Genomic DNA, 53293 nt, shown 5'->3' with positions numbered 1-53293 from the left:
GCTGATCGGCGGCACCTGGTACGGCGGCGAGATGAAGAAAGGCCTGTTCTCGATCATGAACTACCTGCTGCCGCTGAAGGGTATCGCCTCGATGCACTGCTCAGCCAACGTCGGCGAGCAAGGCGACGTAGCGGTGTTCTTCGGGCTGTCCGGAACCGGCAAAACCACCCTCTCCACCGATCCGAAACGCCAGCTGATCGGCGATGACGAGCACGGCTGGGACGACGACGGCGTGTTCAACTTCGAAGGCGGCTGCTACGCCAAGACCATCAAGCTGTCGCCACAGGCGGAGCCGGAAATCTATCAGGCGATCCGCCGCGATGCGCTGCTGGAAAACGTCACCGTGCTGGCCGACGGCAGCATCGACTTCGACGACGCCAGCAAAACCGAGAACACCCGCGTCTCCTATCCGATTTATCACATCGAGAACATCGTCAAACCGGTGTCCAAAGCCGGCCATGCGCGCAAGATCATCTTCCTGACCGCCGACGCCTTCGGCGTACTGCCGCCGGTATCGCGCCTGACGCCTGAGCAAACCCAGTACCACTTCCTGTCCGGCTTCACCGCCAAGCTGGCCGGCACCGAGCGCGGCATCACCGCGCCGACGCCGACCTTCTCCGCCTGCTTCGGCGCCGCGTTCCTCTCGCTGCACCCGACGCAGTACGCCGAAGTGCTGGTGAAACGCATGCAGGCCGCCGGCGCCCAGGCTTACCTGGTCAACACCGGCTGGAACGGCAGCGGCAAACGTATTTCTATCAAAGATACGCGCGGCATTATCGACGCCATTCTGAATGGCGACATTGAGCAGGCCGAGACCTTCACGCTGCCGATCTTCGGGCTGGCAGTGCCGACCGCGCTGCCGGGCGTCGATCCGTCGATTCTCGATCCGCGCAAAACCTACGCCGACGAATCGCTGTGGCAGGAGAAGGCGCAGGATCTGGCGCAGCGCTTTATCGATAACTTCGCCAAATATACCGTCACCCCGGCGGGCGAAAAACTGGTGAACGCCGGGCCTAAACGGTAACGGCATCCCACAGTTCAAGGGCCGATTCGTCGGCCCTTTTTCGTTTTCACACCTCCCCCAACAATCCCGGCATCACCAGCGCCACCGCCGCCGCGATGCGCTCGTCGATCGCGCTACCCGGCGGCAACAGCCCCAGCGTCATCTGCCGCAGCGGTTCGGCGATGGTCATCGCCAACAGCAGGTCGCTGGTTTGCGCCCAGTCGCGCTCACGCAGCCACCCGGACTGCTGCTGGCGCTGCAGCCAGTCCGCCACCGTCGCGCGGCCGCGCTGAATGCCGTTGCGCTGGTAGCTCTCCAGCATCCCCTCGCGCCCCGGAAACTCACTTTGCAGCAGCCGGAACATGCCTACCGCTTCCGCACTCAACACCTGCTGCGCGATGGCCTGCAGCCCTTTTTCCAACAGTGGCGCAACCGCCGCCCGCTGCCCGGCATCCTGGGCGAAGGCCGGCTGAAACGCCTCGGTCCAGCCGCTCACCGCCTGCGCCACCAGCTCGTCGCGATTGGCGGCAAACCGATACAGGGTTTTTTTAGCCACCCCGGCGCGTTTCGCCACCGCATCCACCGTCGCCGCGGCATAGCCACCGTCGAGCAGCAGCGCCAGCGTCGCCTGAACCAGCGCAGCGCGCAGCGCCGTTTCCGGCGTGGCCGGCCGGCCGCGAGCGCGCAGCGGTTCTTCATTCGGGTTCGCCATATTTATTCCTCATAAGCGTTGACAGACTCAGCATACCGGCATAGCTTTATTTTGGAAACATTGTTCGTTTCCAAAATAAAAAAGGAACCCATTATGACACATCCTTCCCTGCTGGCGCCGTGGGGCGTTAACGATATCAACGAGTTGCTCAGGCCCGAACCGCTGCGGCTGGAGATGGGGCTGAGCCGCAGCGCCGACGGCCTGCTGACCGTCGCGGTTCGTACCGACCTGCACGGCTGCAAAGGGCGCATGCTGGACTGGTGGTTCACCTTCTTCGAAACGACTCAGCATATCAACTGGTGGCACCCGCACGATCACGTCGAACACCGCGGCTGGGATCGCCACTGGAAAAAAGGGGAAAGCTACGTCGGCGCCAGCATCGAAGCGGTCGAGTGGTTGGCGGAGCTGCCGCCGGTCGCGGCACGCCTCAAGTTTCACGCCGCCGAGGACTTCTTCTCGCCGCAGCCGCTGCGCCAGGCGCGTGACGCGCAGGCGCTCTCCGCCGCGGTTTGCGCGCGCATCGGCTTCGGCGACCAGGTGGCGCTGGATGACAACGGCAATCCCTGCGACGGCGAGATGCTGCATCTGGTGCGCGATACGCCCTATGGCTGCGTGCTGCGCAGCCGCTTCCTGCTGGGTAAAGCCTGCGCCAACGCCCACGACGAGCTGTCGGACGACATCGGGTTTAACCTGATGCGCCACTGCTACAACGAATTCAGCTATCTGGCGCAGTTCCTGCCGTCGCTGTACTACGCCGAAAACGGCCGCGAACCGGCGCCGTTGCTCTGGTAGTGCGTCAGCGAGGACCTGTTATTTTTTCGCGATATCGCTATAGTGATTTTCATCGTTTTCCCCTGCGCTCATGACGGAGACATCATGGAAAATTCCTGCTATAGCGGTGGCTGTCTGTGCGGACATATTCGCTTTCAGGCACGCGGCCTGCCTGGCAATCCGCACAGCTGTTCCTGCGACTTTTGCCGCCGCCACTCCGGTGCGCCGACGCTCTGCTGGGTCGAATTTCCGCGTCAGGCCGTCGAGTGGAACGGCCCGGGCGGCATGCCCACACTCTACCGTTCTTCACCCTATTCCAGCCGCGCCTTTTGCCCGCGCTGCGGCAGCACGCTGGGGGCGGTCGACGACGAGCCGACGGTGGCGTTGACCACCGGCAGCTTCGATCGGGCCGATCTGCCGGAGCTGCGCCCGACCTCACATGCGTTCGCCGATGTTTGCCCCGAATGGTGGCATATCGACGGCATGCGCTGAGCGCCTCACAGTTCCCGCTGAAATCAATTGATTGTTTTGTCGTATAAATTTAGAACTGACGAACAATAATTCAAAAGTATGGGAACGGGGATGAATCAACAGACTCTCGACGCGCGTCGCTCGCGTCAGGCGTTGCTGGCCGGCTCGGTCGGCAACTTTATCGAATGGTATGAGTTCGGGGTGTACGGGTTCCTGGCCACCGTTATCGCCGCCAATTTTTTCACGCTGCAGGGTGAAAATGAAGTCACCAGCCTGATCCTCACCTACGCCGCCTTCGCGCTGGCGTTTTTCTGTCGGCCGATCGGCGCGGTGATCTTCGGCCGCATCGGCGATCGCATCGGCCGTCGCCCGACGCTGATTGCGGTTCTGCTGTTGATGACGCTGGCCACCTCGCTGATCGGCGTCATGCCGACCTATGCCTCGATCGGCGTCGCCGCCCCGCTGCTGCTGACGCTGCTGCGCATGTTTCAGGGGCTGTTCGCCGGCGGTGAATTCGGCGGCGCCGTGTCGCTGATGACCGAGTTCGCCCCGAAGGGGAAGCGTGGGCTGTTCGGCGCCTGGCAGTCGCTGACCGTCGCGCTCGGCCTGCTGGCCGGCGCTGGGCTGGTGGCGCTGCTGGCCGCACTGCTCAGCGCGCAGCAGCTGCATGACTGGGGCTGGCGTATTCCCTTCCTGCTGGCGCTGCCGATGGGCGCCGTGGCGCTGTGGCTGCGGCTCAAGCTCGAAGAGACGCCCACGTTCACCCAGGCGCAGCAACATGCGGAACACGCCGCCGCGCCGCCGGAAGCGAAGCTGAGCGGCGTGGTGAAAACCATTCTGATCGGCATCGGCCGCATGATGGGCTGGTCGGCCGCCGGCTATACCTTCCTGGTGGTGATGCCTTCCTATTTGCAAACCTCATTGCACGCCACCTTCCAGCAGGCGCTGGTGGCGACGGTGCTGGCTAACGTCGGCTTCGCCCTGACCATTCTGCCGGCGGGTATGATCAGCGACAAACTGGGGCGTAAAACGGTGATGCTGACGGCGGTGACGGCGGTGATCCTGTTCACTTTCCCACTGCTGCACCTGTTGCAGGATGCACAGAGTTCACTGTGGGCCAAAGGGCTGGCGGTCATGATCGCCGGTGCCGTGGTCGGCCTGCTGGCCGGTCCCGGCCCGGCGATGCTGGCGGAGATGTTCCCGACCCGGGTGCGCTATACCGGCTTGGGGCTGGCTTACTCACTGTCCAATGCGGTGTTTTCCGGCTCGGCCGGGCTGATTATCACCGGCCTCATCAAACAGACCGGTAACATCGACATTCCCGCCTATTACGTGGTCGCCACCTCGGTGGTCAGCCTGTTTGCACTGATGACGCTGCGCCGCGACGACCATCTGCGCTCGCTGAACGAACGTTGATCCTCCGGGGGCACATCGCCCCCTTGCCAACTCGTGACCTCGATCACAAGGCACGAATGTTAACGTTAACTTTTGTGATTAACATCGCACGCGTGATATCTGCCAGCTTCACCCCCTTACGAGTTAACGTTAACAATGGAGCTAACTTCACTCACCGGGGCCCTACCCATGAACCGCGAAACTAAAAAATATTACGTGCTGCTCAGCGGCCTGCTGTTCTTCTTTTTCTTCACCTGGTCTTCCAGCTTTTCGCTGATCTCGCTGTGGCTGAATCAGAAGATCGGCCTGAAAGGCGCCGAGACTGGCCTGATCTTCTCCGCTATCTCGTTGGTGGCGCTGTGCGCACAGCCGCTGTACGGGTTTATTCAGGACAAGCTTGGGCTGCGCAAGCACCTGCTGCAGTTTCTCGGCGTGATGCTGCTGCTGACCGGCCCATTCTTTATCTACATTTACGCCCCGCTGCTGGCCAGCAGCCTGCCGCTCGGCGCGCTGGTCGGCGGGGTATTTATCGGCGCCACCTTCTTCGCCGGCATCGGCGCGCTGGAATCTTATACCGAGCGAGTCAGCCGCATCAGCGGTTTCGAATTCGGCCGCGCCCGCATGTGGGGATCGCTCGGCTGGGCCAGCGCCACCTTTTTGGCCGGTTTTATCTTCAATATCGATCCGAACATCAATTTCTGGCTGGCCTCCGCCGCCGCCGTGGTATTCCTGTTGCTGCTCAGCCAGGTGCGCGAGCTGAAGCCGAACGCCATGGCCGGCCTGGCGTTCGGCAAACCGGAAAATCTGCGGCTGCAGGATGCGCTGGCGCTGCTGCGTATGCCGGGCTTCTGGGCGCTGGTGGTGTTTGTGCTCGGTATCAGCGTATACAACGTTTTCGATCAGCAATTTTCGGTCTACTTCGCCTCGCAGTTCGCTTCTCGCGAACAGGGCAACGAGATGTACGGCTTCCTCAACTCGCTGCAGGTCTTCCTCGAAGCCGGCGGCATGTTCCTGGCGCCGCTGCTGGTGAACCGCATCGGCGCCAAACAGGGGCTGTTGCTGGCCGGTGGCGTGATGGCGCTGCGCATGTTCGGCTCAGGCTTGGTCAGCGGCGCATTGATGATCTCCGCCATGAAACTGCTGCACGCCATAGAGTTGCCGATCCTGCTGATCGCTATCTTCAAATACATCGCCAGCCGCTTCGACAGTCGCCTCTCCTCAACGCTTTACCTGGTGGGCTTTCAGTTCATCACCCAGGTGATGGCCAGCTTCCTGTCGCCGCTGGCGGGCTACGGTTATGACCGCATCGGCTTTGCCGACACCTATCTGCTGATGGGGTGCGCGGTCGCCGCTACGACGCTTGTCTCCTGTTTCCTGCTGCGCGGCGAACGTTCCGCCAGCGCAGCCCCCTTTCAATCCGCCATTAAATCAAGCGAGTCTGTCCAATGAACACTGCCTTAGCTCAAGCCGACCATGCGGTCGAAGCCCTGCGCGCAGAGCGCCAAGACGAATACTACCCGCAGTTCCATCTCGCGCCGCCCGCCGGCTGGATCAACGATCCCAACGGCCTGATCTGTATTGACGGCGTCTATCATGCCTTCTTCCAGCATCACCCCTATAGCGAGCACTGGGGCCCCATGCACTGGGGGCACGCGACCAGCCGCGATCTGATCCGCTGGCAGCACCAGCCTATCGCCCTGGCGCCCGATGCGCCCTATGACAAAGACGGTTGCTTTTCCGGCTGCGCCGTGGATGACAACGGCGTGCTGACGCTGATTTATACCGGCCACGTGTGGCTGGGCGAGCCCGGCGACGACAGCCAGGTGCGGGAAGTGCAATGTCTGGCCACCAGCGAAGACGGCATACGCTTCGTCAAGCACGGATCGGTACTGGCCGCGCCGGACGGCATTCAGCATTTCCGCGATCCGAAAGTCTGGCGCGAGAACGGCGAATGGTGGCTGGTGGTCGGTGCCAAAGAAAACGGCCTGGGCCAGGTGCGCCTGTACCGTTCTGCAGACCTGCGCGCCTGGCGCTTCGACCGGGTGCTGGCCGGTGCGCAGGCGGCGCATCAAGGGTATATGTGGGAATGCCCGGATTTCTTCCCGCTGGGGGAACAACACCTGTTGTTGTTCTCACCGCAGGGGCTGGCGGCACAGGGCTACCGCTACCGCAATCGCTTCCAGAGCGGCTATCTGCTCGGCCACTGGCGGCCTGACAGCGACTTTAGGGTGACCCAACCCTTCTGCGAACTGGATGCCGGCCACGATTTCTATGCGCCGCAGACCTTCACCGCCGCCGACGGCCGTCGGCTGCTGTTTGCCTGGATGGATATGTGGGAATCCCCAATGCCCAGCAAAGCGCACCGTTGGGCCGGTGCCCTCACCCTGCCGCGTGAGCTGACGCTGGCCGCCGACGGCAGCGTCCGCATGGACCCGGCGCGTGAACTGACGGCGCTGCGCCGAGAATCGCACACCTTTTTGGCACAGACGCTGACCAATCAGCATCTGCCGCTGGCGGACGACCTGCAGGAACTCACCCTGACGTTGAGACCGACCGACAACGACGCCGAGCGCTACGGGCTGGCCATCGGGAGTGCGGCGCGGCTGTTCGTCGACAATCAGGCGCACCGGCTGGTGCTGGAACGTTTTCATGAAAACCGCGCCCTGTGCACCTGCCGCAGCGTGCCGCTGCCAGAAGGTGACAGCCTGTCGCTGCGGATCTTCATTGACCGCTCATCGCTGGAGATCTTCGTCAATCAGGGGCAGGCCTGCCTGACCAGCCGAATTTATCCGACGGCGGGCGATCGCCGCCTCAGCCTGTTCGCCGAAGGCGGCCGGGCTCAGTTCGAGCCCATCACGGGATGGCAGTTGGCAAGCCTCTGGGGATAATGGGAATGAGCACCGGGCGCGCAACGACGCACCCGGTGCGCTTACAGCGAACCACGCTCCAACAGCGGGCACGGCACTTTCACCGTCTCACGCTGCTCCCGCTGCTCAATCACATGCAGCGCCGCAAGGCGGCCCAGCTCGTAATGCGGCAACTGCACCGTCGTCAATGCCGGCAGGAACAGTTCGCCGGTGCCGACCATATTGTCGTAACCCAGCACCGCCACCTGTTGCGGTATCCGCCATCCTTGCGCCAGCAATACCTGATACACCAGAAAAGCTATCCGATCGTTCCCGCACACCACGACATCGCAATCGCGCCTTCCTGCAGAGAAATGCCGCTCCAGCAGCACGACGCAGTCGCGATAGCTTTGGTCGCCGCCGCTCAGATCGAGATGATACTGCCGCAGCTGTTCAACATCGCGCCCCGCTTCGCGCCAGGCGCGTTCCAGACCGCGACGGCGCAGGCCCGCCGCCAGCGTATCCGCCGGTAAATGAATGCACAGCGGCGCGCGATAGCCTTTGGCGATCAGCGCGCGCGTGGCGTCATACTGCCCTTGCTCGTCATCAGGAATGTAGCTGGCGATCGAATGCGCCGGGCTGACGCAGTTGGCCAGCACCAGCTTTTTGTCCAACAGTTTGGCCGGCAATGTCACCTCACGCAGCCCCATCGTGGTGAAGATCACCCCATCCGGACGATGCGCCAGCAGCAGATCGACGGTCTGTTCGGCGTTGTCGTCGGCAAACAGGTTGACGACGAAGCTGTTCCAGCCTCGCTCGCGCGCGGTTTTCTCAATCGACAGGATCATTTCCACCGAGAATGGCGTCGTGGCGGTGTCCAGCGCCAGCACGCCGAGCGTCTGCACGCGATTTCCGTCACCGCGAATACGCCGCGCCGACAGATCCGGCACGTAACCCAACTGGTCGATAGCCTGTTTGACGCGGCGGTAGGTTTCCAGCCTCAGCTTGCCGGGTTCATTGATGGCGCGGGACACCGTCATCAGCGAGACTCCGGCAAGTTTTGCGACGTCTTTCAGCGAAGCCATGCGCCCTTCTTTATGATGATTAATGGGAAAAAGTGAATAATCCCATAACCGGGCGTAGGACTCTACTCTGCGTTAGCAGGCTGTGATGTTCGCCCACAGGAGAGCACCGTCGGCCGTCAGCGGCGCCACTTCACCACCCGCCGCCTGCGCCACCCACCAGACGCCCTCGCGCGCCCGCAGTTCGCCGCCCCCCGGCAGCGACCAGACCCCGCTCAGCACATACAGCACGACCGCCTGGTTGGGGGACAGGGTGACGGGCGCGGTACTGCGCCGCACCTCGGCCGCCTGCCGGCCGCGGCGCGTCATGATGTTGAAATCCTGACTGGCGCCGCCCAGCAGCGTCGCTTCCAGCGCCACGTCGCCGGAGAACGCGAACGGTTCCCCGACGCGATCCAATTGATGGTCGATATGCCCGGCGCTGAACAGCCGCACGCCGTCGCCTTCCAGTAAGGTTATCGAGCGGTCAATGCCCGTAAAGGCGGAAAACGGCCCGTCCTGCGCGATGGTGGCAATGCTGGCGCGCCAGTCAAAATCCTGCGCGCCCGGCGGCCAGCTGACGATTTCACGGGTTTCCCCACCGCCGTTGCGCCACGGGCTAACCGGCAGCGCGGCGAAGCTAAAACGGGTCAGGCTCATTACGCCTCCTGCTGAAAGGTTTTCAGCACCTGCAGGAACTCGGCGCTGCTCTGCTGCTGCAGCGCGTGCCGCCCCTGCTCGATCACCTGCCGGCCGCCGACGAACACGTCGCGAATTTGCTCTTTGCCGCCGGCGAACAGCCAGCGGTTGAGGATCGAGGCGTCCGGCGCCGCCGCCAGATACGGGTCGTCGCCGTCCAGCACCAGCCAGTCGGCGCGATAGCCGCTTTGCAATCGGCCGATCGGCGCGCCGCACGCCTGCGCGCCGCCCTGCAGCGCCTGCAGGTACAGCACGTCGCCCACCGCCGACTGTTCCGGCGTCGTCAGGCGATTGCGACGCTGATCGCGCAGCCGCTGGCCGTATTCGAACCAGCGCAGCTCTTCCACCACGTTGAGCGAAACGTGGCTGTCGGAACCGATGCCCCAGCGTCCCTGCTGCTGCAGGTAAGCGTCGCCGGGGAAAATGCCGTCGCCGAGGTTGGCTTCGGTGGTCAGGCACAGGCCGGCCACCGCGCGGCTGCGCGCCAGCGCTTCCAGCTCATCGCGATCCAGGTGGGTGGCATGCACCAGGCACCAGCGCTGATCGACCGGCAGATGGTCATACAGCCAGGCCACCGGGCGCTGCCCGCTCCACGCCAGGCAGTCGTTCACCTCTTTTTGCTGCTCGGCGATATGAATATGCACCGGCAAAGTGCGATCCGACGCGGCCAAAATCTGCTGCATCTGGCCCAGCTCCACCGCACGCAGCGAATGGAAGCACAGCCCCTGATTCTGCAACGGACGATCCGCCAGCTGGCGGGCAATCACCTGCTGCTGGTGCAGATAGCTTTCGGTATCCTGGATAAAACGTTTCTGCCCCGGCTGCGCCGGCTGCGCGCCGAAACCGGCGTAGCTGTACAGCACCGGCAGCATCGTCATGCCGATGCCGGCCTGATGCGCGGCCTCGCTGAGCCGGCCGGTCATTTCACCGCGATCGGCGTAAGGCTTACCGTCGGCGTCGTGATGCAGGTAGTGGAATTCGGCCACCTGGGTGTATCCGCCCTTGAGCATTTCGATATACAGTTGACGGGCGACCACTTCCACCTGCTCCGGCGTCAGGCGCTGCACCAGACGGTACATCAGATCGCGCCAGGTCCAGAAGCTGTCCTGCGGATTGCCCGCCACTTCCGCCAGCCCGGCCATCGCGCGCTGGAAAGCGTGGGAGTGCAGGTTCGGCATGCCCGGCACCGCGTCGCCGTGCAGCCGGATGCAGCCTTGCGGTTCAGCGTCGGCGGTAACTTGAGTCAGATAACCTTGCGCATCGACGTCCAGCCGGACGTTATGCGCCCAGCCCTCAGGGAGCAAAGCGCGTGGGGCAAAATAAGCAGGCATGGCAGTATTCCACGGTTGATGTAACGGCGAATGAGGCGCGGCGATGGCGCGCATTCAGGAATTTTTGGCGGTCGCCGGCAAGTTTCTGGCGCGACGGCCACTAGTTGTATATACATATACATACGCCGACATCAACAGTAAACTGGTGTTATTATTTTTTTATTTGACGAGGTTAACGTCGTGGCTGAACAACAGACCGTGTTACAACTGGCGGCTGCAATGAGCGATGCCCCCGCCCCGATCTACCAACGGGTCAAACAGGCGATCGTGAATCAAATTCGTGCGGGGCATTGGCAACCGCACCAGCGCGTGCCCTCCGAAAGTGAACTGGTGGCGGAACTGGGCGTCAGCCGCATGACCATCAACCGCGCGCTGCGCGAGCTGACCAGCGAAGGTTTTTTGATCCGCATGCAGGGCGTCGGTACCTTCGTCGCCGAAGCCAAGGCGCATACCGCGCTGCTGGAAGTGCACAACATCGCCGATGAGATCGCCGCGCGCGGTCATCGCCACAGCAGCAAGATCCTCGAGCTGAAGGCCCGCCCGGCCAGCGAGGAAGAGGCGACGGCGCTGGGCATTCAACCCGGCCAACGGCTGTTCTACTCGCAGATCGTGCATTACGAAAATGACGTGCCGGTGCAGGTGGAAGACCGCTGCGTCAACCCGCTGGTGGCGCCGGATTACCTGAAGCAGGATTTCGACCGCGTCACGCCTTACACCTATCTGACGCAGGCCGCGCCGCTGACCGCCGGCGAACACATCGTCGAAGCGGTGATCCCCACCCGGCGCGAAAGCGAGCTGCTGCAGCTGGAAGACCACGAACCCGGCCTGCTGATCCACCGCCGCACCTGGTCCGGCAAAACCGTGGTGACCTCGGCCCGGCTGCTGTACCCCGGCAGCCGTTATCAACTGTTCGGCCGCTTCACCAGCGAAGTCTGATCCCCGGCGGGCGCGCCCTGCGCCCGCATCTCCGCTGTCGATCACATCCTGATAACAAAATCTCTCCCGCCTCTTGTGACATCCCGGTGAATGCGTTAGGTTGTTTTTAATTGTATATACAACCATGTGGGAGCTGCGGCTCCGGCGGAGGAAAGCAATGACGTCTGAGATTCACTGTGACAGCCTGTGGCACGGCGCCGATATCGTCACCATGCGCGACGGCAACTATCACACCCTGACCGACGGCGCGATCGCCGTGCGCGATGGCAAGATCGTCTGGATTGGCGAACATGCGGCGCTGCCTCCCGGCCTGATCGCGGACGAAACGGTGAAATTCAACGGCGGCATCATCACCCCCGGCTTTGTTGATTGCCACACGCACCTGGTGTTCGGCGGCAACCGCAGCGGCGAGTTCGAACAGCGGCTGAACGGCGTAAGCTACGCCGACATCGCCGCGCAGGGCGGCGGCATCATTTCCACCGTGAAAGCCACCCGCGAGGCCGACGAAGCGCTGCTGCTGGAGCAGGCGCTGTTCCGCCTGCGGCCACTGCTGGCGGAAGGCGTCACCTGCGTGGAGATCAAATCCGGTTACGGTCTCAGCCCGGAGAGCGAACTGAAAATGCTGCGCGTGGCGCGCAAGTTGGGCGAGCTGCTGCCGGTCGAGGTGAAAACCACCTGTCTGGCGGCCCATGCGCTGCCGCCGGAATACGCCAACCGCGCCGACGACTACATCACTCTGGTCTGCGACACCATGCATCCCATCCCGCAGGCGGCGGCCGCCGGCCTGGCGGATGCGGTTGACGCCTTCTGCGAGCATCTGGCGTTCTCACCGGCGCAGGTGGAGCGGGTCTTCGCCGCCGCCGAGGCCGCCGGTCTGCCGGTCAAACTGCACGCCGAGCAGCTCTCCGCCCTCGGCGGCAGCACGCTGGCGGCGCGCCATCACGCGCTCTCCGCCGACCATCTCGAATACGCCACCGAACAAGATGCCCGCGCCATGGGCGACGCCGGCACCGTGGCGGTGCTGCTGCCCGGCGCCTACTACCTGCTGCGCGAAACCCAGTGCCCGCCGGTGGAGCTGTTCCGCAAGCACCACGTGGCGATGGCGATCGCCAGCGACGCCAACCCCGGCACCTCGCCGGCGCTGTCGCTGCGTCTGATGATCAACATGGCCTGCACGCTGTTCCGCCTGACGCCGGAAGAAGCGCTGGCGGGTGTCACCACCCACGCCGCCAAAGCGCTGGGGCTGCAACACAGCCACGGCACGCTGGAAACCGGCAAGGTGGCGGACTTTGTTCACTGGCCGCTGTCGCGGCCGGCGGAACTGGCTTATTGGTTGGGCGGCCAGCTGCCCTGTACGGTGATTTTCCGAGGAGAAGTACGTCAATGACCATTCGCGATCCTTTTAGCTTCCAGACCGGCAGCCTGCCGCTGCTGATCAGCATCCCACACGCCGGCACGCAACTGACGACGGCTGTCGAGGCCGGGCTGACCGACGATGCCCGCCCGCTGCCCGATACCGACTGGCACATTCCACAGCTGTACGACTTCGCCCGGGCGATGGGCGCCAGCGTACTGGTCGGCAACTATTCGCGCTTCGTCATCGATCTGAATCGCCCGGCGGACGACAAGCCGCTGTACACCACCGCCACCACCGGCCTGTATCCCGACGTGCTGTTCGACGGCCGCCCAAGCTTCCTGCCGGGCAAAGCGCCGACGGACGCAGAACGCGCCGGTTATCTGCAGCAGATTTGGCAGCCTTATCATCAGCAGCTGCAGGACGAGCTGGCGCGCCTCAAGGCGCGGCACGGCTATGCGCTGCTGTTCGACGCGCACTCCATCGCCTCGGTGATCCCGCGGCTGTTCGACGGCAAGCTGCCGGATCTCAACCTCGGCACCAACGGCGGTGAAAGCTGCGCCCAGGCGCTGAGCGATCGGCTGGTCGCCTGCTGCGAGCAGCAACAGCAGTACACCCACGTGCTGAACGGCCGCTTCAAGGGCGGTTACATCACCCGCGCCTACGGGCTGCCGCAGCAGCAACAGCATGCGATCCAGCTCGAACTGGCGCAGGTGAACTACATGTCCGAACAATATCCTTACGCGTTCGAACCGCAGCGCGCCGCCTCGCTGCAGCGCCTGCTCAAGCAGATGATTGAAGGCCTGTTGGACGGCGCCGCCAGACTCAACTGATCCCCTCTACAGGCGCCGCCGGGCGCCTGTTTCTCCCCTTGCCTTTAGCCGTAACGTCAGCCGCAATCTGCGCGCTATATCAAAGTTTCGCGTGATTCCCCACTGACTGGTCTAAACAGCGCACAAAACAGCGGCCGACGAAAAACGCACTGCGCCACAATCAGCCGAAAAGCCCGCGCTCATCGTCAGCGCCGGGCGGCGTGTGGCCGAGCTGGCCCGTTTCGAACCATCACTCTGGAGGCCCTATGTCTGTAACACCGTTAAACTGGCGCGCTGCCGGCGCCCTCGCCGAACAATTGCTGGCAGGCTGGCAGCGGCGTGGCGAACCCGGCGGCGCCATTACCCTGTTTGACGCCGAACAACTCCGCGCCACCGCCAGCGCCGGCCTGGCCGACCTGGCGCAGAATACCCCCTTCACCGCCGACAGCGTGGTGCGCTACGCCTCCGTGACCAAGCACATCTTCGCCGCGCTGGCGCTGAAGGCCACCGGCCGCGCCATTCGGCTCGATCAGCGCCTGGGCGAACTGCTGCCCGCCCTGCAGCCTGCGCTGGCGGACGTCACCGTCGGCCAGGCGCTGGACATGACCGGCGGCCTGCCTGACGTGCGCGAGACGCTCGGCCTGCTCGGCATCTCGCTGCATGCCGTCAGCGAGGCGCAGCCGGTCATGCAGTTTGTCGAGGGGCTGGAAAGATTGAACTACGAAGCCGGCAGCGAGATCGCCTACAGCAATACCGGCTATCGGCTGCTGGAGGCCGCGCTGCGCAGCAAAGGGTATGATTTCGACCAACTGGTGCAACAGCACATCGCCCGGCCGCTGCAGGTGCAGATGCAAGCACCGGAAAGCTGGTTCGACGTGGTGCCGGGGTTGGTGCCGGGTTACTGGCGTGCGCCGCAGGGCTGGCAACACGCCAGCGCCGGTCTGCACCTTTCCGCCTCCGGCAGCCTGACCGGCAGCCTCAACGCCCTCACTCGCTGGCTGCAAACGCTGCTGGCCGACGAGGGCCCGGGCCAGGGCGTGCTGACGCAACTCGGCGCCCCGCGCCGCCTCAATCAGGGCCAGCTCAGCGCCTATGGCCTAGGGCTGGCGCAGACGCCGCTGGGCCGCCGCCGCTTGCTCGGCCACGGCGGTTCCCACGCCGGTTACAAAACCTATTTCCTGCTGGCGCCCGATCGCCAGGTCGGCGTTGCGCTGGTGGCCAACCGCGAAGACTGTGACAGTTTCGGGATGGCTTTGCAGGTCATGGCGGCGCTGCTCGGCGAACCTTTGCCGCAGCGCAGCACGGCGATCCCCGACGGCCTTTACGCCACGCTGGCCGAGCCACACTGGCTGGAGGTCAAAGACGGCAACCTGGCCTATCTGGGCAGCGGTGAGCCGCTGTATCAGGGCGAGGACGGCTACGCGGTGTCGCTGTCCGCCCATATGCCAATCAAATTGAAGTGGACCGGCGAAGCGGTCGAGGGCGAAGTCGGGCATGTGGCGCGCCGTTTTCTGCCGGTCACGGCCAACGGCGACTGCCTGAAGCATGTGCAGGGATTGTGGTATCACCCGCACTACCGCACCGCCTTTGAAATTCGCGGCGATCGGGTGCATATCGGCGTCGGCCCGGCGGCGCAGACCGGCACACTCAGCCCGCTCGGCCAGGGCCGCATGCTGGTGGAGTGCCAGGACGGCCCGTGGTTAAAACGCTTTTGCCTCTATTTCCGCGGTTACAACGTGGATCTCATCGCCAACCGCAGCCGGATGCTGACCTTCCGCCGCAGCACCGTCGGCCGCGACTGACGCTCAGCGTGCGCTTCCGGTTTTGACCGCCAGCAGCGCATCCGCCAGCCGCCGTTTGTCGGCGGCGCTAAGATTCACTTGATCGACAGATGCCATAAACGCCGCCCGATCCGCCTCGCCGAACGGGCCGGCGCGCAGCCGCTCCGCCAGCTGTTGCAATATCTGGCTGCTCAACCGCGCAATCTGCAGGCGCACCTGCGCCAACGGGCGCGGCTGCCAACCGGATTCCGGGCTCGCCAACCAGTCTGCGCGATAGCGATACTGAATCGCCTTGGCGGCGTCCATCTGCGCGGCGATAAAAGGCCGCACCGACGCCGGATCAAGCCCCAAACGCCCCGCCTCCGCCTGCGCGCTGGCCAACACCTTCGCCTCCTGCGCCAGGTCTTCGATCGGCAAATGCTGCTGGGCCTTGTAGCCGGCAACGTCTTTCATCAACGACAGCCGTTGGTTCACCCGCTCGCCGAGGGCGGCGGCGCCGTCCGCCAACGCCGGAAAACTGGTCAAACAACAGGCTATCAATAACGCCCTGAACATGGCACCACCCTTATGATGCAGTGAAAACGTCAGGCCTGAAGTTCACCACGTCCGCCCCGCGCTGGCAAATAAAAAGGCCCCGCCACAGCGAGGCCCGATAACGCTCGACAGGCGTTAGTCGAACACGCCGTTGATGACGGAGGCCACAATCGCGGTGCTGAGTGCGACCAGCACCAGATCGTCACCGGCAATACGCCACTCATACCCCGGGTACTGCGGCAGCTCACGCAGCATAGAGCGCGGCACCATTTTTTTGGCGATGCCCGGCGGCAGCGGTTTACCGCGCGCCAGATTCTTGGCGATGCCCGGCGGCAGCGAACGGTAGCCGGTCAGGCCATAGTTATGCGCCAGCGAACGGGCGCGATCGCGCGAGAGGTTGACGGTGATCAGATTGTCGTCGTTGCGATAAACGCCGCTATCATAAGGGTCTTTATTGCCTTTGTTACCGTGATTGCCGTTATTACCATGGTTACCGCTGTTACCATGGCCATTACCGTTGCCGCCCTTATCAGCCAGAGCCGGAGCGGATGACAACCCCAGCGACGCGATCAGCGCCAACACCGTGAGGGTCGTACGACGTTTGCTCATGTTGTGTATTCCTGCGTGGGTGACGCTATTGACTATAGCGGGCCTTTCCCAGACGAAGTATAAGGAAAACTCCGAGATGATGGCGCGCGTGACGGCAGACGCGCCAAAATCTTGTTTTAACGCAAAACACCTCGAAAATGCCGATACTTACCTCAGATTTTTCTTGAAGAAAAATAAGCCTTGCGCTAGCGTGGGAAGGTAACAAAAAAGAGTTAGCATGCTCTTTTTCGTCGCACCTCAAATCTTATTCTTATCATCCATAATGATAATAGCGAACACTTCCCGCCTCTCCGTGCGGGATTCTTTTTCCCGCCGAAGTCGCCCTAACCGGGTGCTTTATGTTGAGATTTAGTTGCCGATAATTTACATTCGCTGTCTGAGAAACCTCAACCTCCCGCGGTGGCCAGGCTGGCAACGGGTGGGCGTTCAGGAGCAAAAGACGTGCAAATGACCCTCATGGAATACATCACTCGACACTTTAACGGCGATCTTCATCGTTACGCGCAGTCGGAAGGCGTCAGCCGTGAACAAATCATTAGTTGGATAAATAATGAATGTCACGTGATCAAAGGCAGGCTGTTTATGCCGGTGAAGCATCTCCCGGTCGAACAAGCCCAGTGATGACGAAAAAAAACCCCGCCAAGCGGGGTTTTCTGTTTCTGATAGCACGGAAAATCAGAAGTTATAGCCAACCACGAGGTAATAACCCCAGCCGGTAGACTTGATCGGGCCCTGCGGGGTGCCGATATCCGCGCCATCCTGCCACTGGCCGCCGTTATGGAAATAACGCGCCACGAAAGAATAGTGCCAGTGATCGTAGTTCAGCGCCAAAATATGGCTGGAGGCGATCGAGTTGCCGGTGCGCACCTGTTTGCCGGTGCCGTCAACCCAATGGCTGTCCTTGCCCAGATCGGAACCAAAGTCGAAGTTGGTGAAGCCGATGTAGCTCAGGTTGCCGCCCCACACCTGGGTCAACGGCACGAAGTATTTCACCTTGAAGCGGTAACCGTCCCAGCTGTTCTCGTTGGCAGCCTGGTAGTTTTCCCACTGGTATTTGGCATAGATGTTCATCGACAGGCTCATCGGCAGGCCGGTGTCGATATCGGTGCCCAGACCCATGTACCAGGTGTTCTGACGGCCGTCGGCGTTGTGGCCCAGATCATAAATGTAGTTGTTGGCGAAGTACCACTCTTTGAACGGACCGAAGCTCAGATCGGTGCCGGTCAGCTTGTCGATGGAGAAACGCGGTTCGATCTCCATAAACATTGGGGAACCTTTGTCCCAGATGCCGCGATCCGGGGTGTTGCCCACGCCGAAGAACTTCGGCACGTCAACGTAGCCGTAGAAATCGAACCAGTCTTTCTTGGCGAAGGCTTCGTATTCGAGATACACGTCGTTATTCAGTTGCGGCCCGAAGCGGGTGTGGTAGCTGCCCACCACGTTGACGCTCTGGTGCCACCAGTCGGAGACATATTGACTGTCTTTGCTATCAGCCATTGATGATGCACTGTAAGACGCTGCGAGCAGTACACCTGCTGCGAGAGCTATTTTTTTCATTTTATTACCACATGCTTAAAGGGCCATTTCCTGCCCGTTTAGAAAAGATGACAATGAGTCTGCCGACACCTGGCGTTGTCTTCACACAGAAACTCGGATGACGCGCGCATTATAGAAACCACTGACTGTAAGAATCTGTGATCCAGTTACGCATTTCGCGAATAGGTAATCGATTGCGTTCACATTTGTCAAATTATGTTTCATGCAAATTCACATTCGCTGTGATTTTAGTCATGCACATCGATTTTTAGCGCAATTTTTGAGCCAACTGTCATCAACCGGCAATGGAGAGGAGTACAGCATTCAAGCGGGGAAATGCCGGCGAAAACTCGCCGGCGAGAGAGAAGCAGCAGCCGATCACGCTGGCCACATCGAACGACGAATGAGGCTGCAAAAATTACCGCGAACAAAGCTCGGTTCCTTATCCGCCAGCACGTCCGCTTTGACGTTGCCGAAGGTACTGTCCGGCTTATGTCGAATCCCGTCGTAAAATGCCTGGATAATCGCTTCCTTGAAGTTTTCCCCACGGGGATGCATCGCCACTACCTGCTCTCGCAGCGCCGAGTCATAGCCCTGGTAATTGATCCCCAGCACATCCATCTCTACCCCCGCCGTCACCAGCGCAATCAGCGGGTGCATGTATTCCGGGATCCCCGGCGTGGTGTGTAACGCGATCGCCGTCCATACCCGATCGATATCCTGACGGCTAACCCCATGCTCGCGTAAAAACTCGGCCGCTGCATCGGCGCCGTCCACTTCGAAACGTTTGTCGCAGCTGCAATGATCGTGCGTCAGTCCCATATCGTGGAACAGACAGCCGACGTACAGCAGTTCAGGATCGTAAGCCAGCTTGCGCTGCCGCCCGGCCAGCGCCGCCCAGTAATACACCCGGCTGGAGTGGTGAAACAGCAGCTCCGATTCGGTGTCGCGCACTAACTCAGTCGCCTGGCGCGCCATCGCGCTATCGGGCACGCAGATGCCGTTGAGGGTTAAACTCATAATTCTATTCTCCCGTTGTCTGGAACCCGGTCAGATTAGGCGTTACACTGAATGTCCTCAATCATCATTAATAAACGATTAAGGACATCCCCCATTCATCGGGATATCGCATGCCATGAGTAAAACCATCGTTATTCTCGCCGTGCCACAGGTGCAGCTGCTGGACGTTTCCGGCCCGCTGGATGTTTTCGCCGAGGCCAATCTGCAAGCCGGCTATACGGCCTATCATCTGCAGGTAGTCGGAAAGACGCTGGCACCGATCGTGTCCTCATCCGGCGTCAAACTCGTACCGGATCTCGCCATCACTCAATGGCGTGAACAGGCGATCGACACGTTGCTCATCGCCGGCGCACCGGGTATCGCCGACGGCCAAAGCGAAACGCGCACGCTGGACTGGCTACGCAGAGTGGTACCCCGCGCCCGCCGCTACGGCTCGGTGTGCAGCGGCGCTTTTCTGCTGGCGGAGGCCGGCCTGCTGGATGGGCGGCAAATTACCACCCACTGGGCGGTGGCCGACCAATTGTCTCGCCGCTATCCCCAGGTCTCGGTGGATAAAGACGCCATTTATGTGCGCGATGGGCGCCTGCAGACTGCCGCTGGCGTGACCTCAGGGCTGGATCTGGCGCTGATGATGGTGGAAGACGATTTAGGGCGTGAGATCGCACAGCGAGTCGCGGCCCAGCTGGTGATGTTTTTCCGCCGTCCCGGCGGGCAGATGCAATTCAGCTATCGGGAACAGGCGACCCTGGCCGGGCGCTCAATGCTGCAGGAAGTGCAACGCTGGGCGATCGACAATATCGGGTTGCCACACAACGTCGCCAGCCTGGCGGAACGCGCCGGCGTCACCCCGCGGCATTTCAGCAGGCTGTTCAGCAACGAGGTCGGCACCTCTCCCGCTAAATGGCTCGAGGAAGCCCGCATCGCCGAAGCGCGCAGGCTATTGGAACAAGGCGTATTGGCGCCAAAACAGGTGGCGGCACATTGTGGGTTTTCCAGTACGGAGCTGATGCGGCGGGCATTTATCCGCCGGCTGGGGGTAACGCCGGCGGACTATCGTAAAATGTTTCTCAGTAAACAACTGCGGCGCAAAGGCTGAGATCAGTTCACCGCCGGCACCGCCTTAGCGATGTTTTCCTGGCGGAACGCCACCTCCTCGCCGTTTTTCACCTCCCAGCTGGCGACCGGAATATCGGTCTTGGGCGCCGCCGCGACGACGGAACCGTAAATCAGCTTGTCGTCGCGACGCAAAATATAAACGTCGAGCTGATATTCATGCCGAAGATTCGCCGTGGTCAGGCGCACGGTATCGCCACGCTCATAATGATGCGCGTCGATTTCGGGTTGCTGAATAAATTGAATGTCGCTTCTCATCGTCGTCGTTCCTTCAGGCAATATGGCTAGTTAAATTCTAGTTCAACATTGCGCCGACGGCGGATAATTTCCGTTAATTTCCACGGGTTGCCCGCCAACAGATCAGCGAGCCGAGAGTCACCATCGCCACGCCCTGCCAGAAATTGGCGGTCAGCGAGGTGTGCAACACCAGCGCGGCGAACACCGCCGACAGCACCGGAGTAAAATAAGAGACGGTGGCCAGCAGCGTCATGTTGCCGTGCAGAATGCCGACGTTCCAGGCGGCATACCCCGCCCCCATCGCCACCCCGGCGCAAAGCAGCGTCACGGTCACGCCGAGGCTGAACTGCATGCCGCTTTCCGCGCTGAAGGCATACTTCAGCCACAGCGCCAGCGCGGTCAGCACGATGAACAGCACCACGCCGTTGCTGCCCTGGGCAATCTTCTTGGTCAGGTTGCAGTACAGCGCCCAGATCACCGCGCCGCTGAACGCCAGCCCGTAGCTGAGCGGATTGCTGCGCACGTTGGCCAGCATTTGCGCCGGCGACCAGCCGCCCTCGCCGCTCATGATCCAGCCGATGCCGAACAGCGACAGCAGCAGCCCCGGCAGCAGCCACCATTTCGCCTTTTGCCCGTTTATCACCAGCGCCATCAGCACGGTGAAACAGGGCCACAGGTAGTTGATCATGCCCACTTCTATCGCCTGCAGGCGGGTATTGGCGTAGCCGAGCGACAGCGACAGGCAGATCTCGTAGCTGACGAACAGCAGGCTGCCGAGGATGAGATAAGGCCGCGGAAAGCTGCGCCATTTCGGCACGCCGAGCGCCACCAGCAAGAACACTGCGCTGACGCTGTAGATCATCGCCGCACCGCCGATCGGCCCCAGCCCTTCGCTGACGCTGCGGATCAGGCCGACCACGCTGCTCCACAACACAATGGCCAACAAACCGAACAGCGTGGCGCGGGTACGCGAGGGCAAAGCAGGCATAAGACAGGTCCAATGGGTTATTTTTTATCAGGTTTTTCACTCTACTGCCGCACGCGCCAAAAAGAAAGGCGGGAAACTCCCGCCTGTGAATTTATTGCTGCGGTTGCCGCTCCAGCTGCGGCGGCGGCTGGCGAAAGCGTCGGGTCAACCAGGCCAAATAGCCGAAGCCCAGCGTCGCCCAGATAAGCCCCATGGTCAGCGAGCTTTTCTCCAGGTTCAGCCACAGCACCCCTACTGTCAGCGCCCCCACCAGCGGCAGGAACAGGAAGTTGAACCGATCCTTCCAGCTTTTGTTGCGCCCTTCGCGAATGAAGAAGTGGCTGATCACCGACAGGTTGACGAAGGTAAAGGCCACCAGCGCGCCAAAGTTGATCAGCGCCGTGGCCGTCACCAGATCGAACGACAGCGCCGACAGCGCCACCAGCCCGACCATCAGCACGTTCAGCGCCGGGGTGCGCCATTTAGGGTGGATGTAGCCGAAGAATTTCTCCGGGAACACGTTATCGCGCCCCATCACGTACAGCAGGCGCGACACGCTGGCGTGCGACGCCAGGCCGGAGGCCAGCGTATTGATAAAGGTCACGCACAGGAAGATCGATTGGAACAGCTTGCCGCCGACGTACAGCGCGATCTCCGGCAATGCCGCGTCGGGCTGGTGGAAGCGTTGAATGGACGGGAAAAACAGCTGAATGAAGAACGACACGCTGATAAAGATCACCCCGCCGTACAGCGCGGTCAGGAAGATGGCGCGCGGGATCACCCTGGCGGCGTCGGGCGTCTCTTCGCACAGCGTAGTCACCGCATCGAAGCCGAGGAACGAGAAGCACAGGATAGTGGCGCCAGTAATGATCGGCAGCAGGTGCGCATTTTCACTGAGGAACGGTCGTAGGCTCCACACCGTGCCCATCCCCTCGCCGTTGTGCAGGCCGCGCACCACCAGATAGATGAACACCAGAATGATCGCCACCTGCGCCAAGACGAACAGGGTATTGAAGTTGGCCACCAGATTGACGCTTTTCAGGTTGATGGCGGTAATCAGGATAACGAAACCCACCACCCACACCCAGGGCGGCACCTCCGGGAACAGCGCGGTCAGGTAAATTTTCGCCAGCAGCGTGTTGATCATCGGCAGGAACAGATAATCGAGCAGCGACGACCACCCCACCAGAAAACCGACGTGCGGGTTGATCGCCTTTTGCGCATAGGTATAGGCGGAGCCGGCGGTGGGAAACTGGCGCACCAGTTTGCCGTAGCTGATGGCGGTGAACAGCACGCCGGCCAGCGCCAGCAGATAGGAGGTCGGCACGTGGCCGTCGGTGAGGCCGGAAACGATGCCGAAGGTATCGAACACCGTCATCGGCGTCAGATAGGCCAGGCCCATCATCACCACCTGCCACAGCTTGAGGGATTTGCGCAGCTGCGGTTTGCCCGCCGGGCCGCCGTCGATGGCTTTAATCGTCATGGCATTTCCCCTCTTGGTCCTCTGCTGTCAACCGTGCAACGTCATTCAGAGAGGCCGCAGGGAAACTGCTGCTCAGGCGGCGGGAAAAACGGGTTGAGATCGCTGTCGGGCGGCCGGCGACCGGCCCGTAGGCACTGCGGCACAGGCAAACGTCTGCGCAGGGGGATGACTGAGTCATGGTTATTTCCTCGTCGGCGTCCTGTACGCCGTGATAGAAGAAATTCTGTACCGCAGCGCGCAGCCTCGCCGGCCACAGGAGAGCCGATGAAATGCGCCGGACGCGCGCGGTCGTCGCAGAGTGAGCGGGATCAGGCGTTTTTCAACATCCACTCGATTTCGGTTTCGGTGATCAGGCGCTCGAACTGCACCAGCTCATCGGTTTTGCAGGCCAGGTAGACGTGGCTGAAGCGTTCGCCCAGCAGTGCATTGAGCACCGGCTGATGTTCGAATTCGTACAGCGCGTCGCTCTGGCGAATCGGGAACGGCAGCCCGTCCTGCTCCAGCCCGTTGCCGGTCACCGGCTCAGGCAGCGGCAGCGCGCTTTCCAGACCGTAAACGATGCCGGCCAGAATGGTCGCCATCACCAGATAAGGGTTGGCGTCGGCACCCGCCACGCGGTACTCCACGCGGTGGTTATCGCGATCGCCGCAGGGAATGCGCAGCGCCACGGTGCGGTTGTTATGCCCCCAGGAAGCCTGGGTCGGCACATACATGCCGGGCTGGAAGCGACGGTAGGCGTTGACGTTCGGCGCCAGCAGCGCCATCGAAGACGGCATCAGGGCGATCATGCCCGCCAGCGCCTGTTTCAGCAGCGCCGAATCTTCACCGTCGTCGTCGGCGAACACGTTGTTGCCCTGCGCGTTCAGCATGCTGATGTGTACGTGCATGCCGCTGCCGGCGTGCTCCTCATACGGCTTGGCCATAAAGGTCGCCTGCATGTTGTGGTTCTCGGCCACCATGCGCACCAGCCGCTTCAGCGCCAGCGCGTGATCGCAGGCCTGCAGCACGTCGTCGGTATGGTGCAGGTTGACCTCGAACTGCCCCGGCGACGCCTCCGCCACCGCGCCGTCCGCCGGAATGCCCTGCAAACGCGCCAGTTCGTCGATCTCGCTCAGCACGTCGGCGAAATGGTTGAGGTTATCGACGGAGTACACCTGGCTTTGGGTGTTGCGCTCTTGCGTGCCCGGCGCGCACGGCGGCTGCAGATAGCCCTCCGCGTCGCGTTGACGATCGATGAGATAGAACTCCAACTCTACCGCTACCACGGGGGAAAGCCCGCGCTGACGCAAACGCTGCCACACTCGGTTCAGCACATTGCGCGGTTCAACGTCAAAGGGAGTGCCATCTTCATCCAACATGGTGAGCAGCACCTGCGCGATATATTGCGGGTCCGCCGCCGACGGCGTCAGCGTGCCCGGTACCGGCACGCACACGTGATCCGGCTCGCCCAACTCCTGCCCCAGCCCGGCCTCTTCCACCACGTTGCCGAGAATATCCATCGCAAATACCGATGCCGGGAAGTAACAGCCCTTCTCCAGTTTGTTCAGGCCGCCGACCGGGATGCGTTTGCCGCGGAAGCTGCCGTTCAGATCGGTCAACAGTACGTCGACATGTTGGGTTAACGGATAACGTTCCAGATACTTCTTCACTTCGCGCTGGAACGCGCTACTTCGTCTCTCTTCACTGTGCTGAACAAAGTTTTCCACTTCTACGATGTTGGTCTGCATGGTTCACCCGCCGTTTGTGTTTTGCTGTCGTCGATGTTTATTGACCGTATTGTTCAATATAATGCCCACAAATGAAACGTAGATGAAACAAATTTGTTTTGCAAGTGTTACTTTTGGTTTGAATATTGCCCAATCGACTGCTAGATTTATAGAATATTGAACGAAATCGGCGGTGGAGAAGCTTATCGTTCATAATTTCGAACGTACCAAGGGGATAGCATGGACAATATATTTAACAGACCAGTCATTGGCGTCGTCATGTGCAGGTATAGGTTAAACGGGCACCTCACACAGACCTTGCAAGAAAAGTACCTGAATGCCGTTATCACCGCCGGCGGCTTGCCGATCGCCCTGCCACACGCGCTGGCGGAGCCGGAAATGCTGGCAGCAGTTCTGCCGCGCCTCGACGGCATTTTGCTGCCGGGCAGCCCCAGTAATGTGCAGCCGCACCTTTATGGTGAAAACGGCGATGAGCCTGACGCCGATCCTGGCCGAGACGCGTTGAGCCTGGCGCTGATCCGCCAGGCATTCGACAGGCGCATTCCCCTTTTCGCCATTTGCCGCGGCATGCAGGAGATGGTGGTCGCCACCCAAGGCACCCTGCATCGCCGCCTGTACGAACTGCCCGAGCTGCTGGAGCATCGTGAAGATCACGACCTGCCGCTGGAACAGCAATACGCCCCCGCCCACGAAGTCATCGTTCAGGAAGGGGGGCTGCTTTCGCAACTGATACCGGATTGCAACAGATTCTGGGTGAACTCGCTGCACGGCCAGGGCGCCAAAACCCTGGGCGCGAGCGTTCGCATCGAGGCGCACGCCGCCGACGGGCTGGTGGAGGCGATCAGCGTGCGCGATCAGCCCTTCGCGCTCGGCGTGCAGTGGCACCCGGAGTGGAACAGCGACGAGTACGCCCTGTCGCGCCTGTTGTTTGATGGTTTCATTACCGCCTGTCGGAACTATCAAAAGGAAAAACGCCCATGAGCGACGTCAGCTTGGCACCGGGAAAACGTCTGTCGCAGATCCGTCAACAATTAGGGTTGTCGCAGCGCCGGGTCGCCGAACTGTCTGGGTTAACCCACAGCGCCATCAGTACTATCGAGCAAGATAAGGTCAGCCCGGCCATCAGCACGCTGCAAAAGCTGCTGACGGTGTACGGTCTGTCGCTGTCGGCGTTTTTCGCCGAGCCGGAAAAACCGGCTGAGCCACAGATCGTGATAGACAGCGACGACCTGATCGAAATCGGCAGCCAGGGCGTTTCGATGAAGCTGATCCACAACGGCGACCCGAACCGCACGCTGGCAATGATGATCGAGACCTACGAACCGGGCACCACCACCGGCGAGCGCATCAAACACCAAGGGGAAGAGATTGGCACGCTGCTGGAGGGCGAAGTGGTGCTGCAGGTCAACGGCCAGAGCTATCACCTGCTGGCCGGGCAGAGCTACGCCATCAATACCGGCATCCCCCACAGTTTCAGCAACACGTCGGCGCGCATTTGCCGGATTATCAGCGCCCATACGCCGACGACATTCTGATCAACGGAGCCACGCATGAACTTTCACCACTTGCAGTATTGGCAACAACGGGCGCAGGCCCTGAAGATTGAGCACCAGCTGTTTATCGACGGCCGCTACCAGCCGGCCGCCGCGGGGAAATGTTTCGCCGTGGAAGATCCCGCCGGCCGCCGTGAGCTGGCGCAGGTCGCGCGTGGTGAAGCCGCCGACATCGATCGGGCGGTCAGCGCGGCGCGCGCCGCCTTTGAGCGTGGCGACTGGGCGCAGGCCGCCCCGGCGCAGCGCAAAGCCACGCTGCTGCGCTTCGCCGATCTGATGGAGCAGCATCACGAAGAGCTGGCGCTGCTGGAAACGCTGGACACCGGCAAACCCATCCGCCACAGCCTGCGCGACGACGTGCCGGGCGCCATCCGCTGCATCCGCTGGTACGCCGAAGCGATCGATAAGGTCTACGGCGAAATCGCCCCCACCGGCCGCGAGGCGCTGGCGCTGATCGAGCGCGAGCCGATCGGCGTGGTCGGCGCCATCGTGCCCTGGAACTTCCCGCTGTTGCTGGCCTGCTGGAAACTCGGCCCGGCGCTGGCCGCCGGCAACAGCGTGGTGCTTAAACCCTCCGAAAAATCGCCGCTGAGCGCCATCCTGCTCGCTAAACTGGCGCAGCAGGCCGGGCTGCCGGACGGCGTGCTGAACGTGGTGCCCGGCTATGGCCACGACGCCGGCAAGGCGCTGGCGCTGCACCGCGACGTCGACGCCCTCACCTTCACCGGCTCTACCCTGGTGGCGAAACAGCTGATGATTTACGCCGGCGAATCGAACATGAAACGCGTCTGGCTGGAGGCCGGCGGCAAGAGCGCCAACATCGTCTTCGCCGACTGTCCGGATCTCGATCAGGCCGCACGCAGCGCCGCCGCCGGCATCTTCTACAATCAGGGGCAGGTGTGCATCGCCGGCACTCGCCTGCTGGTCGAAGCGAGCATTGAGCAAGCGTTCCTGCAAGCGCTGCGCAAACACGCGGCGGCCTTCGTCCCCGGCGATCCGCTCGATCCCGACACGGTGATGGGCACGCTGATCGACAGCGGCCACTGCGAAAAAGTGGCCGGCTATATCGATCGGGGGCTGAGCCAGGGCGCCGCGCTGTTCCTCGACGGACGCGACCATCCGCAGGGCGACCACGCAGGCTACCTGGGGCCGACTATCCTCACCCAGGTGAACAACGCCATGAGCGTCGCACGCGATGAAATCTTCGGCCCAGTGTTGGCGGTGACCACCTTCGACGGCGAGCAACAGGCACTGCAGCTGGCCAACGACAGCGACTACGGCCTCGGCGCCGCGGTCTGGACCCGCGATCTGGCGCGTGCGCACCGCATGGCGCGCCAGCTGAAAGCCGGCACGGTATTCGTCAACAACTACAACGACGGCGACATGACCGTGCCGTTCGGCGGCTACAAGCAGAGCGGCAACGGCCGCGACAAATCGCTGCACGCGCTGGACAAATTCACCGAATTGAAAACCACCTGGATCTCGCTGGAATAAGGGCTTATCTCATGACTGAACACGTAAAAAGCTACTATGCGGCCACGGCCAACGCACATCAGCCCTATCCGCAACTGAATGAATCTATCGAGTGCGACGTCTGCGTGATCGGCGGCGGCTATACCGGACTCTCCTCCGCGCTGTTTCTGGTGGAAGCCGGCTATAACGTGGTGGTGCTGGAAGCGGCGCGCATCGGTTTCGGCGCCAGCGGCCGCAACGGCGGCCAGTTGGTCAACTCTTACAGCCGCGACATCGATGTGATTGAAGAGCGCTACGGCGCGGAAAGCGCCCGCCTGCTCGGCAGCATGATGTTTGAAGGCGCGGAGATCATTCGCAGCCGCATCAGCCGCTACGCCATCGACTGCGACTACCGCCCCGGCGGCATCTTCGCCGCGCTGAACAACAAGCAGTTCCATGCGCTGATCGAGCAAAAGCGCAACTGGGAACGCTACGGCAATACCCAGCTCGAGCTGCTCGATGCGGATCGGCTGCGCCAGGAGGTTGCCAGCGATCGCTACGTCGGCGCGCTGCTCGATCACAGCGGCGGCCACATCCATCCGCTTAACCTGGCGCTGGGCGAGGCCGAGGCGATCCGCCTGCAGGGCGGGCGCATCTTCGAACAATCGGCGGTGACGAACATTCGCCACGGCGAACCGGCGCTCATCAGCACCGCCAACGGTCAGGTGAAGGCGCGTTTCGTCATCGTCGCCGGCAATGCCTATCTGGGCGACAAGCTGGAGCCGCGGCTGGCCAAGCGCAGCATGCCGTGCGGCACCCAGGTGGTGACCACCGAGCCGCTGGCGCCGGAGATCGCGCAGGCGCTGATCCCGCAGAACTACTGCGTGGAGGACTGCAACTACCTGCTGGATTACTACCGCATCACCGCCGATCATCGTCTGCTGTACGGCGGCGGCGTGGTGTATGGCGCGCGCGATCCGGACGACATCGACAATCTGATCCGGCCAAAATTGCTGAAGACCTTCCCGCAGCTGAAAGGGGTGCGTATCGACTATCGCTGGACCGGTAACTTCCTGCTGACGCTGTCGCGCATGCCGCAGTTCGGCCGGCTGGAGAATAACGTGTACTACATGCAGGGCTACAGCGGCCACGGCGTAACCTGCACCCATCTGGCGGGCAAGCTGATTGCCGAACTGATGCGCGGCGACGCCGAACGCTTCGACGCCTTCGCCAAGCTGCCGCATCTGCCGTTCTTTGGTGGGCGCAATCTGCAGATCCCGTTCACCGCCATTGGCGCGGCCTACTACACGCTGCGCGACCGCATCGGCGTCTAAAACAACCGGCCCGGTCATCCTGACCGGGCCTGGGCGCTAACGCTTAAACGATCTTCGGTTGGCCGTCCGAGGCGGTCGCCCCGCCATCGACCGGAATGTTGGCGCCATTGATAAAGCTGGCGTCGTCGCTGGCCAGAAATGCCATCACCGCCGCCACTTCTTCCGGCTCCGCCGCACGCCCCAGCGCGATGCGCTCATTGAACTTGTCGCGGATCTCCTGCGGCCAACCGTTGGTCATGTTGGTTTTGACCAGGCTCGGGCAGACCGAGTTGATGCGCACGCCGTCACCGCCGTGATCCAGCGCCATGGCGCGCGTCAGGTTGACCACCGCGCCTTTCGCCGCGCAGTAATAAGCCGCGCCCCAGTCGCCGCCCAGGCCGGACACCGACGCGGTATTGACGATACAACCTTTGGTTTTCAGCAGGTGCGGCAAGGCGAATTTGGAACAGAACACCACGCCGTCGATATCGACCCCGGCAATGCGGCGCCAATCGTCGACGCTGGTTTCCAGCACGCTGCCCGCCACGTGTACGCCGGCGTTGTTCAGCAAGACGTCGATGCGGCCCAGTTTTTCCGCCACCTCGTTCATCATTTTTTCAACCGCGACGTGATCGGAGACGTCGATATGTACCGCCATCGCCCGGCCCTTCGGCAGCGAAGCGGCGACCTTATCTACCGCCTCTTTGGCCCAGTCGGCCAGCACCACGATGGCGCCTTCGGCGGAGAAACGCCGCGCCGCCGCTTCCCCCATACCGTTGCCCGCACCGGTGATAACCACGACTTTATTGTCAAAACGCATGAGACCTCCTCCATGTGAACGTATTTATATAAGTCATACAAATCTCATTACCCCGAGGATAAGACGCCCCTCCCCTGAGAGCCAGTCAAAACGTGCGGTTTATTAACCAAAAGGAGGTATGTCAGTGATTTCAATGCGCTGGATTAACCTTTATCGGATTTTGGCCAACATATTGATGGATAAAATAAAATTACGGTGAGTCACTATTCGTCAGGCGGATTGTCAGCAAGCGGGATTATTGCGGAAAGGCAGTCATGGCCAATCAGAGATAAGTGATGTGAATGAAAAACGGCAGCCGCCCGCAGGCGGCCGCGACTATTTTTTCTCGATGGGGACAACCAGCAGATCGACGTTCAGTTCGTTGATCGCCTGACGCGCCGAAGAAACCAGCCGGCTCCAGACATCGTGATGGTGGCCGAAGATCACCAGGTCGAACCCTTTTTCCTTCGCCGCCCGGTTCAGCTCTTCCGTCAACGCGCCGCGGCTGACGATCACCTCTTCGACCGGGTAGGACGACTGCCCTTTGATCGCATTGAGCATATTCTTCACCCGCTCCGAAAAGGTGCGATCGGTGTAGTTGTAATCGCCCACGCCCAGATCGACGTAATAACCGGCGCGGTGGATGTCGATATAGATCAGGGAAAGTTTAGCCTTGAGCGCAGCGGCCAGTCTGGCGCCTTTGCCCAGCAGGAACTCGGCGTCTTCGCTGAGATCCGTGGCGACAACGATATGCCGGTAAGCCATGATGGCGGCCCTCCTCGTCAACTCCGTAAACAGGATGGCGCTCCTTGCCGCATGTTTCTCATGCATCTTAAGTTTAGCCCAGCGCGGGTTCACTCGCCTGCCGCACCGTCGTTCCATCTGTGGAACGATGCATCCCGCCTGCACGGTCTACCGGATTTTTCTCCCCTCCCTACACTGTAGGCAAGCGCTGAGTTTCAGCCTTATCAATCAAAGAAGATACCCACTGACCTCACGACGAGAAAAGGAAAACACCATGAGCACTCCAGCCAACTTCAACGGCCAGCGTCCTGTTATTGATGCCAATGACGCGGTCATGCTCCTGATCGACCACCAGAGCGGCCTGTTCCAGACCGTCGCCGACATGCCGATGACCGAACTACGCGCCCGCGCCGCCGCTCTGGCCAGCATCGCCACCCTCAGCAAACTGCCGGTGATCACCACCGCCTCGGTGCCGCAGGGCCCGAACGGCCCACTGATCCCGGAAATTCACCAAAATGCGCCGCACGCGCAGTACGTCGCACGCAAAGGGGAAATCAACGCCTGGGACAACCCGGACTTCGTGGCGGCGGTCAAAGCCACCGGCCGCAAAACATTGATCATCGCCGGCACCATCACCAGCGTCTGCATGGCCTTCCCGTCCATCAGCGCGGTGGCCGAAGGCTATAAAGTGTTCGCGGTGATCGACGCCTCCGGCACCTACTCGAAAATGGCGCAGGAAATCACCCTGGCGCGTGTGGTACAGGCCGGCGTAGTGCCGATCGACACCGCCGGCGTGGCCTCCGAGCTGCAGGGCAGCTGGAACCGCGCCGACGCTCAGCAGTGGGCCGAGGTCTACACCAAAATCTTCCCGGCCTATCAGCTGCTGATCGAGAGCTACCTCAAGGCGCAGGACGTGGTGAAAAACAACGAACTGCTGGACTCGCAGCGTTAAGATCGCGGGCACAAAAAACCCCGGCCAGGGCCGGGGCTATTAATCATGTGCCGGTGACTTTCCCGGCTGTCATGTTATGGCGTAAGCGTCCATCCAACACTCCAACATTACGCAGCCTAAGCGCGACTTTTTCACAACAGAAAAACAGACTGGAAAGCGGCATTATTATTTATGCGACAATCTGTTTTTCTGTTGCCAATAATAATTAATTATTGGAACGTCATCGAGGAATCGAACCCCAGTCCGCCAACGAATATTTCCCTGCCGCTCTTCCTGCTGAGCTAATGACGTATCGATAAAGACTCCGGGCGAACCCGGAGTTTATTCAGGCTGAGGGTGTTATTTCTTAACTGCTCCGGCTTAAACCTTCATCGCTGTCGTAAGAAACCGCACCTTAGCCGAAAATTATAACGCGACCACGTTGCCGGCAGAAGGACCCTTCATACCTTTTTCGATAGTGAACTCAACCTGTTGGCCTTCGTCCAGCGTTTTGAAATCGTTGCTCTGGATAGCGGAGAAGTGTACGAACACGTCTTTGCCGCCGTCTGCCGGGGTGATAAAGCCGAAGCCTTTACCTGCATCAAACCATTTTACCAAACCCGTCATTTTAGTAGACATAGAGATATTTCCTTTCTATTTTTGCGACGCCATAGGGCGATAGAGGTCTGTTTTTATTGGAAACTTATGGGGCACTAGAGAAGAAAATTCGCGGAAGAAGAGGTATCTGGGGGATATCGCTAATACTGAGAACTGCTTTACTAAAACTGCTTTCATAAGGTCTGTATGACAAACCGATGACGCTATTTACACACAGCCAAATTATTTAAGCAAGATATATTTTAAATTATATTCATATGGCTCATAAATTTATTATCGCAAAAGGCCGCTGGCGCCTGCCGCTACGGGCAGGTAAAAAAAGGTTTCGCCCTGCTGGATCACATCGGCGATTCATTATAAAACTAAGGCTAACCCGCTGCTTACAGGCCGTTAACCGATGATCGATATGCCAGCCGTGCTCGCCGTTTTCACCGTCTATATCGTCGGCGTGGTGATCCCCGGCCCCAATTTTGTCGCCGTCGCCCACAAAGCCGTTTCCGCGCGCCGCAGCGAGGCTTTCGCTCTGGTGGCGGGCATTGTCTTGGTCAACCTGTTCTGGGCGAGCAGCGCCCTCCTCGGTATCGGTATAATTTTCGCCCTGTTCCCCTGGTTGGCGCTAGCGGTAAAAGTGGCCGGCGCCGGTTATTTACTGTGGTTCGGCTATCGGCTTATCGCCCAGGCGGCGCCTTCTTCCGCCCCCTCCGCGGTGACCGGGAAAAGCGGTTTTCGCGTCGCTTTTCTGCAGGGCATCGCCACCAACATCGCCAATCCCAAATCCATTGCGTTTTACGCCGCCGTCTTCTCATCAGCGGCGCCCGCCCATGTTTCTACGCCGACCTTCCTCGCCATGCTGTTGGAAGTCGCGATGATAGCCAGCTTGTGGTACGGGCTGGTGGCGCTGGTGTTGTCGCACGCCCCTGTCGCCGGCGCCTACCGCCGCAGCAAGGCTTGGATCGATCGCGCTTGCGGCACGCTGATCATCGCGCTGGGGCTGCGGCAGTTGCTCAGCCGATGATCGCGATCCCGAGCCGCTCCAACAGCTGCGCGGCCTGGTGGCTGTCCATTTTAACGCCCTGCAGATCGGTGGTACGTAAATCCAACTCGCCCAGTTCCGCGTTGCTCAGATCGCACTGGGTGACGTCGGCGGCACGCCAGTCGAAACCGGAGAATTCGCCGCCGGACAGATCGGAGCCGCTGAAGCTGGCGCCGAGCACCTGTGCGCCGTGCCAGCGGTTTTCCCACAGCTCGCATTTCTCCAGCACCACCTTGGCGAAGTTGGCATAGCTCAGGTTGCTTTTGGTGATATAGGCGCTGCAAAACCAGGTGCGGCTGGTGATCATGTTCATAAAACTGGTGCCGCGAAAATCGGCGCCCTGCGCGCGGCATTCGCGGATCTCGATGCCCAACGCGTTGGCATGACGAAAATCGGCCATCGATAAATCGCAGCTTTTAAAACTCGCGTCTTTCAGTATCGCGCGGCTGAAGTTACCGCCCTGTCGGCTGTCGCGGTCGTAGAACTGGCAGCCGATAAATTCGGTCCCGGTCAGATCGGCCCCCGAAAAATCACACAGCATAAAGCTGCCGTTTTCAATTTTCTCGCCGGTAAAGCGGTTACGCGCGATCTTTTCACCCTGCAGCGCCAGGCCCATTGCAACACCCCTGTTTATTTATACAGCCAGGGCAGCATTTAACCCTATTCCGGCAGGGTTGGCAATCGTCGTCGATTAGCGCGCATCAGCCGCGGGCGGTTCGAGCGCCACCCTGACGATGCTGAACGTCCTGGTGCTTTCCGCTTGAGCGACGTTGGAAAACAGCCGGGGGTAACGCGAGTTGACGACCCACACCTCGCCATCGCGCAGCGCGGCGCCGGTCGCCCCATCCAATCCCGGCGGCGTGGCGACCGCCGCAATACGCGCGCTGGCCCAGCCGTCGTGAGAGGAGAGCAGCGTCACGTCGCCGGACATGCTCCCCTTTTCACCCGGAAAAGACTGTACGATCACCAATTCGTTGGCGGTTTTGAGCCGCAGCCCGTCCGGCCCTTTCAGCCGCTGCGGCAGCCTGATTTCGCTTATCGCAGGCGTGTTATCCAGCGTCACTTTCCACAGCAGGCCGCGGGTGTAGTCCGCCGCAATCAGGTAGCCATCAGGGTGATACACGATGCCGTTGAGATAAGGCTGCGTGCCCTGCGCAGCGGCGGGTGCGTCGGCCGGCATCAAACGCGCTGCGCGCACCAGAATCGACACCTGGCGCGTTGCCCGGTCGATCTTGTAAATCTGCGGCTGGAAGCTGTCGGTCACATAGATATTGCCCTGCGGGTCGAGCGCCAGATCGTTGGCCAGCGTCGGCCCACGGCTTAACGATGAGAGATCGTACGTCTGCTGCAGCGCGCCGGTATCGAGATTGAACTCCAGCACCTGCGCCACGCGATTATGCGTACCGGGCGCAGAGCTGAGGGAAACGCCCACGTCTTCGTTGCACACCAGTACCCGGTTGCGCTCGGTGTCCACCAGCATGCCGGAGGTGGTGATGAGCCCCTTACCGGTGGAAAACCGCCGATAGCGGCCATCCGGGTAGACCAGACCCAGTTGCCCACCGCGCAGGGAGGAGACCAGGAACGCACCGGCGCGCGGAGACCAGGCAATGCCCTCAGGGTAAGCGCCGGCGGCATCCGGCGAGAATTCGATGCGCTGCACGGCCTGCGCCTGCATCACGCCGCTGAGAAACAGCGCGACGCCGGCTAACTGGGTGACGCGCCGGCGGCGCTGAAATAAGAAAGAAAAGAGGTTAAAGCGGAACATGAGCATGACCCTGATGAGGACTCGGATCGCTAGAATAGGATCGCGCCGCTCACGGCACCAGCCGGGAAAAAGGCAATGCGCCACTAAAAAAATCGCAGTAATCAGCGCAAAAAAAAACCGCCCGGTGCGGGCGGTTGAGGCGACGGCGAACCGTTACTTCAGGGCTTCCTGAATGGCGTCGGCCATCGGGCCGATGTGCTTCTCCGCCGCCTTCAGCTGGAAGTCCACGCCGTTACCGTCGTTGGTATCCGACAGCGTGGCCTTGATCAGTTCCAGCGCCGCCTGCACCGCCACCAGCCGTTTGTGCTGTTCGTCCGTGACCGGTTCGGCGCCCATATTGGCCGGATAATAATGTTCTAACATCGCGCTCTCCTTTTGATGACGTTAACCTTTAACCTACCAGAAAACCGCGCATTTACTAAGGAAACCAGGCCCTGCGCGGCCAAGTGACGATAAATTGCACTATACTCGGCAAACACTCTCCCCTGTTACAGGATCATCGCTATGTCATTCCAGGGAAGCTGCCACTGCGGCGCCGTCACCTCCGTAGACGCCGAACTGCCCACCGAAGCCCTCAGCTGCAACTGTTCCATTTGCCGCCGCAAAGGGCTGCTGCTGTCGTTCTTCCCCATCAGCGCTTTCACGCTCAACAGCGGCCAGGACCAGCTCAGCACTTACACTTTCAATCACCACAAGATCCGCCATCAGTTCTGCCGAGTCTGCGGCGCCCAGCCCTTCGCCTACGGCACCGCGCCGGACGGCGCCGCGATGTGCGCCGTTAACCTGCGCTGCGTGCCTGACGTCGCGCTGGATGCGTTGCAGATCCACACCTACGACGGCGCCAGCGTCTGAGATCCCGCGTTTTCAGCGGTAGACGGAGAACTTTTTGGTGAGCGGCTTAAGCTGTTCGGTGTCGCCATAGAGCGCCACCGCCACGAAATCCAGCTGCTCGTAAGGGGTGTTGGCGGTGTCGGCGATCTGTTGTTCGGCGGAGTGCGACAGCATGGTAGTGGTGAAGAAGTTGGCCAGCACGCCCTCTTCCTTGCACTTCAGAATCAGGTTGCTGAGCTGGCTACTGTTCTTGGCCTGCAGGATCACGATCGGATAGTGGCTCATATTGGCGCTGACGCCGTCGAGGCTGCTCGGATAATGGTGAAACTCGCGCTGCTCGATAAGATCGGTGATGCCTGCCGTCAGATGGCAGGAGGCGTTAAACAGCGTGGCCGGTTCGTGATTGCGGTTGAGGATGATATAAAACTTTTTCTCGTTGTCGCTGTACATGCTCTTCTCCTTGAATAGGCAGCCAGTTTTACCCAACCTGCACGCGGTTTCAAGGCGCGATAAGGGGCCGCGTCCGGCCCCCGTGATAACGCAGCCGACTCAGACGGCGCCTTCCCCCGGGCCGAGCGGCTGCGCCACCTGATGCAGCACGGTGATGTTCTGCAAAAGGGTACCGCCGTCGATCGGCTTCATCTGGCCGTCGCGATCTTTATAGTGCGTCGGCTTGGCGCCGTGGAAGAACAGCCCGGCGTTGACCTGCACGCCCAGATAACCTGCGCTGGCCGGCAGGCGCTGCACGTCGGTCCAGGGATTGGAAACCGGCACGTACTGGAAGCCCTCGCCCGTCTTGGCGTACAGCGGGCGCAGCAGCGTGACAAAGGCCATCATCGGCGACAGCGCGTCTTTAAAGATCTGCACCGGCCGATCGACCGTCATCAAGAAACCCTGCGGCTGCTCCTCGACCGTGTCGAGGCTCAGGCTGCTGCTGATATCATCACCCCGGCCGCCATAGCTCCATTCAATGGCCGGCGCCCCACTCTCGTTCATCATCTCTGACATACACTGCTCCTAATAAAATGAATACAACACGCCTGCTGCGTGTCGGAACAGTAAACCGCTGAAGGGAGGCGAGCGTCCACGCCGGGCGGCACGCTGGCAAACCAAACAACGAAGGCGCGCAATCAATAAAGCTCGAAATGAATAATTTCCCCGCGTGATAGCGCAGCATTTGAACGACCTCAGCCGTTGCAAGAGCACATAGTGATGGCGTTACCGCCACTGGAGAGTGTTATGACCGCCATTAAACCGGACGCCATCGACCGCGTTTCCCCTGCCGCCACGCCCTGGCTAGCCGTCATCAACGTGCTGTTCGCCGGCATCGCCGCGGCGCTGCATGTGGGCAAGGCCACCATCGCGCTGCCGGCGCTACAGACCGAGTTCGGCCGTTCGCTCGAGGCGCTAAGCTGGGTTATTTCGGCCTTTCCCTTCGTCGGAGTGTTCGGCGGCATCGCCGCCGGGCTGCTGGTGCGCCGCTGGGGCGACCGGCGCCTGCTGGCGCTCGGATTGCTGATCATCAGCGCCGCCAGCTTTACCGGCGCCACGCTGCTCGACTTCAGCGGATTGATCGTCAGCCGCTTTGTCGAAGGCCTCGGCTTCGTGATCGTGGTGGTCGCCTCGCCGGCAGTGTTGAACCGCATCGTCGCCCCGGCGCAGCGTAGCCTGGTGTTTGGCATCTGGAGTACCTTCATGCCGGCGGGCATCGCCATCTCGCTGTTTTTCGGCCCGCACCTGGCCGACTGGCAACAGAGTTGGCAGGCCGGTGCGGCGCTGACGCTGCTGGCCGCCCTGCTGCTGCCGTTGACCACCTCCCGGCGCGCCGCCGACGCACATACCCCGTCTTTGCAGATACGGCAAGCGCTGGGCACCCTGCTGCGAGCGCGCCGGCCGCTGTTGCTGGCGCTGATGTTCACCACTTACAACCTGCAGTTTTTCTCGGTGATGACCTTTCTGCCGATCTTCCTGATGCAGCGCATCGGCCTGTCGCTGGCGGCCGCCGGCGGCATCAGCGCGGCGGCGGTGGCGGCGAACATCATCGGCAATCTCGCCGCCGGCGTACTGCTGTCGCGTGGCCTGCGCGCCAGAACGCTGCTCGCGGCCACCAGCCTGGTCATCGGCATCTTCGGCATCGGCATTTTCCTGCCGGTGACGCCCAACGGCCTGCTGATCCCCTTGTGCTTCCTGTTCTGCGCCACCGCCGGCATACTGCCCGCCACCATTCTGGCCGCCACGCCGGCAGCGACGCCGGAACCGACGCTGCTGCCGCTGAGCCTGGGGCTGGTGATGCAGGGGAATTACCTCGGTCAGGTGATCGGCCCGGTCGCGCTGAGCGCCATCGTGGCTGCGGCCGGTTGGGCGGCCCCGGCGTGGCTGGTGCTGGCGGCGGCGTTGTCGGGGGCGCTGTTGGCGCTGGCAACTATTTTTCCGTCAGAAAATCGATGAATTTCCGCACTTTAAGCGGGACAAAACGCGCATAGGGATAAAGCAGAATGAAGGGGCGTGAGGCGCCGGCGTAATCTTTCAGCACCTCAACCAGCGCCCCGCTTCGCAGCTCTTGTTCGACGCTAAAGCGATAAACCTGCATCAGCCCGGCACCATTTTTCACCAGCGTCAGCGTGGCGAGATAATCTTCCTGGCAGAGCCAACGCCCGCGGGTGTCCACTTTGCTCTTTTCGCCCTGAATGTTAAAGGTCCAGGCGGTTTTCCTGCCGGTGCTGGGCAATGCATACTGAATGCAGTCGTGCTGGGCTAAATCCGCCGGCGTAAGCGGCGCAGGATGGCGCTGCAAATAGCCCGGTGACGCCACGACGATGAGTTCGGCCTCCTCCAATCGCCGCGATACCAGGCCTGAATCGTTCAGCTCGCTGCCACGAATGGCAACGTCGAATTTATCTTCGGAAAAGTCGATGTTCTGATTGCTGACGTGCAGATTCAGCGTGAGATCGGGATAACGGTGCGCAAACGCGGGCAGGCGCGGCAGTAGCCTAAAATGTGCGTATAGCGTCGGTACGCTGATGCTGAGCGTACCGACCGGTTTCTGCCGCTCGCCGGAAATTTTCGCTTCGGCCTCAATCAGTTGGCTCAGCGCCCTGCGGCACTCCAGGTAATAACTTTGGCCGGCATCCGTGACGCGCATCTGGCGTGTCGTGCGGATAAACAGCTTAGCCTGTAAACGTGCCTCCAGGCGCGCAACGGAACGGCTGACCGCCGCAGGCGTTATCCCGGCGGCATTGGCCGCGGCGGTGAAACTGCCGGTCTCGACGGTCAGGCAAAACAGCTCGATGCTACCCACTTGGACATCGTCAAAATGACGTTGCATATCTCTCTGCCTCTGCCTATTCATTACATAAGGTATAAATTAAAGTTCTTTCCTCCTCATTTTTCAATCAACAGGTATGGATTACCGTTCACCTACGCTAAATCACTGCCCTGTCTAGGAGGGGACATGAACAAGGTAAAAACGGTCATCGTAACGGGTGCGTCCAGCGGATTGGGCTTCGCCATTGCACAAGCCTATCTGGCACGCGGTTATCAGGTTGTCGCAAACGCCCGTTCGCTTGAACGGCTGCAGGCGGCGGCGGACCAACTCGGCCATCCGGCCAATCTGCTGCTGGTGCCGGGAGACGTTGCGCTGCCGGAAACCGCCGAACGGTTGTTCAGCATAGCGGTACAAAGGTTTGGCCAGGTGGATATTCTCATCAATAACGCCGGCATATTTATCGCCAAGCCGATCGCCGACTATGCGCCGGAGGATGTCGACGCCATGGTGGCAACCAACCTGAAAGGCTTCTTCTACCCGGCGCAGGCCGCCGCGCGGCATATGCAACGAGTCGGCGGCGGCCATATCGTCGCCATCACCGCGTCGATCGCCATGCAGCCCAACAGCAAAGTGCCCGCCTTGCTGCCGGTGCTGATCAAAGGCGGCCTGAATCAGGCCGTACGCGAACTGGCGTTGGAGTTGGTGCCGCATAACGTGATGGTCAACGCCGTGGCGCCAGGCATCATCGCCACACCGATGCACCAGAACGATGAACAGAACCTGGCGCAGATGCGGCAGCTGGCGCCAACCGGCCGCATCGGCCAACCCCAGGATATCGTCGACGCAGTGTTGTACCTGACCGATACCCATTTTGTCACCGGCACCGCGATGGCGGTGGACGGTGGCGCAACCGCCGGGGTCTGGTGACCCCATGGAGCAATGACATGCCATACGTCAACATTAAAGTGACCGATGAAGGGATCAGTGCCGAACAAAAACGATGGCTGATCGAGGGAGCTACCGCGCTGTTGGAACGGGTGCTGAATAAACCGCGCCACACCACCTTCGTGGTGATTGACGAGGTGGCCACCGACAACTGGGGCGTCGGCGGAGAGAGCGTAACCACCCTGCGCGCCAAAGAACGGCGCGGATAACGGATGATTCATTATGTGAATGTATTGTCGTAGGGTACAGCCGCTAATTATCGTTATCGGGCCTGCATCGCTAGAGCAACCACGCTACCGCGAAGGATAAGGCCAGTGATGATCAAGGCCCGATAATGACAAGGCGCCGGTCGCGGCAAGATAAACCAGCACGCCGGCGAAAGCGATCAGCAATGCCTTTTCGATTACGGCAAGTCGTTTATGTTCAGTCATTTGCATACTCCTGCGTGATATCGGGCGAACGGCCGCCCTCATCAACACTAGGAAAGCCTGGCCCAGACGACAAGCGCGGCTCACAAAATGAAACACAATCTATAAATTTTGTTAATTATTTAGCCCTCTTTCTTTTCTCGCACCGCCGCCTGTTCACCCTGTAGCGCCCGCCTTGCCCTTAATAACCCTATGGAATACGCCACTAAAAATCCCCTACCGGTTAAGCAAAGGTGATGATAGTGTTGTTTTCATTCAGTTCATCTATGCTGAAAATTCATCTTTTGAGGGACGACTATGATGTCTAAAGGCATTTCCAAAGGATTCTTTATTCTGATCCTGTTTATCGTCACCGCCGCCTTTCTTGACGTGCTGGGGCCTTACTACTCCTCGGTGCTGTGGGCAATTATTCTGGCGGTGATTTTCCATCCGGTAAAAAAGAAGCTGAAGCAGTACGTTGGCGAACGCAACGGCGTGGTGTCGCTGCTGACGGTGGCGCTAATCTGCCTGATCGTGTTCACGCCGTTGGCGATCATCGCCTCGTCGCTGGCGATGGAATTCAACGTGATCTACACCAAACTGCAAACCAACAACAGCCAATTGCCGACCATGCTGGCGGACTTTATGCGCCACCTGCCCGGCTGGGCGCAGCGCTTCCTGGCGGAGCATAACCTCAACAACGCCGCCGAAATCCAAAAGCAGCTTTCTGACGTAGCGCTCAAGGGTGGACAATACCTGGCGGGCAGCGTCTTCCTGATCGGCAAAGGCACCTTCAACTTCGTCGTCGGCTTCGGCGTGATGCTCTACCTGCTGTTCTTCCTGCTGAAAGACGGCCCCTATCTGGTGAACCTGGCGCTCGAAGCGCTGCCGCTCTCCCAGCACGTCAAGCACCACCTGTTCGTGAAATTCGCCGCCGTCTCCCGCGCCACCGTCAAGGGCACGGTGGTGGTCGCCGTAGTGCAAGGTGCGCTCGGCGGGCTGGCCTTTTACTTTACCGGCATCGACGGCAGCCTGCTGTGGGGCGCGCTGATGGCGTTCCTGTCGATCATCCCGGCCGTGGGCTCTGCCATTATCTGGGTGCCGGCGGTGATCTACTTCTTCGCCACCGGCATGCTGTGGAAAGCCATTTTCCTGGTGGTGTTCTTCGTGGTGGTGATCGGCCTGGTAGACAACATCCTGCGCCCGCTGCTGGTGGGCAAAGACACCAAAATGCCGGACTACCTGATCCTGATCTCCACCCTGGGTGGTATGGAGATTTACGGCATCAACGGCTTTGTCATCGGCCCCTTGATCGCCGCGCTGTTCATCGCCTGCTGGAACATCCTGTCTGGCCGCGACAGCGAGGAGAATATCGAAGAGATCGACGAAGAATTCATCGAGGAAGGCAAAAATCATCCCGACGCGGCGGAGTAACCCTCTCGCAGCGAATCACACAGGGGCCCAATTGGGCCCCTTTTTTGTCTGTGGTATCCTTGCCGCGCTTACAAGGAAGAACGGGTTTCGTTATGCTTATTTTTTACGCCACGCTGGCTATCGCCTTCACTCTGCTGTGCCTGTTAGCCTTTCTCTATTGCGCTTATCAGCTGTCGAAGCACGGCGACGTCAAGTTTTTGGCCTCGCTTTCCGTGCTGCTCTTCGCGCTGCTGGCCTTCTATGCCGCTTATGGCTACGTCAGCACCTGGCTGCAACAGCAGGCGGTCGATGTCCGGCTGTATTAGCGATTAGCGCGCCGGGATAAAAAAGACCTGCTCCGGATCGCCGTCATCGAGATTGTCAATCTGGCCGCTGGCGACAAAGCCGGCGTTCAACAGCAGCCGCTGCATCGGCAGGTTAGAGCGATTGGTGGAGGTGAACAGCTTCGGGTGCCGACAGTGGGACTTCAACGCCGTAATCAGCACCAGCCCGACGCCCCGGCGGCGATAGCGCTCGCCGACCATCAGCATCTCGATAAAGCCGCAGCCGAAGAAGTGATAGTGCAGCACGCCGTAGCCCATCACCACGCCCCGTTCTTCGGCAAGATAGCAGACACTCTGTGCGCACCAGGTGCGGATCTGCGCCGCGCGCTGCGGCTCGTATTCGGCGACGCTGTCGAGGGCGATCAGGGCTGCGGCATCGGTTTCAGTGGCAAGACGAACAGGCATGTTTACCCCCTTATGTTTATGGGTAGCGGCGACACCGCTTCAACGAAACGGCAACCGAAGCGGGATAATTTTTACATCCCCGCCGAATTTTGTAATCCTATTATAGAGTTACTAAAACACACGCCAAGGAAGGAAAGCATTTCCCGATGAGAATACCGCAAATCTCCGCCGCCCTGCTGTTTACCCTGCTGCTGGCGGGCTGCCAGTTCCACAAAACCGTGTTCCCGCCGCCGTATATCGGCACCCCGCAAGAGATCAGCACCTACGAAGTGAAAGGGCTGACGTTCGTCACCACCGTCACCTTCAGCGGCCTGTTTGCCGAAGATCTGGTGCGCGAATACGCACAGAAACACCACTACCGCTATTACGTGGTAACGATGCGCAGCAACGGTTTTAAAGATCGAGCAGAGCGCGTGAGCGCGATGATGTATCGGTAAGCCCTGGCAACATATGCCGTGAAATAGTGCCAAAAATCCAGGTTCAGCGTAGAAAAGCGCGATACGGAACGTGGCAAAGCCGCAAAGTCACAGGCAGCATGAAAGTACGGCCTGTGACTTTGATTTAATTATCTAGCATCGCAGTTGCCGCCCTTTATTTCACTGCGGGCGAAATTCCAATGTGATTATTTGGAACGCATTGTGGATCTCTGGCGTTGGCGGCTTAGGCAGACGCGCATCGGTAACCGCTTTCATCGCCGCACGGCAAAGAGCCGGATCGCCACCTTCAGTTCGAACACCGATTGGCAGGCCGTCCGGCGCCAGCGTGATACGCAATGTGCAGCGTTGGCCTGAGTAGGTGGCGGCGTCTTTTAAATGGCGTTGAATCTCAGCTTGCACCTGAGTCATGTAATGTAATTTCTCTTTCCCCGTCGCAGGCGTCTTTGGGTCGCCAAGGTTGGCGAAAAGATCATCGACCTCTTTATTCACCGGATCGTTTTGGCTGGGGGCTGTGTGCTTCGCGCACCCGGTTAATGCCAGTGCGAGCATCGCCGCCAATAATGTGGCGGCGCCGGTTTTGTAGCCTGAATACGTGATTTTCATATCCCTGTCCTTATGGATGATAGTCAGCCGAAATCAACGTGGTATTCCCAGTGCATACTTATACATAATTAACGCCCAACCACCAGAGACATTGTTAGCATCAAGCATCGGCATGCGGAGTATCGTGAGCCGATGATGACATGAAGCCATAGCGCCCTCACCGGGCAGTACGTCTGCGTATCCTGACCTATCGATAACGTTGTTATCCGAACGATCAATCACCCCATCAATAAATTAAGAAATTCTTAATTTTTTATCGCATTAAAAGCGTTTCAACGCTAACAATCTGGAGATTCTGCCTATACTTACTTTCCTGCTATTAAATTCATTTAAGTAACCAGGATGGTAAGTATGAAAAACAAACGACTCTTTGCCGCACTTCTTGCTGCGACTACGGTGATGTTCATGGCGGGCTGCGCTTCCAATCAGGCGATCAAAACAACGGATGGCAAGACCATTGTCACCGACGGCAAGCCTCAGGTCGATAAAGATACCGGGTTAGTCTCCTATCGAAATGCAGAAACGGGCAAAACGGAACAGATCAATCGAGACCAGATTGCAAACATGAGTGAGTTGGATAACTAAAAGGAGCTTCAAATGAAAAAAGCGCTTGTTCTTCCCGCGATCGCCCTGATTGCTATCGCCGCACTGTCAGGCTGCACACGCACCAGCTACGCCATTCATACCCACGATGGCAGAACGATCATCAGTGACGGCAAACCGAAAGAAACCTCTGCCGGGTTGATCGGGTATACCGATGCCAATGGCGTCAAACAGCAAATCAACAAGACGGAAGTTAAAGAGGTTTCAGAGATCCCGCATTAAGGTTCCGATCATCTCAGCCAGCTAAAACCAAGGGAGCCGATGGCTCCCTTTCTACTCAAACACCAAACGCTCCTAGCCGCGTTTAACGAGAACGTCGATAACCACCTGACATTTCAGCACCAACATTCTCAGGTTTGCCATAGGGATCTCTCCTTTCCCTGCATCAAGCAGCTATAATCCAGAAAGTGGAGTTATTTGATAATGATAAGGAGGGAGTATGTATAAAACTATCTTGGTTCCCGTGGATATTACCGAGCCGGAATTAACACAGCAGGTCATCCCGCATGTCAACGCGCTCGCCAGGCTCGAAGACTCCCACGTCCATTTCCTGGCTGTGATCCCGTCACGCGCCACCTACGCCGCTTTCGGCTTTGCCGCCACAGCGGCGATAGAAACCAAAGATGAAACCATTGCGCTAGCGAGCGAGGGGCTGGCAAAAGCGGCAAAACAATTCAGCGTGCCTGAAGATAGAGTGACCACGCATGTCGCCGTCGGCGATCCTAAAGATCAGATCCTGGAACTCGCCGATGCGCTTAACGCGGAGATTATCGTGATGGGTTCCAACCGCCCTTCTGCGATCACTTATCTCCTTGGCTCCAATGCCACCGCCGTCGTCCGCCACGCCAATTGCCCGGTGCTGGTCGTACGTGAATCGGCTAACGCCGCTCAGTGAGCCTGTCCGATACCTCACTCATCTTTGAACAATAAAAAACGGGAGCCCTAAGGCTCCCGCTCTCATTCAAGCGCCAAACACGCTTACATGTGTTTAACGATAGCGTCGCCAAACTCTGAACATTTCAGCAGCTTAGCGCCTTCCATCAGTCGTTCGAAGTCATAGGTCACGGTCTTGGCAGCGATAGCGCCTTCCATGCCTTTAACGATCAGGTCAGCCGCTTCGAACCAGCCCATGTGACGCAACATCATCTCTGCGGACAGGATGATAGAGCCTGGGTTCACTTTGTCCTGGCCGGCGTACTTCGGCGCGGTGCCGTGAGTCGCTTCGAACAGCGCGCAGTCGGAGCCGATGTTGGCGCCCGGTGCGATACCGATGCCGCCGACCTGGGCCGCCAGGGCGTCGGAGATGTAGTCGCCGTTCAGGTTCATACAGGCGATCACGTCGTATTCCGCCGGGCGCAGCAGGATCTGCTGCAGGAAGGCGTCGGCGATCACGTCTTTAACCACGATCTCTTTGCCGGTGTTCGGGTTCTTGATCTTCAGCCATGGGCCGCCGTCGATCAGCTCGCCGCCGAACTCTTCGCGCGCCAGCTCATAGCCCCAATCCTTGAAGGCACCTTCGGTGAACTTCATGATGTTGCCTTTGTGAACCAGGGTCACGGAGTCACGGTCGTTGGTGATGGCGTATTCGATCGCCGCACGCACCAGACGCTTGGTCCCTTCCTCGGAGCATGGCTTCACGCCGATACCGCACTGCTCTGGGAAGCGGATTTTCTTCACGCCCATTTCGTCGCGCAGGAATTTGATCACTTTGTCCGCTTCGGCGGAGCCGGCTTTCCACTCGATGCCGGCGTAGATGTCTTCGGCGTTTTCGCGGAAGATCACCATGTCGGTCAGCTCAGGCTGTTTCACCGGGCTTGGGGTGCCCTGGTAGTAACGCACCGGGCGCAGGCACACGTACAGGTCCAGCTGCTGGCGCAGGGCCACGTTCAGAGAACGGATGCCGCCGCCGACCGGGGTGGTCAGGGGGCCTTTGATGGCGACGCGGTAGTCGCGGATCAGGTCCAGAGTTTCGTCCGGCAGCCACACGTCTTTACCGTAAACGTGGGTAGATTTTTCGCCGGTGTAGATTTCCATCCAGGAGATTTTACGTTCGCCGTGGTAAGCCTTTTTAACGGCCGCATCAACCACGTGGATCATGGCAGGAGTCACGTCAACGCCGATGCCGTCGCCTTCGATGAACGGGATGATCGGGTTATGAGGAACAACCAGTTTACCCTGGGCGTCAACCGTGATTTTTTTACCTTCTGCCGGAACAACTACTTTGCTTTCCATCAACCTCTCCTTCAAGCGCAATTTTGTTAATGCTTTGTAAGATGCGTGTAGATACTACTTGAATATTCGGTCCGCGCCAATCCGAAACGGATTCGGTTATAATGCGCTTATCATCCGTAATCTCAACTGTTATGAAAAAATTCTCTGTTAGAAATCACAACGTTAAACGATTCAGCAAGCCGAATGCCGCCAAACCTGCCGCGCCGAAAGGGCCGCGCCGAATTGTGTTATTCAACAAGCCCTTCGACGTGCTGCCGCAGTTCACCGACGAAGCCGGCCGCGCCACGCTGAAAGAGTACATCCCCTTCCCCGACGTTTACGCCGCCGGGCGCCTGGATCGCGACAGCGAGGGGCTGCTGGTGCTGACCAACGACGGCCAGCTGCAGGCGCAGCTCACCCAGCCGGGCAAGCGCACCGGCAAAATCTATTATGTGCAGGTCGAGGGCGCGCCGCAGGAAAGCGATCTGGCGCCATTGCGCTGCGGCGTTACGCTGAAAGACGGCCCCACGCTGCCCGCCGGGGTGGAGCTGGTAGCTGAGCCGCAGTGGCTGTGGCCGCGCAACCCGCCGATCCGCGAACGTAAATCCATCCCCACCAGTTGGCTGAAAATCACCCTGTTCGAAGGGCGAAACCGCCAGGTGCGTCGCATGACGGCGCATATCGGGTTCCCTACCCTGCGCCTGATTCGCTACAGTATGGGTAATCTTTCGCTGGGTTCACTGCAGCCTGGTGAATGGAAAAGCATCGATTCTCTGTAGACCGATAACTGATGGAGTCGCCATGAAATTCACGCCGATCACGCTACTGCTCGCCGCTCTGGCGGCCCCGTTCGCCGCCCAGGCCGCCAGCTTCGACTGCGCCAAGGCGGCAAACCGCGATGAGCAAGCCATCTGCGCCAACCGCACGCTGAACGATCTGGACGTGCAAATGGCTACCAAGTACCAATTCCTGCGCGGCCTGTTCGCCATGGGCGCGCGCGGCGCGATGCAGGACAGCCAACAGGCCTGGCTGGCAAAACGCCAGCGGTGCGGCGGCGATACCGCCTGCCTGCTGCAAAGCTACCGCACCCGCATCGCCGAGCTGGACGACATCTACCGGCGTATCGACAAACCGCTGTAAGGAAAGGAGAGCGCATGTTCAAACCGCACGTCACCGTGGCCTGCGTAGTGCACGCCGCCGGCAAATTTTTGGTAGTCGAAGAGACCATCAACGGCAAAGCGCTGTGGAACCAGCCGGCCGGCCACCTCGAGGCCGACGAGACGCTGGTACAGGCCGCCGAACGCGAGCTGTGGGAAGAGACCGGCATCCGCGCCACGCCGCAGGCGTTCCTGCGCCTGCACCAGTGGATCGCGCCGGACCGCACGCCGTTCCTGCGTTTTTGCTTCGTTATCGAGCTGGAACAGCCGCTGCCGACCGAGCCGCACGACAGCGACATCGATCGCTGCCTGTGGCTGAGCGCCGACGAGATTTTGCAGGCGCCCAACCTGCGTTCCGCGCTGGTGGCGGAGAGCATTCGCAGCTACCAGCAGCCGGAGCGCTACCCGCTGTCGCTGGTCGGCAGCTTCGCCTGGCCGTTTTAAGGACGCCGGGCAGCACAAGATGACCAGTGCGCCGGCGCGGCCAACGTGGTAAAATCCTGCGCTTGTTTTTATCAGCACGGTTCGTGTTCAAGTTCGTGAGATCCCCATGTCAGACAACAGCCAGAAAAAAGTAATCGTCGGTATGTCCGGCGGCGTCGACTCTTCCGTTACCGCCTATCTGTTACAGCAACAGGGCTATCAGGTCGCTGGGCTGTTCATGAAGAACTGGGAAGAAGACGACGACGAAGAGTACTGCTCCGCCGCGACCGATCTGGCCGATGCGCAAGCGGTCTGCGACAAGCTGGGCATCGAACTGCACACGGTGAACTTTGCGGCGGAATACTGGGACAACGTGTTTGAGCTGTTCCTGGAAGAGTACAAGGCCGGCCGCACGCCGAACCCGGACATCCTGTGCAATAAAGAGATCAAATTCAAAGCCTTCCTGGAGTTTGCCGCCGAAGATCTGGGGGCCGATTTTATCGCCACCGGCCACTACGTGCGCCGCCAGGACGTGGACGGCAAGAGCCGCCTGCTGCGCGGCGTCGACGGCAACAAAGATCAGAGCTACTTCCTCTACACCCTGAGCCACGAACAGGTGGCGCAGAGCCTGTTCCCGGTCGGGGAGCTGGAGAAGCCGGAGGTGCGCCGCATCGCCGAGCAGCTGGAGCTGGTTACCGCCAAGAAGAAAGACTCCACCGGCATCTGTTTTATCGGCGAGCGTAAGTTCCGTGACTTCCTCGGCCGCTACCTGCCGGCCCAGCCGGGCCCGATCGTCAGCGTCGACGGCCAGACCGTCGGCGAACACCAGGGCCTGATGTATCACACCCTGGGCCAGCGCAAAGGGCTGGGCATCGGCGGCATGAAAGACAGCAGCGAAGATCCGTGGTACGTGGTGGATAAAGACGTGGCCAACAACGTGCTGGTGGTTGCGCAGGGGCACGATCACCCGCGCCTGATGTCCGTCGGCCTTATCGCGCAGCAGCTGCACTGGGTTGATCGCCTGCCGCTGAGCGGCCCGTTCCGCTGCACGGTGAAGACCCGCTATCGCCAGCAGGATATCCCTTGCACCGTGACCCCGCTCGACGATGAACGCATCGAAGTGCATTTCGACGAGCCGGTCTCCGCCGTCACCCCCGGCCAGTCGGCGGTGTTCTACCAGGGCGAAATCTGCCTCGGCGGCGGCATCATCGAACAGCGCCTGGCGTAATTCGCCTGCCGCCCAAGAAAAACGCTGCGTTTACCGCAGCGTTTTTTTTATTCAAAATTCCACCTGCGCCCCCAGCTCGATCACCCGGTTCGGCGGGATTTCGAACAGGTCCGGCGCCCGCAGCGCGTTGCGCTGCAACAGCTGGAACACCTTGCCGCGCACGCGCAGATACCAGGGCCGCTTGCCCAGCACCAGCGTATCGCGCGACATGAAGAACGAGGTCTCGTTCATGGTGAAACTCATCCCTTCCAGGCCGCAGCGGTAAAGAATGTCCGTCACGTTGGGCGTCTCACGCCAGCCGTAGCTTGCCACCACCCGCCAAAAGCTCGCCGACAGCTGTTCGATCGCCACCCGCTGCACGTTGTGCACGTACGGCATGTCGGTGGTGACGATGGTCAGCAGCACCACGCGCTCATGCAGCACCTTGTTGTGCTTCAGGTTGTGCAACAATACCAGCGGCACCGCGTGCGGCGTGCGCTCCATAAACACCGCGGTGCCCGGCACCCGCTTCGGCGGCGCCTTCTCCAGCGACTCGATCAGCGCGCTCAGCCCTTCCTGATTGTCGCGCAGCCGGCGGATCAGGCGCGAACGCTCGGTCTTCCAGGTCAGCATGATCAACAGAATGGTCAGCCCCAGCGCCACCGGCAGCCAGCCGCCGGTCGCCAGTTTGATCAGGTTGGCGCCGAACAGCGGTACGTCGATGCACAGCATGACAACCAGCATCAGTCCGCCCAGCGCGCGCGGCCAGCCCCAGTTTTTCACCGCCACGATGCTCAGCAAAATCGACGACAGCAGCATGGTGCCGGTCACCACGATGCCGTAAGCCGAGGCCAGGTTACTGGAGTGTTTGAAACTGATAATCACGATCAGCACCGCCGCGAACAGCAGCCAGTTCACCACCGGAATGTAGATCTGCCCGGACTCCTGATCGGAGGTATAGATGATGCGCATCGGTGGCAGGTAGCCCAGCCGCACTGCCTGGCGCGTCAGCGAGAACACGCCGGAGATCACCGCCTGCGAGGCGATGACCGTCGCCAGCGTGGCGATCACCAGCAGCGGGATCAGCGCCCAGGTCGGCGCCAGCAGAAAGAACGGGTTGTTGATCGCCGCCGGATTGGCCAGCAGCAGCGCCCCCTGGCCGAAGTAGTTCAGCACCAGCGCCGGCGCCACCAGCGTAAACCACGCCAGGCGGATCGGCTTTTTACCGAAGTGGCCCATATCGGCGTACAGCGCTTCGGCGCCGGTCACCGACAGCACCACCATGCCCAGCGCGAAGAACGACACCGCCTTGTACTCGAGGAAGAAATTCACCGCCCAGAAAGGGTTCAGCGCCCGCAGCACGCCGGGATGATGCAGAATGCCGCCGATGCCCAGCAGCGCCAGCGTCAGGAACCAGATCACCATCGCTGGGGCGAACAGCTTGCCGACGCTGCCGGTGCCGTGCTTTTGGATCGCAAACAATGCGGTCAACACCAGCAGCGATAGGGGTACAATAAAGCTGTCCAGCTCGGGGGCGATGATCTGCAGGCCTTCGATGGCCGACAGTACCGAAATGGCCGGGGTGATCACCCCATCCCCATAAAAGAAGCTGCCCCCCACCAGCCCGATCAGCACCGCCGCCGGCACCCAGCGCGCATCCAGCTTGCGGATCGCCAGCGACATCAGCGTCAGGATCCCTCCCTCGCCGTCGTTGTCGGCGCGCATCACGAAACAAATGTACTTAATGGACACCACCAGCGTCAGCAGCCAGAAGATCAGCGACAGAAAGCCGTAGATCGAGGCCGGCGTCATAGTGATGCCCTCCTCTGCCGTCAGGCATTCGCGCAGGGTGTACAGCGGGCTGGTGCCGATATCGCCGTACACCACGCCGATGGCCGCCAGCGTCACCGCCGGCAGCGGCTGCTTGTTTTTTACGTGCATATAAAGGTCTTTATTTGAGGGCTCACGTTGGCAGTATAGATGCAGCCGCCGCACTTTATTTGCCGCCGCAACAATAAGTTCGCGTCGCCACGCCGGCGATTTTCGCCGCCTATTTGCGCAGTTCTGCGCCGCACGGCGCCTCCGCCTCGTTACGGGCGTATTAGACGCTGGGTTTACCCTCGATTTTGTGGCATGATCCGCGGCATTCGTTGTCATCGTTGTTACAGCCACGCCCGATCGTTCCCGTTCGCGGCCGCCGCCGTTACCCTGGCGATACACACAACCTTATGCAGTAAGCCATGTACCGTTCACCGCGTTTACAGGAGTCATCGTGGCGAAGAATTATTATGACATCACGCTGGCCATGGCAGGTATCAGCCAGGCGGCGCGTTTGGTTCAGCAGTTGGCCCATGAAGGGCAATGCAACCGCGAAGCCTTTCAAACCTCGCTGAAAAGCCTGCTGCAGATGGACCCGCCCTCTACGCTGGCGGTGTTCGGCGGTGAAGAACGCAATTTGATGGTCGGCCTCGAAACCCTGATGGGCGTGCTTAACGCCAACAACAAAGGGCCGGGTGCGGAACTGACCCGCTACACCATCAGCCTGATGGTGCTGGAGCGCAAGCTCAACGCCAACAAACAGGCGATGAACACGCTCGGCGAACGCCTCGGCCAGCTCGAGCGCCAGCTGGCGCACTTCGATCTTGAGTCGGACACCATCATCAGCGCGCTGGCCGGCATTTACGTCGACGTGGTCAGCCCGCTCGGGCCGCGCATCCAGGTGACCGGCTCGCCGGCAATCCTGCAGAACCCGCAGGTGCAGGCCAAAGTTCGCGCCACGCTGCTGGCCGGCATTCGCGCCGCCGTGCTGTGGCAACAGGTCGGCGGCAGCCGCCTGCAGTTAATGTTTTCCCGTAATCGTCTGTTCAAGCAGGCGCAAAATATCGTTGCTCATTGTTAATCGATCCCAGGAGTTGCTACCGATGGAATTATCCTCACTGACCGCCGTTTCCCCCGTTGATGGACGCTACGGTGATAAAGTCAGCGCACTGCGCCCCATTTTCAGCGAATACGGTCTGCTGAAATTCCGCGTACAGGTTGAAGTACGTTGGCTGCAAAAACTGGCGGCCTGCGCAGAAATCAAGGAAGTTCCCGCTTTTGACGCCGACGCAAACGCTTTCCTCGACAAAATCGTCGCGGAATTCAATGAAGAAGACGCTCAGCGCATCAAAACCATCGAGCGCACCACCAACCACGACGTGAAAGCGGTCGAGTATTTCCTGAAGGAAAAAGTGGCGGCGGTGCCTGCGCTGCACGCGGTGTCGGAGTTCATCCACTTCGCCTGCACCTCCGAAGACATCAACAACCTGTCGCACGCGCTGATGCTGCAAAGCGCCCGTCAGGACGTGGTGTTGCCATACTGGCGCAAGCTCATCGACGCGCTGAAAGGGCTGGCGCTGGAATACCGCGATATCCCGCTGCTGTCGCGCACCCACGGCCAGCCGGCGACCCCGTCGACCGTCGGCAAAGAGTTCGCCAACGTGGCTTACCGCATGGAGCGCCAGTACCGCCAGCTGGAGCGCGTGGAGATCATGGGTAAAATCAACGGCGCGGTCGGCAACTATAACGCCCACATCGTCGCTTACCCGGAAGTGGACTGGCACCAGTTCAGCGAGGCGTTCGTGACCTCGCTCGGCATCACCTGGAACCCGTACACCACCCAGATCGAGCCGCATGACTACATCGCCGAGCTGTTCGACTGCGTAGCGCGTTTCAACACCATCCTGATCGACTTCGACCGCGACATCTGGGGCTACATCGCCCTGAACCACTTCAAGCAGAAGACCATCGCAGGCGAAATCGGCTCTTCCACCATGCCGCACAAGGTTAACCCGATCGACTTCGAAAACTCCGAAGGCAACCTGGGCCTGGCCAACGCCGTGCTGGGCCACCTGGCGGGCAAACTGCCGGTGTCCCGCTGGCAGCGCGACCTGACCGACTCCACCGTGCTGCGTAACCTGGGCGTGGGCCTGGGCTACGCGCTGATCGCCTACCAGGCCACCCTGAAAGGCATCAGCAAACTGGAAGTGAACCAGGCGCACCTGCTGGACGAACTGGATCACAACTGGGAAGTGCTGGCTGAGCCGATCCAGACCGTGATGCGCCGCTACGGCATCGAAAAGCCTTACGAGAAGCTGAAAGAGCTGACCCGCGGCAAACGCGTGGACGCTGCCGGCATGCAGGCATTTATCGATGGCCTGGCGCTGCCGGAAGAAGAGAAAATCCGTCTGAAGGCGATGACCCCGGCCAACTACATCGGCCGCGCCACCACCATGGTCGACGAGCTGAAGTAAGCGCTTTAGCCCGATAAGATAAAAAGGCGGCCCTGGGGCCTAATGCCAGTCAGTTAAGCCTGACTGGCATTTTTTTATCCATCCTCTGGGCGTTCTGTGCAGGGGAATTGCCGTAAAAACCTCGCATTTCTCTGATGCCGTAGC

General features: G+C 60.4%; 60 protein-coding genes and 1 pseudogene. 34 read left to right on the top strand and 27 right to left on the bottom strand.

The features are described from left to right. The coding region (gene pckA, locus FUU19_RS23395) for a phosphoenolpyruvate carboxykinase (ATP) (protein WP_230507398.1) at positions 1-1024 on the top strand (1024 nt) is incomplete at its 5' end. A 46-nt stretch (positions 1025-1070) separates the two neighbouring features. On the opposite strand, the gene FUU19_RS23390 is transcribed toward pckA, so the two are convergent. After that, a complete protein-coding gene (locus tag FUU19_RS23390; protein WP_202669378.1) occupies positions 1071-1715 on the bottom strand; it encodes a TetR/AcrR family transcriptional regulator in 645 nt (214 codons plus the stop codon). Positions 1716-1808: 93 nt separating this feature from the next. On the opposite strand from FUU19_RS23390, the gene FUU19_RS23385 reads away from it, so the two are divergent. From FUU19_RS23385 to FUU19_RS23365, 5 genes are all read left to right on the top strand, one after another. Next, entirely contained in the window at positions 1809-2507 is a 699-nt protein-coding gene (locus FUU19_RS23385; protein WP_230490489.1) for a DAPG hydrolase family protein, read from the top strand. A gap of 84 nt (positions 2508-2591) precedes the next feature. After that, positions 2592-2978, top strand: coding sequence for a GFA family protein (locus FUU19_RS23380; RefSeq protein ID WP_141969237.1), 387 nt, complete (start codon positions 2592-2594; stop codon positions 2976-2978). Positions 2979-3068: 90 nt separating this feature from the next. Then, complete coding sequence (locus tag FUU19_RS23375) at positions 3069-4373, top strand: MFS transporter (protein ID WP_141969239.1); 1305 nt, start codon at positions 3069-3071, stop codon at positions 4371-4373. Positions 4374-4541: 168 nt separating this feature from the next. Continuing rightward, positions 4542-5801, top strand: coding sequence for an MFS transporter (locus FUU19_RS23370; RefSeq protein WP_230490488.1), 1260 nt, complete (start codon positions 4542-4544; stop codon positions 5799-5801). After that, positions 5798-7240, top strand: a complete 1443-nt coding sequence (locus FUU19_RS23365) for a glycoside hydrolase family 32 protein (RefSeq protein ID WP_230490487.1) — start codon at positions 5798-5800, stop codon at positions 7238-7240. Before FUU19_RS23370 ends, FUU19_RS23365 begins: the two co-directional genes overlap by 4 nt. A 41-nt stretch (positions 7241-7281) precedes the next feature. Here FUU19_RS23365 and FUU19_RS23360 read toward each other — a convergent pair whose 3' ends face one another. The 3 genes from FUU19_RS23360 to FUU19_RS23350 form a co-directional block, all read right to left on the bottom strand. Beyond that, positions 7282-8283 carry a LacI family DNA-binding transcriptional regulator gene (locus FUU19_RS23360; RefSeq protein ID WP_141969245.1) on the bottom strand — a complete coding sequence of 334 codons (1002 nt, stop codon included), beginning with the start codon at positions 8281-8283 and terminating at the stop codon, positions 7282-7284. Between the two features lie 72 nt (positions 8284-8355). Continuing rightward, on the bottom strand, positions 8356-8919 hold the full coding sequence (locus FUU19_RS23355; protein ID WP_230490486.1) for a HutD/Ves family protein: 564 nt from the start codon (positions 8917-8919) through the stop codon (positions 8356-8358). Beyond that, positions 8919-10289, bottom strand: a complete 1371-nt coding sequence (locus FUU19_RS23350; protein ID WP_049200374.1) for a formimidoylglutamate deiminase — start codon at positions 10287-10289, stop codon at positions 8919-8921. Before FUU19_RS23350 ends, FUU19_RS23355 begins: the two co-directional genes overlap by 1 nt. A gap of 180 nt (positions 10290-10469) precedes the next feature. Here FUU19_RS23350 and hutC point away from each other — a divergent pair, with 180 nt between their 5' ends. From hutC to FUU19_RS23330, 4 genes are all read left to right on the top strand, one after another. Continuing rightward, positions 10470-11225, top strand: a complete 756-nt coding sequence (gene hutC, locus FUU19_RS23345; RefSeq protein WP_025302564.1) for a histidine utilization transcriptional repressor HutC — start codon at positions 10470-10472, stop codon at positions 11223-11225. Between the two features lie 157 nt (positions 11226-11382). Further along, positions 11383-12612 (top strand): imidazolonepropionase, encoded by a 1230-nt coding sequence (gene hutI / locus FUU19_RS23340; RefSeq protein WP_230507389.1) that lies wholly within the window; start codon positions 11383-11385, stop codon positions 12610-12612. Next, positions 12609-13412 (top strand): N-formylglutamate deformylase, encoded by an 804-nt coding sequence (gene hutG, locus FUU19_RS23335; protein ID WP_230490485.1) that lies wholly within the window; start codon positions 12609-12611, stop codon positions 13410-13412. The genes hutI and hutG overlap by 4 nt, the downstream gene beginning before the upstream one ends. A gap of 245 nt (positions 13413-13657) precedes the next feature. Further along, positions 13658-15193: a serine hydrolase domain-containing protein gene (locus FUU19_RS23330; RefSeq protein ID WP_141969255.1), complete on the top strand. Its 1536-nt coding sequence runs from the start codon at positions 13658-13660 to the stop codon at positions 15191-15193. 3 nt (positions 15194-15196) lie between these two features. On the opposite strand, the gene FUU19_RS23325 is transcribed toward FUU19_RS23330, so the two are convergent. Continuing rightward, positions 15197-15727, bottom strand: coding sequence for a chorismate mutase (locus FUU19_RS23325; protein WP_230490484.1), 531 nt, complete (start codon positions 15725-15727; stop codon positions 15197-15199). Between the two features lie 114 nt (positions 15728-15841). Next, positions 15842-16315: an anti-virulence regulator CigR family protein gene (locus FUU19_RS23320; RefSeq protein WP_197833904.1), complete on the bottom strand. Its 474-nt coding sequence runs from the start codon at positions 16313-16315 to the stop codon at positions 15842-15844. A 441-nt stretch (positions 16316-16756) separates the two neighbouring features. Between FUU19_RS23320 and FUU19_RS23315 the strand changes: the two genes are divergently transcribed. Next, positions 16757-16936, top strand: coding sequence for a hypothetical protein (locus FUU19_RS23315; RefSeq protein WP_025160261.1), 180 nt, complete (start codon positions 16757-16759; stop codon positions 16934-16936). 54 nt (positions 16937-16990) lie between these two features. Here FUU19_RS23315 and FUU19_RS23310 read toward each other — a convergent pair whose 3' ends face one another. Both FUU19_RS23310 and FUU19_RS23305 read right to left on the bottom strand, forming a co-directional pair. Continuing rightward, complete coding sequence (locus FUU19_RS23310) at positions 16991-17872, bottom strand: nucleoside-specific channel-forming protein Tsx (protein ID WP_070914894.1); 882 nt, start codon at positions 17870-17872, stop codon at positions 16991-16993. 357 nt (positions 17873-18229) lie between these two features. Beyond that, positions 18230-18871 carry an HD domain-containing protein gene (locus FUU19_RS23305; RefSeq protein ID WP_197833905.1) on the bottom strand — a complete coding sequence of 214 codons (642 nt, stop codon included), beginning with the start codon at positions 18869-18871 and terminating at the stop codon, positions 18230-18232. Positions 18872-18986: 115 nt separating this feature from the next. On the opposite strand from FUU19_RS23305, the gene FUU19_RS23300 reads away from it, so the two are divergent. Beyond that, positions 18987-19967, top strand: coding sequence for a GlxA family transcriptional regulator (locus FUU19_RS23300; protein ID WP_141969263.1), 981 nt, complete (start codon positions 18987-18989; stop codon positions 19965-19967). Between the two features lie 2 nt (positions 19968-19969). On the opposite strand, the gene FUU19_RS23295 is transcribed toward FUU19_RS23300, so the two are convergent. The 4 genes from FUU19_RS23295 to FUU19_RS23280 all read right to left on the bottom strand — a co-directional run bounded on the left by FUU19_RS23295 (position 19970) and on the right by FUU19_RS23280 (position 24398). Beyond that, positions 19970-20242 carry a hypothetical protein gene (locus tag FUU19_RS23295; protein ID WP_049272745.1) on the bottom strand — a complete coding sequence of 91 codons (273 nt, stop codon included), beginning with the start codon at positions 20240-20242 and terminating at the stop codon, positions 19970-19972. 73 nt (positions 20243-20315) lie between these two features. Further along, complete coding sequence (gene yddG / locus FUU19_RS23290) at positions 20316-21209, bottom strand: aromatic amino acid DMT transporter YddG (protein ID WP_230490483.1); 894 nt, start codon at positions 21207-21209, stop codon at positions 20316-20318. Between the two features lie 91 nt (positions 21210-21300). Then, on the bottom strand, positions 21301-22671 hold the full coding sequence (locus FUU19_RS23285) for an APC family permease (RefSeq protein WP_197833908.1): 1371 nt from the start codon (positions 22669-22671) through the stop codon (positions 21301-21303). 308 nt (positions 22672-22979) lie between these two features. Then, on the bottom strand, positions 22980-24398 hold the full coding sequence (locus tag FUU19_RS23280) for a glutamine synthetase family protein (protein WP_173888679.1): 1419 nt from the start codon (positions 24396-24398) through the stop codon (positions 22980-22982). A 219-nt stretch (positions 24399-24617) separates the two neighbouring features. Here FUU19_RS23280 and puuD point away from each other — a divergent pair, with 219 nt between their 5' ends. Genes puuD through FUU19_RS23260 form a run of 4 tightly spaced genes read left to right on the top strand, consistent with a single transcriptional unit; the run spans position 24618 to position 28737 of the window. Beyond that, positions 24618-25379 carry a gamma-glutamyl-gamma-aminobutyrate hydrolase gene (gene puuD / locus FUU19_RS23275; protein WP_230507386.1) on the top strand — a complete coding sequence of 254 codons (762 nt, stop codon included), beginning with the start codon at positions 24618-24620 and terminating at the stop codon, positions 25377-25379. After that, entirely contained in the window at positions 25376-25933 is a 558-nt protein-coding gene (puuR, locus tag FUU19_RS23270; protein ID WP_016928041.1) for an HTH-type transcriptional regulator PuuR, read from the top strand. The genes puuD and puuR overlap by 4 nt, the downstream gene beginning before the upstream one ends. 15 nt (positions 25934-25948) lie before the next feature. Continuing rightward, complete coding sequence (gene puuC, locus FUU19_RS23265) at positions 25949-27445, top strand: aldehyde dehydrogenase PuuC (protein ID WP_230490481.1); 1497 nt, start codon at positions 25949-25951, stop codon at positions 27443-27445. Between the two features lie 11 nt (positions 27446-27456). After that, positions 27457-28737 (top strand): NAD(P)/FAD-dependent oxidoreductase, encoded by a 1281-nt coding sequence (locus tag FUU19_RS23260; RefSeq protein ID WP_060660811.1) that lies wholly within the window; start codon positions 27457-27459, stop codon positions 28735-28737. Between the two features lie 43 nt (positions 28738-28780). On the opposite strand, the gene budC is transcribed toward FUU19_RS23260, so the two are convergent. Together budC and FUU19_RS23250 are read right to left on the bottom strand one after the other, a co-directional pair. Next, entirely contained in the window at positions 28781-29536 is a 756-nt protein-coding gene (gene budC, locus FUU19_RS23255; RefSeq protein WP_025302549.1) for a meso-2,3-butanediol dehydrogenase, read from the bottom strand. Between the two features lie 315 nt (positions 29537-29851). After that, the gene (locus tag FUU19_RS23250; protein WP_230490480.1) at positions 29852-30280 is read right to left on the bottom strand and encodes a universal stress protein; all 429 of its coding nucleotides are present in this window, start codon (positions 30278-30280) and stop codon (positions 29852-29854) included. Positions 30281-30533: 253 nt separating this feature from the next. On the opposite strand from FUU19_RS23250, the gene FUU19_RS23245 reads away from it, so the two are divergent. After that, positions 30534-31211 (top strand): isochorismatase family protein, encoded by a 678-nt coding sequence (locus FUU19_RS23245; RefSeq protein WP_016928046.1) that lies wholly within the window; start codon positions 30534-30536, stop codon positions 31209-31211. Positions 31212-31424: 213 nt separating this feature from the next. Here the strand turns inward: FUU19_RS23245 and FUU19_RS23240 are convergent. Both FUU19_RS23240 and cspE read right to left on the bottom strand, forming a co-directional pair. Further along, positions 31425-31502, bottom strand: a pseudogene (locus tag FUU19_RS23240). A 114-nt stretch (positions 31503-31616) separates the two neighbouring features. Further along, a complete protein-coding gene (gene cspE / locus FUU19_RS23235) occupies positions 31617-31829 on the bottom strand; it encodes a transcription antiterminator/RNA stability regulator CspE (RefSeq protein ID WP_025302547.1) in 213 nt (70 codons plus the stop codon). Positions 31830-32205: 376 nt separating this feature from the next. Here cspE and FUU19_RS23230 point away from each other — a divergent pair, with 376 nt between their 5' ends. Continuing rightward, positions 32206-32823 carry a LysE family translocator gene (locus FUU19_RS23230; protein ID WP_230490479.1) on the top strand — a complete coding sequence of 206 codons (618 nt, stop codon included), beginning with the start codon at positions 32206-32208 and terminating at the stop codon, positions 32821-32823. On the opposite strand, the gene FUU19_RS23225 is transcribed toward FUU19_RS23230, so the two are convergent. From FUU19_RS23225 to FUU19_RS23215, 3 genes are all read right to left on the bottom strand, one after another. Continuing rightward, positions 32813-33457, bottom strand: a complete 645-nt coding sequence (locus FUU19_RS23225; protein WP_202669368.1) for a Qnr family pentapeptide repeat protein — start codon at positions 33455-33457, stop codon at positions 32813-32815. The two genes, FUU19_RS23230 and FUU19_RS23225, sit on opposite strands and share 11 nt — an antisense overlap. 75 nt (positions 33458-33532) lie before the next feature. Then, positions 33533-34606: an SMP-30/gluconolactonase/LRE family protein gene (locus FUU19_RS23220; protein WP_230490478.1), complete on the bottom strand. Its 1074-nt coding sequence runs from the start codon at positions 34604-34606 to the stop codon at positions 33533-33535. 153 nt (positions 34607-34759) lie between these two features. Continuing rightward, positions 34760-34969, bottom strand: coding sequence for a hypothetical protein (locus tag FUU19_RS23215; protein WP_004941260.1), 210 nt, complete (start codon positions 34967-34969; stop codon positions 34760-34762). Positions 34970-35110: 141 nt separating this feature from the next. Between FUU19_RS23215 and FUU19_RS23210 the strand changes: the two genes are divergently transcribed. After that, entirely contained in the window at positions 35111-35458 is a 348-nt protein-coding gene (locus FUU19_RS23210) for a GFA family protein (protein ID WP_230490477.1), read from the top strand. 12 nt (positions 35459-35470) lie between these two features. Here the strand turns inward: FUU19_RS23210 and FUU19_RS23205 are convergent, their stop codons facing one another. Both FUU19_RS23205 and FUU19_RS23200 read right to left on the bottom strand, forming a co-directional pair. Then, positions 35471-35887 carry a DUF2000 domain-containing protein gene (locus FUU19_RS23205; protein WP_033642793.1) on the bottom strand — a complete coding sequence of 139 codons (417 nt, stop codon included), beginning with the start codon at positions 35885-35887 and terminating at the stop codon, positions 35471-35473. 99 nt (positions 35888-35986) lie between these two features. Then, on the bottom strand, positions 35987-36445 hold the full coding sequence (locus tag FUU19_RS23200) for a hypothetical protein (protein WP_060660813.1): 459 nt from the start codon (positions 36443-36445) through the stop codon (positions 35987-35989). Between the two features lie 231 nt (positions 36446-36676). On the opposite strand from FUU19_RS23200, the gene FUU19_RS23195 reads away from it, so the two are divergent. Further along, positions 36677-37885: an MFS transporter gene (locus FUU19_RS23195; protein WP_230490476.1), complete on the top strand. Its 1209-nt coding sequence runs from the start codon at positions 36677-36679 to the stop codon at positions 37883-37885. On the opposite strand, the gene FUU19_RS23190 is transcribed toward FUU19_RS23195, so the two are convergent. Continuing rightward, entirely contained in the window at positions 37860-38762 is a 903-nt protein-coding gene (locus tag FUU19_RS23190; protein ID WP_230490475.1) for a LysR family transcriptional regulator, read from the bottom strand. The two genes, FUU19_RS23195 and FUU19_RS23190, sit on opposite strands and share 26 nt — an antisense overlap. Positions 38763-38888: 126 nt before the next feature. On the opposite strand from FUU19_RS23190, the gene FUU19_RS23185 reads away from it, so the two are divergent. Together FUU19_RS23185 and FUU19_RS23180 are read left to right on the top strand one after the other, a co-directional pair. Continuing rightward, a complete protein-coding gene (locus FUU19_RS23185; protein WP_230490474.1) occupies positions 38889-39629 on the top strand; it encodes an SDR family NAD(P)-dependent oxidoreductase in 741 nt (246 codons plus the stop codon). A gap of 17 nt (positions 39630-39646) precedes the next feature. Then, positions 39647-39856: a tautomerase family protein gene (locus tag FUU19_RS23180; protein ID WP_141969292.1), complete on the top strand. Its 210-nt coding sequence runs from the start codon at positions 39647-39649 to the stop codon at positions 39854-39856. An 84-nt stretch (positions 39857-39940) separates the two neighbouring features. On the opposite strand, the gene FUU19_RS23175 is transcribed toward FUU19_RS23180, so the two are convergent. After that, a complete protein-coding gene (locus tag FUU19_RS23175) occupies positions 39941-40078 on the bottom strand; it encodes a hypothetical protein (RefSeq protein WP_172906238.1) in 138 nt (45 codons plus the stop codon). A 294-nt stretch (positions 40079-40372) separates the two neighbouring features. Between FUU19_RS23175 and FUU19_RS23170 the strand changes: the two genes are divergently transcribed. After that, complete coding sequence (locus FUU19_RS23170) at positions 40373-41488, top strand: AI-2E family transporter (RefSeq protein ID WP_141969294.1); 1116 nt, start codon at positions 40373-40375, stop codon at positions 41486-41488. Between the two features lie 92 nt (positions 41489-41580). Further along, positions 41581-41793, top strand: coding sequence for a hypothetical protein (locus tag FUU19_RS23165; RefSeq protein WP_230490473.1), 213 nt, complete (start codon positions 41581-41583; stop codon positions 41791-41793). A 3-nt stretch (positions 41794-41796) separates the two neighbouring features. Here FUU19_RS23165 and FUU19_RS23160 read toward each other — a convergent pair whose 3' ends face one another. Further along, positions 41797-42216, bottom strand: a complete 420-nt coding sequence (locus FUU19_RS23160) for a GNAT family N-acetyltransferase (RefSeq protein WP_197833920.1) — start codon at positions 42214-42216, stop codon at positions 41797-41799. A gap of 146 nt (positions 42217-42362) precedes the next feature. Here FUU19_RS23160 and FUU19_RS23155 point away from each other — a divergent pair, with 146 nt between their 5' ends. Continuing rightward, entirely contained in the window at positions 42363-42653 is a 291-nt protein-coding gene (locus tag FUU19_RS23155) for a hypothetical protein (protein ID WP_025302534.1), read from the top strand. A 159-nt stretch (positions 42654-42812) separates the two neighbouring features. Here FUU19_RS23155 and tolA read toward each other — a convergent pair whose 3' ends face one another. Beyond that, positions 42813-43256 (bottom strand): cell envelope integrity protein TolA, encoded by a 444-nt coding sequence (tolA, locus tag FUU19_RS23150; protein ID WP_230490472.1) that lies wholly within the window; start codon positions 43254-43256, stop codon positions 42813-42815. Positions 43257-43607: 351 nt separating this feature from the next. Between tolA and FUU19_RS23145 the strand changes: the two genes are divergently transcribed. The 3 genes from FUU19_RS23145 (at position 43608) to uspF (ending at position 44754) form a co-directional block, all read left to right on the top strand. Continuing rightward, the gene (locus FUU19_RS23145; RefSeq protein ID WP_089194649.1) at positions 43608-43841 is read left to right on the top strand and encodes a YgdI/YgdR family lipoprotein; all 234 of its coding nucleotides are present in this window, start codon (positions 43608-43610) and stop codon (positions 43839-43841) included. Positions 43842-43853: 12 nt separating this feature from the next. Then, the gene (locus tag FUU19_RS23140; RefSeq protein WP_089194648.1) at positions 43854-44081 is read left to right on the top strand and encodes a YgdI/YgdR family lipoprotein; all 228 of its coding nucleotides are present in this window, start codon (positions 43854-43856) and stop codon (positions 44079-44081) included. A gap of 217 nt (positions 44082-44298) precedes the next feature. Continuing rightward, complete coding sequence (gene uspF / locus FUU19_RS23135; protein ID WP_123061628.1) at positions 44299-44754, top strand: universal stress protein UspF; 456 nt, start codon at positions 44299-44301, stop codon at positions 44752-44754. Positions 44755-44837: 83 nt separating this feature from the next. On the opposite strand, the gene icd is transcribed toward uspF, so the two are convergent. Beyond that, the gene (gene icd, locus FUU19_RS23130; protein ID WP_015377612.1) at positions 44838-46091 is read right to left on the bottom strand and encodes an NADP-dependent isocitrate dehydrogenase; all 1254 of its coding nucleotides are present in this window, start codon (positions 46089-46091) and stop codon (positions 44838-44840) included. 131 nt (positions 46092-46222) lie between these two features. Here icd and rluE point away from each other — a divergent pair, with 131 nt between their 5' ends. From rluE to mnmA, 4 genes are all read left to right on the top strand, one after another. Next, positions 46223-46849, top strand: coding sequence for a 23S rRNA pseudouridine(2457) synthase RluE (rluE, locus tag FUU19_RS23125; RefSeq protein ID WP_046686908.1), 627 nt, complete (start codon positions 46223-46225; stop codon positions 46847-46849). Between the two features lie 22 nt (positions 46850-46871). Beyond that, on the top strand, positions 46872-47210 hold the full coding sequence (locus FUU19_RS23120; protein ID WP_230490471.1) for a lysozyme inhibitor LprI family protein: 339 nt from the start codon (positions 46872-46874) through the stop codon (positions 47208-47210). A gap of 14 nt (positions 47211-47224) precedes the next feature. After that, positions 47225-47671: an NUDIX hydrolase gene (locus FUU19_RS23115; RefSeq protein ID WP_025302526.1), complete on the top strand. Its 447-nt coding sequence runs from the start codon at positions 47225-47227 to the stop codon at positions 47669-47671. Between the two features lie 106 nt (positions 47672-47777). Further along, entirely contained in the window at positions 47778-48878 is a 1101-nt protein-coding gene (gene mnmA / locus FUU19_RS23110; protein WP_049208754.1) for a tRNA 2-thiouridine(34) synthase MnmA, read from the top strand. A gap of 51 nt (positions 48879-48929) precedes the next feature. Here mnmA and kup read toward each other — a convergent pair whose 3' ends face one another. Beyond that, entirely contained in the window at positions 48930-50798 is a 1869-nt protein-coding gene (gene kup / locus FUU19_RS23105; protein ID WP_230490470.1) for a low affinity potassium transporter Kup, read from the bottom strand. 331 nt (positions 50799-51129) lie between these two features. Between kup and hflD the strand changes: the two genes are divergently transcribed. Both hflD and purB read left to right on the top strand, forming a co-directional pair. Next, positions 51130-51756 carry a high frequency lysogenization protein HflD gene (gene hflD / locus FUU19_RS23100; RefSeq protein ID WP_025302523.1) on the top strand — a complete coding sequence of 209 codons (627 nt, stop codon included), beginning with the start codon at positions 51130-51132 and terminating at the stop codon, positions 51754-51756. A 22-nt stretch (positions 51757-51778) separates the two neighbouring features. Continuing rightward, entirely contained in the window at positions 51779-53149 is a 1371-nt protein-coding gene (gene purB, locus FUU19_RS23095) for an adenylosuccinate lyase (protein ID WP_141969311.1), read from the top strand. Positions 53150-53293: the final 144 nt, after the last annotated feature.

Source organism: Serratia montpellierensis, assembly GCF_020858655.1.
Taxonomy (GTDB): domain Bacteria; phylum Pseudomonadota; class Gammaproteobacteria; order Enterobacterales; family Enterobacteriaceae; genus Serratia; species Serratia montpellierensis.
Note: the sequence above shows the minus strand (reverse complement) of the source record. Positions and strands in the feature narration are given on the sequence as shown.

Bases quoted from the DNA above. Each gene is read 5' to 3' on its own strand.
- FUU19_RS23390 (WP_202669378.1), bottom strand. From the start codon at position 1,715: ATGGCGAACCCGAATGAAGAACCGCTGCGCGCTCGCGGCCGGCCGGCC.
- FUU19_RS23385 (WP_230490489.1), top strand. From the start codon at position 1,809: ATGACACATCCTTCCCTGCTGGCGCCGTGGGGCGTTAACGATATCAAC.
- FUU19_RS23380 (WP_141969237.1), top strand. From the start codon at position 2,592: ATGGAAAATTCCTGCTATAGCGGTGGCTGTCTGTGCGGACATATTCGC.
- FUU19_RS23375 (WP_141969239.1), top strand. From the start codon at position 3,069: ATGAATCAACAGACTCTCGACGCGCGTCGCTCGCGTCAGGCGTTGCTG.
- FUU19_RS23370 (WP_230490488.1), top strand. From the start codon at position 4,542: ATGAACCGCGAAACTAAAAAATATTACGTGCTGCTCAGCGGCCTGCTG.
- FUU19_RS23365 (WP_230490487.1), top strand. From the start codon at position 5,798: ATGAACACTGCCTTAGCTCAAGCCGACCATGCGGTCGAAGCCCTGCGC.
- FUU19_RS23360 (WP_141969245.1), bottom strand. From the start codon at position 8,283: ATGGCTTCGCTGAAAGACGTCGCAAAACTTGCCGGAGTCTCGCTGATG.
- FUU19_RS23355 (WP_230490486.1), bottom strand. From the start codon at position 8,919: ATGAGCCTGACCCGTTTTAGCTTCGCCGCGCTGCCGGTTAGCCCGTGG.
- FUU19_RS23350 (WP_049200374.1), bottom strand. From the start codon at position 10,289: ATGCCTGCTTATTTTGCCCCACGCGCTTTGCTCCCTGAGGGCTGGGCG.
- hutI (WP_230507389.1), top strand. From the start codon at position 11,383: ATGACGTCTGAGATTCACTGTGACAGCCTGTGGCACGGCGCCGATATC.
- hutG (WP_230490485.1), top strand. From the start codon at position 12,609: ATGACCATTCGCGATCCTTTTAGCTTCCAGACCGGCAGCCTGCCGCTG.
- FUU19_RS23330 (WP_141969255.1), top strand. From the start codon at position 13,658: ATGTCTGTAACACCGTTAAACTGGCGCGCTGCCGGCGCCCTCGCCGAA.
- FUU19_RS23325 (WP_230490484.1), bottom strand. From the start codon at position 15,727: ATGTTCAGGGCGTTATTGATAGCCTGTTGTTTGACCAGTTTTCCGGCG.
- FUU19_RS23320 (WP_197833904.1), bottom strand. From the start codon at position 16,315: ATGAGCAAACGTCGTACGACCCTCACGGTGTTGGCGCTGATCGCGTCG.
- FUU19_RS23310 (WP_070914894.1), bottom strand. From the start codon at position 17,872: ATGAAAAAAATAGCTCTCGCAGCAGGTGTACTGCTCGCAGCGTCTTAC.
- FUU19_RS23305 (WP_197833905.1), bottom strand. From the start codon at position 18,871: ATGAGTTTAACCCTCAACGGCATCTGCGTGCCCGATAGCGCGATGGCG.
- FUU19_RS23300 (WP_141969263.1), top strand. From the start codon at position 18,987: ATGAGTAAAACCATCGTTATTCTCGCCGTGCCACAGGTGCAGCTGCTG.
- FUU19_RS23295 (WP_049272745.1), bottom strand. From the start codon at position 20,242: ATGAGAAGCGACATTCAATTTATTCAGCAACCCGAAATCGACGCGCAT.
- yddG (WP_230490483.1), bottom strand. From the start codon at position 21,209: ATGCCTGCTTTGCCCTCGCGTACCCGCGCCACGCTGTTCGGTTTGTTG.
- FUU19_RS23285 (WP_197833908.1), bottom strand. From the start codon at position 22,671: ATGACGATTAAAGCCATCGACGGCGGCCCGGCGGGCAAACCGCAGCTG.
- FUU19_RS23280 (WP_173888679.1), bottom strand. From the start codon at position 24,398: ATGCAGACCAACATCGTAGAAGTGGAAAACTTTGTTCAGCACAGTGAA.
- puuD (WP_230507386.1), top strand. From the start codon at position 24,618: ATGGACAATATATTTAACAGACCAGTCATTGGCGTCGTCATGTGCAGG.
- puuR (WP_016928041.1), top strand. From the start codon at position 25,376: ATGAGCGACGTCAGCTTGGCACCGGGAAAACGTCTGTCGCAGATCCGT.
- puuC (WP_230490481.1), top strand. From the start codon at position 25,949: ATGAACTTTCACCACTTGCAGTATTGGCAACAACGGGCGCAGGCCCTG.
- FUU19_RS23260 (WP_060660811.1), top strand. From the start codon at position 27,457: ATGACTGAACACGTAAAAAGCTACTATGCGGCCACGGCCAACGCACAT.
- budC (WP_025302549.1), bottom strand. From the start codon at position 29,536: ATGCGTTTTGACAATAAAGTCGTGGTTATCACCGGTGCGGGCAACGGT.
- FUU19_RS23250 (WP_230490480.1), bottom strand. From the start codon at position 30,280: ATGGCTTACCGGCATATCGTTGTCGCCACGGATCTCAGCGAAGACGCC.
- FUU19_RS23245 (WP_016928046.1), top strand. From the start codon at position 30,534: ATGAGCACTCCAGCCAACTTCAACGGCCAGCGTCCTGTTATTGATGCC.
- cspE (WP_025302547.1), bottom strand. From the start codon at position 31,829: ATGTCTACTAAAATGACGGGTTTGGTAAAATGGTTTGATGCAGGTAAA.
- FUU19_RS23230 (WP_230490479.1), top strand. From the start codon at position 32,206: ATGATCGATATGCCAGCCGTGCTCGCCGTTTTCACCGTCTATATCGTC.
- FUU19_RS23225 (WP_202669368.1), bottom strand. From the start codon at position 33,457: ATGGGCCTGGCGCTGCAGGGTGAAAAGATCGCGCGTAACCGCTTTACC.
- FUU19_RS23220 (WP_230490478.1), bottom strand. From the start codon at position 34,606: ATGTTCCGCTTTAACCTCTTTTCTTTCTTATTTCAGCGCCGCCGGCGC.
- FUU19_RS23215 (WP_004941260.1), bottom strand. From the start codon at position 34,969: ATGTTAGAACATTATTATCCGGCCAATATGGGCGCCGAACCGGTCACG.
- FUU19_RS23210 (WP_230490477.1), top strand. From the start codon at position 35,111: ATGTCATTCCAGGGAAGCTGCCACTGCGGCGCCGTCACCTCCGTAGAC.
- FUU19_RS23205 (WP_033642793.1), bottom strand. From the start codon at position 35,887: ATGTACAGCGACAACGAGAAAAAGTTTTATATCATCCTCAACCGCAAT.
- FUU19_RS23200 (WP_060660813.1), bottom strand. From the start codon at position 36,445: ATGTCAGAGATGATGAACGAGAGTGGGGCGCCGGCCATTGAATGGAGC.
- FUU19_RS23195 (WP_230490476.1), top strand. From the start codon at position 36,677: ATGACCGCCATTAAACCGGACGCCATCGACCGCGTTTCCCCTGCCGCC.
- FUU19_RS23190 (WP_230490475.1), bottom strand. From the start codon at position 38,762: ATGCAACGTCATTTTGACGATGTCCAAGTGGGTAGCATCGAGCTGTTT.
- FUU19_RS23185 (WP_230490474.1), top strand. From the start codon at position 38,889: ATGAACAAGGTAAAAACGGTCATCGTAACGGGTGCGTCCAGCGGATTG.
- FUU19_RS23180 (WP_141969292.1), top strand. From the start codon at position 39,647: ATGCCATACGTCAACATTAAAGTGACCGATGAAGGGATCAGTGCCGAA.
- FUU19_RS23175 (WP_172906238.1), bottom strand. From the start codon at position 40,078: ATGACTGAACATAAACGACTTGCCGTAATCGAAAAGGCATTGCTGATC.
- FUU19_RS23170 (WP_141969294.1), top strand. From the start codon at position 40,373: ATGATGTCTAAAGGCATTTCCAAAGGATTCTTTATTCTGATCCTGTTT.
- FUU19_RS23165 (WP_230490473.1), top strand. From the start codon at position 41,581: ATGCTTATTTTTTACGCCACGCTGGCTATCGCCTTCACTCTGCTGTGC.
- FUU19_RS23160 (WP_197833920.1), bottom strand. From the start codon at position 42,216: ATGCCTGTTCGTCTTGCCACTGAAACCGATGCCGCAGCCCTGATCGCC.
- FUU19_RS23155 (WP_025302534.1), top strand. From the start codon at position 42,363: ATGAGAATACCGCAAATCTCCGCCGCCCTGCTGTTTACCCTGCTGCTG.
- tolA (WP_230490472.1), bottom strand. From the start codon at position 43,256: ATGAAAATCACGTATTCAGGCTACAAAACCGGCGCCGCCACATTATTG.
- FUU19_RS23145 (WP_089194649.1), top strand. From the start codon at position 43,608: ATGAAAAACAAACGACTCTTTGCCGCACTTCTTGCTGCGACTACGGTG.
- FUU19_RS23140 (WP_089194648.1), top strand. From the start codon at position 43,854: ATGAAAAAAGCGCTTGTTCTTCCCGCGATCGCCCTGATTGCTATCGCC.
- uspF (WP_123061628.1), top strand. From the start codon at position 44,299: ATGTATAAAACTATCTTGGTTCCCGTGGATATTACCGAGCCGGAATTA.
- icd (WP_015377612.1), bottom strand. From the start codon at position 46,091: ATGGAAAGCAAAGTAGTTGTTCCGGCAGAAGGTAAAAAAATCACGGTT.
- rluE (WP_046686908.1), top strand. From the start codon at position 46,223: ATGAAAAAATTCTCTGTTAGAAATCACAACGTTAAACGATTCAGCAAG.
- FUU19_RS23120 (WP_230490471.1), top strand. From the start codon at position 46,872: ATGAAATTCACGCCGATCACGCTACTGCTCGCCGCTCTGGCGGCCCCG.
- FUU19_RS23115 (WP_025302526.1), top strand. From the start codon at position 47,225: ATGTTCAAACCGCACGTCACCGTGGCCTGCGTAGTGCACGCCGCCGGC.
- mnmA (WP_049208754.1), top strand. From the start codon at position 47,778: ATGTCAGACAACAGCCAGAAAAAAGTAATCGTCGGTATGTCCGGCGGC.
- kup (WP_230490470.1), bottom strand. From the start codon at position 50,798: ATGCACGTAAAAAACAAGCAGCCGCTGCCGGCGGTGACGCTGGCGGCC.
- purB (WP_141969311.1), top strand. From the start codon at position 51,779: ATGGAATTATCCTCACTGACCGCCGTTTCCCCCGTTGATGGACGCTAC.